At 73.2% G+C, this 55,713-nt stretch carries 53 protein-coding genes and 4 tRNA genes; 32 read left to right on the forward strand and 25 right to left on the reverse strand.

Translation table 11 applies throughout. The annotated features are described in order from the left end of the window. Positions 1-16 precede the first annotated feature (16 nt). From ACFIF2_RS28360 to ACFIF2_RS28390, 7 genes are all read left to right on the forward strand, one after another. Entirely contained in the window at positions 17-745 is a 729-nt protein-coding gene (locus ACFIF2_RS28360) for a siderophore-interacting protein (protein ID WP_395576077.1), read from the forward strand. Between the two features lie 25 nt (positions 746-770). Continuing rightward, complete coding sequence (locus ACFIF2_RS28365; protein WP_395576078.1) at positions 771-1,364, forward strand: HhH-GPD-type base excision DNA repair protein; 594 nt, start codon at positions 771-773, stop codon at positions 1,362-1,364. 276 nt (positions 1,365-1,640) lie between these two features. After that, the gene (locus ACFIF2_RS28370; RefSeq protein WP_395576079.1) at positions 1,641-2,321 is read left to right on the forward strand and encodes an HdeD family acid-resistance protein; all 681 of its coding nucleotides are present in this window, start codon (positions 1,641-1,643) and stop codon (positions 2,319-2,321) included. A gap of 88 nt (positions 2,322-2,409) precedes the next feature. Continuing rightward, on the forward strand, positions 2,410-2,802 hold the full coding sequence (locus tag ACFIF2_RS28375) for a hypothetical protein (RefSeq protein WP_395576080.1): 393 nt from the start codon (positions 2,410-2,412) through the stop codon (positions 2,800-2,802). An 86-nt stretch (positions 2,803-2,888) separates the two neighbouring features. Continuing rightward, positions 2,889-3,026, forward strand: a complete 138-nt coding sequence (locus ACFIF2_RS28380; RefSeq protein ID WP_395576081.1) for a hypothetical protein — start codon at positions 2,889-2,891, stop codon at positions 3,024-3,026. A 177-nt stretch (positions 3,027-3,203) separates the two neighbouring features. Then, on the forward strand, positions 3,204-3,500 hold the full coding sequence (locus tag ACFIF2_RS28385; RefSeq protein WP_003999914.1) for a type II toxin-antitoxin system VapB family antitoxin: 297 nt from the start codon (positions 3,204-3,206) through the stop codon (positions 3,498-3,500). A 156-nt stretch (positions 3,501-3,656) separates the two neighbouring features. Continuing rightward, the gene (locus tag ACFIF2_RS28390) at positions 3,657-4,277 is read left to right on the forward strand and encodes a LytR C-terminal domain-containing protein (RefSeq protein ID WP_395576163.1); all 621 of its coding nucleotides are present in this window, start codon (positions 3,657-3,659) and stop codon (positions 4,275-4,277) included. Between the two features lie 66 nt (positions 4,278-4,343). Here the strand turns inward: ACFIF2_RS28390 and upp are convergent, their stop codons facing one another. Continuing rightward, a complete protein-coding gene (upp, locus tag ACFIF2_RS28395) occupies positions 4,344-4,979 on the reverse strand; it encodes a uracil phosphoribosyltransferase (RefSeq protein ID WP_395576082.1) in 636 nt (211 codons plus the stop codon). 140 nt (positions 4,980-5,119) lie between these two features. Between upp and ACFIF2_RS28400 the strand changes: the two genes are divergently transcribed. The 8 genes from ACFIF2_RS28400 to ACFIF2_RS28435 all read left to right on the forward strand — a co-directional run bounded on the left by ACFIF2_RS28400 (position 5,120) and on the right by ACFIF2_RS28435 (position 9,995). Beyond that, positions 5,120-5,374 carry a hypothetical protein gene (locus tag ACFIF2_RS28400; protein ID WP_395576083.1) on the forward strand — a complete coding sequence of 85 codons (255 nt, stop codon included), beginning with the start codon at positions 5,120-5,122 and terminating at the stop codon, positions 5,372-5,374. Positions 5,375-5,772: 398 nt separating this feature from the next. Continuing rightward, positions 5,773-6,315, forward strand: a complete 543-nt coding sequence (locus ACFIF2_RS28405) for a hypothetical protein (RefSeq protein WP_395576164.1) — start codon at positions 5,773-5,775, stop codon at positions 6,313-6,315. A 95-nt stretch (positions 6,316-6,410) separates the two neighbouring features. After that, positions 6,411-6,842: a tRNA adenosine(34) deaminase TadA gene (gene tadA / locus ACFIF2_RS28410; protein ID WP_395576165.1), complete on the forward strand. Its 432-nt coding sequence runs from the start codon at positions 6,411-6,413 to the stop codon at positions 6,840-6,842. Positions 6,843-6,931: 89 nt separating this feature from the next. After that, positions 6,932-7,016 (forward strand) — tRNA-Ser (locus ACFIF2_RS28415). A gap of 120 nt (positions 7,017-7,136) precedes the next feature. Next, a complete protein-coding gene (locus ACFIF2_RS28420) occupies positions 7,137-7,313 on the forward strand; it encodes a hypothetical protein (protein ID WP_079160317.1) in 177 nt (58 codons plus the stop codon). After that, a complete protein-coding gene (locus tag ACFIF2_RS28425; protein WP_395576166.1) occupies positions 7,313-7,606 on the forward strand; it encodes a Dabb family protein in 294 nt (97 codons plus the stop codon). The genes ACFIF2_RS28420 and ACFIF2_RS28425 overlap by 1 nt, the downstream gene beginning before the upstream one ends. Positions 7,607-7,798: 192 nt before the next feature. Then, positions 7,799-8,764, forward strand: coding sequence for an RNA polymerase sigma factor SigF (locus tag ACFIF2_RS28430; protein ID WP_395576084.1), 966 nt, complete (start codon positions 7,799-7,801; stop codon positions 8,762-8,764). Positions 8,765-9,056: 292 nt separating this feature from the next. Further along, positions 9,057-9,995 (forward strand): RNA polymerase sigma factor SigF, encoded by a 939-nt coding sequence (locus ACFIF2_RS28435; RefSeq protein WP_395576085.1) that lies wholly within the window; start codon positions 9,057-9,059, stop codon positions 9,993-9,995. Positions 9,996-10,290: 295 nt separating this feature from the next. On the opposite strand, the gene ACFIF2_RS28440 is transcribed toward ACFIF2_RS28435, so the two are convergent. Next, complete coding sequence (locus ACFIF2_RS28440) at positions 10,291-10,488, reverse strand: hypothetical protein (RefSeq protein ID WP_395576086.1); 198 nt, start codon at positions 10,486-10,488, stop codon at positions 10,291-10,293. A gap of 206 nt (positions 10,489-10,694) precedes the next feature. Between ACFIF2_RS28440 and ACFIF2_RS28445 the strand changes: the two genes are divergently transcribed. The 3 genes from ACFIF2_RS28445 (at position 10,695) to ACFIF2_RS28455 (ending at position 14,728) form a co-directional block, all read left to right on the forward strand. Beyond that, the gene (locus ACFIF2_RS28445) at positions 10,695-11,234 is read left to right on the forward strand and encodes a MarR family winged helix-turn-helix transcriptional regulator (RefSeq protein WP_395576087.1); all 540 of its coding nucleotides are present in this window, start codon (positions 10,695-10,697) and stop codon (positions 11,232-11,234) included. A 13-nt stretch (positions 11,235-11,247) separates the two neighbouring features. Beyond that, complete coding sequence (locus ACFIF2_RS28450) at positions 11,248-13,797, forward strand: MFS transporter (protein WP_395576088.1); 2,550 nt, start codon at positions 11,248-11,250, stop codon at positions 13,795-13,797. 109 nt (positions 13,798-13,906) lie between these two features. After that, positions 13,907-14,728, forward strand: coding sequence for a YceI family protein (locus ACFIF2_RS28455; protein WP_395576089.1), 822 nt, complete (start codon positions 13,907-13,909; stop codon positions 14,726-14,728). Here ACFIF2_RS28455 and ACFIF2_RS28460 read toward each other — a convergent pair. Together ACFIF2_RS28460 and ACFIF2_RS28465 are read right to left on the reverse strand one after the other, a co-directional pair. Further along, a complete protein-coding gene (locus tag ACFIF2_RS28460; protein ID WP_395576090.1) occupies positions 14,711-15,412 on the reverse strand; it encodes an ANTAR domain-containing protein in 702 nt (233 codons plus the stop codon). The genes ACFIF2_RS28455 and ACFIF2_RS28460 overlap by 18 nt on opposite strands. A gap of 18 nt (positions 15,413-15,430) precedes the next feature. Next, positions 15,431-16,183, reverse strand: a complete 753-nt coding sequence (locus ACFIF2_RS28465; protein ID WP_395576091.1) for an ANTAR domain-containing protein — start codon at positions 16,181-16,183, stop codon at positions 15,431-15,433. Between the two features lie 220 nt (positions 16,184-16,403). Here ACFIF2_RS28465 and ACFIF2_RS28470 point away from each other — a divergent pair, with 220 nt between their 5' ends. Both ACFIF2_RS28470 and ACFIF2_RS28475 read left to right on the forward strand, forming a co-directional pair. Next, a complete protein-coding gene (locus tag ACFIF2_RS28470; RefSeq protein ID WP_395576092.1) occupies positions 16,404-16,799 on the forward strand; it encodes an STAS domain-containing protein in 396 nt (131 codons plus the stop codon). 9 nt (positions 16,800-16,808) lie between these two features. Next, positions 16,809-17,279, forward strand: coding sequence for a PPOX class F420-dependent oxidoreductase (locus ACFIF2_RS28475; protein ID WP_395576093.1), 471 nt, complete (start codon positions 16,809-16,811; stop codon positions 17,277-17,279). A gap of 59 nt (positions 17,280-17,338) precedes the next feature. On the opposite strand, the gene ACFIF2_RS28480 is transcribed toward ACFIF2_RS28475, so the two are convergent. From ACFIF2_RS28480 to ACFIF2_RS28515, 8 genes are all read right to left on the reverse strand, one after another. Beyond that, complete coding sequence (locus ACFIF2_RS28480; protein ID WP_395576094.1) at positions 17,339-18,097, reverse strand: TetR/AcrR family transcriptional regulator; 759 nt, start codon at positions 18,095-18,097, stop codon at positions 17,339-17,341. 92 nt (positions 18,098-18,189) lie between these two features. Next, positions 18,190-19,707 carry an MFS transporter gene (locus ACFIF2_RS28485; RefSeq protein WP_395576095.1) on the reverse strand — a complete coding sequence of 506 codons (1,518 nt, stop codon included), beginning with the start codon at positions 19,705-19,707 and terminating at the stop codon, positions 18,190-18,192. A gap of 55 nt (positions 19,708-19,762) precedes the next feature. Continuing rightward, positions 19,763-21,844, reverse strand: coding sequence for a glycosyltransferase family 39 protein (locus ACFIF2_RS28490; RefSeq protein ID WP_395576167.1), 2,082 nt, complete (start codon positions 21,842-21,844; stop codon positions 19,763-19,765). Next, positions 21,811-23,193 carry a glycosyltransferase gene (locus ACFIF2_RS28495; protein ID WP_395576096.1) on the reverse strand — a complete coding sequence of 461 codons (1,383 nt, stop codon included), beginning with the start codon at positions 23,191-23,193 and terminating at the stop codon, positions 21,811-21,813. Before ACFIF2_RS28495 ends, ACFIF2_RS28490 begins: the two co-directional genes overlap by 34 nt. Positions 23,194-23,207: 14 nt before the next feature. Continuing rightward, on the reverse strand, positions 23,208-24,752 hold the full coding sequence (locus tag ACFIF2_RS28500) for a sensor histidine kinase (protein WP_395576097.1): 1,545 nt from the start codon (positions 24,750-24,752) through the stop codon (positions 23,208-23,210). Next, the gene (locus ACFIF2_RS28505; RefSeq protein ID WP_391971688.1) at positions 24,749-25,489 is read right to left on the reverse strand and encodes a response regulator transcription factor; all 741 of its coding nucleotides are present in this window, start codon (positions 25,487-25,489) and stop codon (positions 24,749-24,751) included. The genes ACFIF2_RS28500 and ACFIF2_RS28505 overlap by 4 nt, the downstream gene beginning before the upstream one ends. A 151-nt stretch (positions 25,490-25,640) precedes the next feature. Continuing rightward, positions 25,641-26,531, reverse strand: coding sequence for an amidohydrolase family protein (locus ACFIF2_RS28510; RefSeq protein WP_395576098.1), 891 nt, complete (start codon positions 26,529-26,531; stop codon positions 25,641-25,643). 40 nt (positions 26,532-26,571) lie between these two features. Next, positions 26,572-27,456, reverse strand: a complete 885-nt coding sequence (locus tag ACFIF2_RS28515; RefSeq protein ID WP_395576099.1) for a DUF2797 domain-containing protein — start codon at positions 27,454-27,456, stop codon at positions 26,572-26,574. Positions 27,457-27,543: 87 nt separating this feature from the next. On the opposite strand from ACFIF2_RS28515, the gene ACFIF2_RS28520 reads away from it, so the two are divergent. Further along, positions 27,544-27,906 (forward strand): winged helix-turn-helix transcriptional regulator, encoded by a 363-nt coding sequence (locus ACFIF2_RS28520; protein ID WP_395576100.1) that lies wholly within the window; start codon positions 27,544-27,546, stop codon positions 27,904-27,906. A 22-nt stretch (positions 27,907-27,928) separates the two neighbouring features. Here the strand turns inward: ACFIF2_RS28520 and ACFIF2_RS28525 are convergent, their stop codons facing one another. The 3 genes from ACFIF2_RS28525 to ACFIF2_RS28535 form a co-directional block, all read right to left on the reverse strand. Further along, positions 27,929-29,416 carry a peptidoglycan D,D-transpeptidase FtsI family protein gene (locus ACFIF2_RS28525; protein WP_395576101.1) on the reverse strand — a complete coding sequence of 496 codons (1,488 nt, stop codon included), beginning with the start codon at positions 29,414-29,416 and terminating at the stop codon, positions 27,929-27,931. 217 nt (positions 29,417-29,633) lie between these two features. Continuing rightward, positions 29,634-29,706 (reverse strand) — tRNA-Arg (locus ACFIF2_RS28530). Between the two features lie 224 nt (positions 29,707-29,930). Then, positions 29,931-30,021, reverse strand: a tRNA-Ser gene (locus ACFIF2_RS28535). A 195-nt stretch (positions 30,022-30,216) separates the two neighbouring features. Between ACFIF2_RS28535 and ACFIF2_RS28540 the strand changes: the two genes are divergently transcribed. Further along, positions 30,217-30,678, forward strand: a complete 462-nt coding sequence (locus ACFIF2_RS28540; RefSeq protein ID WP_395576102.1) for an SSI family serine proteinase inhibitor — start codon at positions 30,217-30,219, stop codon at positions 30,676-30,678. A gap of 203 nt (positions 30,679-30,881) precedes the next feature. Then, positions 30,882-35,363, forward strand: a complete 4,482-nt coding sequence (locus ACFIF2_RS28545) for a PAS domain-containing protein (RefSeq protein ID WP_395576103.1) — start codon at positions 30,882-30,884, stop codon at positions 35,361-35,363. 72 nt (positions 35,364-35,435) lie between these two features. Here the strand turns inward: ACFIF2_RS28545 and ACFIF2_RS28550 are convergent, their stop codons facing one another. From ACFIF2_RS28550 to ACFIF2_RS28560, 3 genes are all read right to left on the reverse strand, one after another. After that, entirely contained in the window at positions 35,436-37,112 is a 1,677-nt protein-coding gene (locus tag ACFIF2_RS28550; RefSeq protein ID WP_395576104.1) for a long-chain fatty acid--CoA ligase, read from the reverse strand. A 128-nt stretch (positions 37,113-37,240) separates the two neighbouring features. Continuing rightward, positions 37,241-37,846 carry a SigE family RNA polymerase sigma factor gene (locus ACFIF2_RS28555; RefSeq protein ID WP_395576105.1) on the reverse strand — a complete coding sequence of 202 codons (606 nt, stop codon included), beginning with the start codon at positions 37,844-37,846 and terminating at the stop codon, positions 37,241-37,243. A 374-nt stretch (positions 37,847-38,220) separates the two neighbouring features. Then, positions 38,221-38,547 carry a hypothetical protein gene (locus ACFIF2_RS28560; RefSeq protein WP_395576106.1) on the reverse strand — a complete coding sequence of 109 codons (327 nt, stop codon included), beginning with the start codon at positions 38,545-38,547 and terminating at the stop codon, positions 38,221-38,223. Between the two features lie 403 nt (positions 38,548-38,950). Between ACFIF2_RS28560 and ACFIF2_RS28565 the strand changes: the two genes are divergently transcribed. Beyond that, a complete protein-coding gene (locus ACFIF2_RS28565) occupies positions 38,951-39,823 on the forward strand; it encodes a bifunctional DNA primase/polymerase (protein WP_395576107.1) in 873 nt (290 codons plus the stop codon). A gap of 40 nt (positions 39,824-39,863) precedes the next feature. Here ACFIF2_RS28565 and ACFIF2_RS28570 read toward each other — a convergent pair whose 3' ends face one another. Further along, entirely contained in the window at positions 39,864-40,547 is a 684-nt protein-coding gene (locus ACFIF2_RS28570) for a DUF4232 domain-containing protein (protein WP_395576108.1), read from the reverse strand. 515 nt (positions 40,548-41,062) lie between these two features. Beyond that, on the reverse strand, positions 41,063-41,470 hold the full coding sequence (locus tag ACFIF2_RS28575; protein ID WP_395576109.1) for a hypothetical protein: 408 nt from the start codon (positions 41,468-41,470) through the stop codon (positions 41,063-41,065). 555 nt (positions 41,471-42,025) lie between these two features. Here ACFIF2_RS28575 and ACFIF2_RS28580 point away from each other — a divergent pair. Next, positions 42,026-42,694 (forward strand): hypothetical protein, encoded by a 669-nt coding sequence (locus ACFIF2_RS28580; RefSeq protein ID WP_395576110.1) that lies wholly within the window; start codon positions 42,026-42,028, stop codon positions 42,692-42,694. Positions 42,695-42,823: 129 nt separating this feature from the next. On the opposite strand, the gene ACFIF2_RS28585 is transcribed toward ACFIF2_RS28580, so the two are convergent. Both ACFIF2_RS28585 and ACFIF2_RS28590 read right to left on the reverse strand, forming a co-directional pair. Then, positions 42,824-42,908, reverse strand: a tRNA-Ser gene (locus ACFIF2_RS28585). A gap of 63 nt (positions 42,909-42,971) precedes the next feature. After that, positions 42,972-44,522, reverse strand: a complete 1,551-nt coding sequence (locus ACFIF2_RS28590) for a S1C family serine protease (RefSeq protein WP_395576111.1) — start codon at positions 44,520-44,522, stop codon at positions 42,972-42,974. 261 nt (positions 44,523-44,783) lie between these two features. Between ACFIF2_RS28590 and ACFIF2_RS28595 the strand changes: the two genes are divergently transcribed. The 3 genes from ACFIF2_RS28595 (at position 44,784) to ACFIF2_RS28605 (ending at position 47,501) form a co-directional block, all read left to right on the forward strand. Then, a complete protein-coding gene (locus ACFIF2_RS28595; protein WP_395576112.1) occupies positions 44,784-45,611 on the forward strand; it encodes a glycerophosphodiester phosphodiesterase in 828 nt (275 codons plus the stop codon). A gap of 214 nt (positions 45,612-45,825) precedes the next feature. Next, a complete protein-coding gene (locus ACFIF2_RS28600; RefSeq protein ID WP_395576113.1) occupies positions 45,826-46,377 on the forward strand; it encodes an ATP-binding protein in 552 nt (183 codons plus the stop codon). Positions 46,378-46,511: 134 nt separating this feature from the next. Further along, entirely contained in the window at positions 46,512-47,501 is a 990-nt protein-coding gene (locus ACFIF2_RS28605; protein WP_395576114.1) for a DUF5926 family protein, read from the forward strand. A gap of 317 nt (positions 47,502-47,818) precedes the next feature. Here the strand turns inward: ACFIF2_RS28605 and ACFIF2_RS28610 are convergent, their stop codons facing one another. After that, on the reverse strand, positions 47,819-48,598 hold the full coding sequence (locus ACFIF2_RS28610; RefSeq protein ID WP_395576115.1) for a hypothetical protein: 780 nt from the start codon (positions 48,596-48,598) through the stop codon (positions 47,819-47,821). 55 nt (positions 48,599-48,653) lie between these two features. Next, the gene (locus ACFIF2_RS28615; RefSeq protein ID WP_395576116.1) at positions 48,654-49,319 is read right to left on the reverse strand and encodes a bifunctional DNA primase/polymerase; all 666 of its coding nucleotides are present in this window, start codon (positions 49,317-49,319) and stop codon (positions 48,654-48,656) included. 630 nt (positions 49,320-49,949) lie between these two features. Here ACFIF2_RS28615 and ACFIF2_RS28620 point away from each other — a divergent pair. After that, complete coding sequence (locus ACFIF2_RS28620; protein WP_395576117.1) at positions 49,950-51,392, forward strand: PP2C family protein-serine/threonine phosphatase; 1,443 nt, start codon at positions 49,950-49,952, stop codon at positions 51,390-51,392. A gap of 164 nt (positions 51,393-51,556) precedes the next feature. Beyond that, a complete protein-coding gene (locus ACFIF2_RS28625) occupies positions 51,557-53,035 on the forward strand; it encodes an aminopeptidase P family protein (RefSeq protein WP_395576118.1) in 1,479 nt (492 codons plus the stop codon). Positions 53,036-53,139: 104 nt separating this feature from the next. On the opposite strand, the gene ACFIF2_RS28630 is transcribed toward ACFIF2_RS28625, so the two are convergent. After that, positions 53,140-53,604: an ATP-binding protein gene (locus ACFIF2_RS28630; RefSeq protein WP_395576119.1), complete on the reverse strand. Its 465-nt coding sequence runs from the start codon at positions 53,602-53,604 to the stop codon at positions 53,140-53,142. A gap of 232 nt (positions 53,605-53,836) precedes the next feature. On the opposite strand from ACFIF2_RS28630, the gene ACFIF2_RS28635 reads away from it, so the two are divergent. Both ACFIF2_RS28635 and ACFIF2_RS28640 read left to right on the forward strand, forming a co-directional pair. Continuing rightward, entirely contained in the window at positions 53,837-54,688 is an 852-nt protein-coding gene (locus tag ACFIF2_RS28635) for a hypothetical protein (protein WP_395576120.1), read from the forward strand. Between the two features lie 187 nt (positions 54,689-54,875). Further along, the gene (locus ACFIF2_RS28640) at positions 54,876-55,646 is read left to right on the forward strand and encodes a YcnI family protein (RefSeq protein WP_395576121.1); all 771 of its coding nucleotides are present in this window, start codon (positions 54,876-54,878) and stop codon (positions 55,644-55,646) included. Positions 55,647-55,713: the final 67 nt, after the last annotated feature.

A 55,713-nucleotide genomic window follows, 5' to 3' on the forward strand; every position in this document is an offset into this window, starting at 1 on the left:
GAAGGGTGAAGGAAACATGGGGCAGGGGCGGGGTTGGGAGGGCGCGGTCCTCAAGCTGATGCGGGGGAAGGACTTCACCTTCACGGTGACGGACACCGAGGACGTGACGCCGGAGTTCCGGCGGCTGCGCCTGAGTGACGGCGGCATGCTGGCGGCGACCGGCGTCCACCCGACGATGTGGGTGCGGCTGTGGTTCGAGAACGCGGGCAAGCCGCACCAGCGGGCGTACACGCTGGTCGACCCGGATCCGGCGGCGGGCACCTTCGGCATGGAGTTCGCGCTGCACGAGGGGTGCGCGAGCGACTGGGCCAGGGCGGCCAAGCCGGGCGACACGATCGGGGCGACGGTGCAGGGCACCGGCTTCGAGCGGCCCGAGCCGGTGCCGTCCCGGGTCTTCGCGGTCGCGGACCCGGCGTCTCTGCCCGCCCTGAACTCCCTCCTCGACGCGCTGGGGCCGGTCCCGGCGACGATCTGGTTCGAGGGCGGCGGCCCCGAGAGCGGACTGCCCTTCCGCACCGACCCCGCCCGGCACGAGGTCCGCGCGGTTCCGCGCCGGGACGCGGGCGCGCACCTGGTCGCGCGGGTCAAGGAGGAGCTGCCGGAGCTGCTGCGCTCCACGCCCGAGCCGTACGTCTGGATCGCCTGCGACACGGCGACCACGCGGGCGCTGGCCGCCTACGCCCGCAAGGAACTGGGTGTGCCCAAGCAGCGGGTGAACGCGCTGGGGTACTGGCGCGCGACCTGAGCCCGCAGGCGCGATCATCGGGGGCATGGACGTCACACTTCACCTCGCCCAGGACCCCGAGGCCGACGAGCTCCTCGGGCGCAGTCCGCTCGCCGCGCTGGTCGGCATGCTGCTCGACCAGCAAGTCCCCATGGAGTGGGCGTTCAAGGGCCCGTCGACCATCGCGCGGAGGATGGGCGCGGAGGATCTGGACGCGCACGACATCGCCGCCTACGACCCCGAGGCGTTCGCCGCGCTGCTCTCCGACAAGCCGGCCGTGCACCGCTACCCCGGCTCGATGGCGGGGCGCGTCCAGCAGTTGTGCCGGTACCTCGTCGAGACGTACGACGGTGACGCCGAGGCCGTCTGGCGGGGCGTGCCCACCGGCAAGGAGCTGCTGAAGCGGCTCCAGGACCTGCCCGGCTTCGGCAAGCAGAAGGCCCAGATCTTCCTCGCCCTGCTCGGCAAGCAGCTCGGCGTCCGGCCGGACGGCTGGCGCGAGGCGGCCGGCGCCTACGGCGAACCGGGGTCCTTCCGCTCCGTCGCCGACATCACCGGCCCGGAGTCGCTGACCAAGGTCCGCGCGCACAAGCAGGAGGTGAAGGCAGCGGCGAAGGCGGCGAAGGCCGCCGGCAAGTAGGGGCCCGGGGGGCGGGAGCCGGACCACCGGCCCACCGGGGAGGTAGGCGGCCCGCCCCACCCACTGGACGGGCGCGGGCCCGACCAAGACGGGACCGGCACCGCGTCCGCGCCACCGGCGCGGACCGGTCACATCCACCCCACCCAAGCGCGCCCGGCCGCATCGGCCCGCCCACGCCGTACCCGGCCGTCGCTCCGTCTGCGCCAGGGCAGCGCGTGTCAGTCCCGTGGACCGGCCCGGGTGGCGGGGGCCGGGAGGGCGCTCGCAGCATGGGGTATGACCGAGCCACCGAGCGGCTCCCCCCAAGGGCGGCAGCCGTACGACGACCGCGGGGTCCACGCCCGGCACGGGACGCACACCCCGACCGCCGGGCCGCACGAGCCCGAACCGCCCCTCGAAGGGCCCCTGCACCTGCTGTCCCGCGCCGCGTGGCAGACCGTGCTGCTCACCGGGGTCGCCTCGCTGGTCCTCGGCGTGCTGGTGCTGGTGTGGCCCGGCGCGTCGCTGCTCGCCGCCGGGGTGCTCTTCGGCCTCTACCTCGTCGTCAGCGGCGTCCTCCAACTGGCCGCCGCCTTCGGCACCCACCGGACGACCTCGCTGCGGGTCCTCGCCTTCATCAGCGGCGCCGTGTCGATCCTGCTGGGCCTCTTCTGCTTCCGCGGCCCGTTGCAGTCGGTGCTGCTGCTCGCGCTGTGGATCGGCATCGGCTGGCTGTTCCGCGGCGTCACCCAGATCGTGGCCGCCGCGCACGACCCCGCGATGCCCGCGCGCGGCTGGCACGTCTTCCTGGGCGTCGTCACCGTCGTCGCCGGCATCGTGCTGATCGACTCGCCGGTCGACTCGGCCACGGTCCTCATGCTGGTCGGCGGGTGGTGGCTGGTCGTCGTCGGCGTCGTCGAGATCGTCACCTCCCTGCGCCTGCGCGGACGCGCCCGCCAGGTACCGCACACGCTGTGAACGGCTCCCGCACCGTCCGTACGCCGAGCGGGCGGTTCCGGTCGCCGGCGCGATGGGCGGCGTACGCCCGGCGGGGACACGACCTGACGTGAGCCCCGCACCGCACTCCACCGCCACCGGACGCGCCGCGCGCGTCGCGCGCCGGGGTGCCTGGCTGCGGGTCCTCGTCCTGCTGCTCGCCCTGGCGGTGCCCTGCGCGCACGCGACCGCCCAGGCCGCCCCGCCCGCGCCGGTCGCTCCGGCGGCCGCCGGGGGCGGGACCGGCGGCCCCTCCGGTGAGTACGACCATCTCGACACCGCCCTGCGCACCCCCGCGCGCGGCGGCCGACGCTCCGCCCCGGCACCACCGGCCACAGCGGACCACCGCCACCTCCACCTCAACCTCCACCGTCATCGCCCACACCCCTGCCCCGCTCTCGCTCCTCCCTCCGCCCCGGCGGTGCCGCCGCCCTCCCGGCGTTCCGTGGTCCTGCGCTGCTGACGGGCCGGGCCGGCCACCCGCGCCGGCCCTCCGCCGCACACGCGGGACCCACCCCAGGTACACGGAACGAGGAACGAGGAACAGCCATGCTCGACGACCCCTACGCCGTCCTGCGCGCCCTCCTGCGCGCCGAGGCCGCCCGCCGCACCCCCGAACCCGGCTCCGACAGGCCCCAGCCCCCGAGCGAACCCCGGCCGCCCGCGCGGGAAGGGAGGCGTGACTGACGCAGCGGCCCGCGCGGCGGAGGCCGGTCCCGCACCGTCTCCGCCCCCGCCGGGACGCGACCGCCGGGCCCGGCCCCGGCCCGGCGTTCCCCTTTGCCCCGTTTACGGCGTCATTTCCAGCGCCGCACTCCGACGCCATGGCTGCGCCCGCAACGTCTCGGCCGGTAGGCTTTCCGTGTGATCTTCAAGCGCATCGGAAACGGCCGGCCGTACCCCGACCACGGCCGGGAGAGCACCCGGCAGTGGGCGGACGTCGCTCCGCGCCCGGTCCGCCTCGATCAGCTCGTGACGACCAAGGGGCAGCTCGACCTGGAAACGCTGCTCGCCGAGGACTCGACCTTCTACGGCGACCTCTTCGCGCACGTCGTGAAGTGGCAGGGCGACCTGTACCTGGAGGACGGCCTGCACCGCGCGGTGCGCGCGGCGCTCCAGCAGCGCCAGGTGCTGCACGCGCGGGTCCTCGAACTCGACTGACCGCGGATCACGGCCGGCGACACGCCCCGGCGCCAGCGCGGCTTGACCCTTTCGGGTTGCATTGCGCCGAACCGCGGAACACCGACTGATCATCTAATAGGCATCACCGCCCGGGCGCACTACGCTGCGCTCATGAGCATGCTCACTCCCCCTGGCATGGGCGGCCAGTACAAGATCACGGGGGACAAGTACCCGCGGATGCGACCTGCCCGGCGACGCGGCCGGCTCGCGGCGCTCGGCGTCGCCTGCGCCACCGTGCTCGGGGTGCTCGGCTGGGGCACGCTGCAGCTCATCGACCTCTTCACCGGCGGCGACAAGGCCTCCGCGGTCGGTGCCGCGGCGGACTGCCGGCCCACGCCCGCGAAGGCGAACGCCACGCCCGCCGCCGTGGCCGTGCCGAAGCCGGCCCAGGTCACCGTCAACGTCCTCAACGCCACCACCCGCAGCGGCCTCGCCCAGAAGACCGCCGACGAACTGAAGAAACGTGGCTTCCGCGTCGGCGACGTGGGCAACGCGCCCAAGGAGTACGACAAGAAGGTCAAGGGCGCCGGTGTGCTCGTCGGCCCCGCCGCGTCCCTGAAGAGCACGCTGCCCGTGCTCGGCAGCCAGCTCCCGGGCGCCGAACGCCGTACCGACGCCGTCCGCGAGGGCGCCGCCGTCGACCTGATCATCGGCGACGGCTTCAAGGGCCTGGCGAAGCGGGCGGACGCCGACGCGACGCTGGCCTCACTGGCCGCGCCGCGGCCGACGCCCGCCGCGGAGAAGAAGAGCTGCTGAGCAGCCGTACGAGATCCGGGGAGGCCGACCCGGCCGCCCCATCGGCCTACTCGGCCGCCCCGTCGGCTACTCGGCCGCCCCGTACATCCGGTCGCCCGCGTCGCCGAGGCCCGGCACGATGTAGCCGTGCTCGTTGAGACGCTCGTCGACGGAGGCCGTCACGACCGTCACCGGGGTGCCGGCCAGCTCGCGCTCCATCAGCTCGACACCCTCGGGCGCGGCCAGCAGCACCACGGCCGTCACGTCGTCGGCGCCGCGCTTGATCAGCTCCCGGATCGACGCGACCAGGGTGCCGCCGGTGGCCAGCATCGGGTCCAGCACGTACACCTGGCGTCCCGAGAGGTCGTCCGGCATGCGGGTGGCGTAGGTGGAGGCCTGGAGCGTCTCCTCGTTGCGCACCATGCCCAGGAAGCCCACCTCGGCGGTCGGCAGCAGCCGGACCATGCCGTCGAGCATGCCGAGACCGGCCCGCAGGATCGGCACCACCAGGGGGCGCGGGTGGGAGAGCTTGACGCCGGTGGTCGGGCAGACCGGCGTGTGGATGTCGACCTGTTCGGTGCGCACGTCGCGCGTGGCCTCGTAGGCGAGCAGGGTGACCAACTCGTCGGCGAGACGGCGGAAGGTCGCGGAGTCGGTGCGCTGGTCGCGCAGCGTGGTGAGCTTGTGGGCGACCAGAGGGTGGTCGACGACGTGGAGACGCATGTCCACCACAGTAACCGGGCCCCGTGACGGCGGTGTCCCCGCGGCGGGGCAAGCCGGCCGGCCGGTCCGCCACTCGTTCGCCGGAGTCAAACCGGCCGGCCGGGGGAAGGTGGGAAGAACCGACGCTGGGTGGTGAGACTGTGCCTGACCGGGACTTCCACGACACGCCGTCCCCGGGCGAGCAGCCGGGGACGGGACGCGGGACGGAGCGGAGAACGGAGCGGAGGACGGAGCGCGGGACGGACTCGGAGCGCGAGGCCGAGCGCCGCCGGCGCCGCGCCCAGTTCCTGCGCGACCTCGCGGAGGCCCGCGAGCTGCGGGACCGGGTGCAGCCGCGCCGCGCCAAGGTCGCCCGGCTGCGCCACGCGATGCGCATGCGCACCTTCCGCTGGTAACCACGGCGGGTGGCCGCGCCGGCCGACCCGGGTTTCCGTACGTCCCTGGCCCCCGGGCCGCACCCGGCCCCCTGACTCCCCGGCTCCCGGCTCCCGGCTCCCTGGCCCCCCGGCTCCCCGCCCCCCTGAGCCGCCCGGGGAAGATCGCGCGCCGCGCCGACGTCCCGGACTCGGGCCTACGCGGGTGCCGCGAGAATCCGCGTACGATCCGCACGTGGTGGCGACGAGTCCCGAAGCCCGGTCGAAACTGCCGGACACAGGACGTCGAAGACGTCCCCTGACGGCCTTGTTTCTGCCACGATTCCGAGTGGGTGGGGCTCGGAGCACCGCTCCCCCGCCCGCAGCCTCCGCCGGGGGGACCCCCAACCGGCACGCCTATGACCAGTGGGAGAGTCACGGTGTACTTCGCCGCACTGCTCGCGCGCACCGAAGACGGGTGGGAAGCGAGCGACACGGAGCTCGACGATGTGGAGACCCTGTCGGATCTGGCCGACCTGGCTCGGGAAGCCTCTCCCGAGGAGGACACGGTGCTCGTGCTGATCGAGCAGGAGGACGCGTGGTTCGGCGTCGTCCGGGTGGACGGTGAGGAGGACCCCCGTATCTACGTCTCGGACGCCGCCGCCGCCGCCCGCAGCAGCTACGGCGAGATCCTGCTCACCGACGAGCTGCTCGGCCGGGACCCCGGCGACGACGACGTCCTCGACGCCCTCGACCTGGACGGCACCGAGGACGGTGAGTCCGACGACGACGATGACGGTGCCGACGGCGGTGACGCGGCCGCCGGCGCCGCCGAGGCCGTTCCGCACGGCCCGGTCGGTGACGCCGAGGTCCTCGACGACCTGGGCGTGAGCGAGAAGGAGCTGCGCTCGATGACCAGGGACGCGGTCGGCGAGATCGCGGAGGCACTGGGCGCCTCCGAGGTCCTGGAGACCGTTCGCTGACCGTGCCCACCGAACAGGACCGAGACTCCCGAGAAGGAGGGCCGGCGGACGCCTCCGTGCCGCCCGACCCGGTGCGCGACCGGTGGCGGACCGCGATGCGGCTCGCCCTGGCCGAGGCCGGGCGGGCCGCGCGAGGCGGCGACGTCCCCGTCGGCGCCGTCGTGCTGGCACCGGACGGGCGGACCGTGCTCGCGGCCGGGCACAACGAGCGCGAGGTCACCGGCGACCCCACGGCGCACGCCGAGGTCCTCGCCGTGCGGCGGGCCGCCGTGGAGCTGGGTGAGTGGCGGCTGACCGGCTGCACGCTCGTCGTCACCCTGGAGCCGTGCACGATGTGCGCGGGCGCCCTGGTGCAGTCCCGCGTGGACCGCGTCGTCTACGGCGCCCGCGACGACAAGGCGGGCGCGGCCGGCTCCCTGTGGGACGTCGTCCGCGACCGCCGCCTCAACCACCGCCCCGAGGTGATCGAGGGCGTGCTCGCGGACGACTGCGCCCGGCTGCTCACGGACTTCTTCCGCGGCCGCTGACCGGCACGGCCGCCGGTGCGGGCGGTGCCGGCCGAGGGGCCCGGATACCGATTTCAGACCATGCCGCACTGTGTTGTAAGGTCTCTCTCGGTAGCGTGTCCGAGCGGCCGAAGGAGCTCGCCTCGAAAGCGAGTGTGGCGCAAGTCACCGAGGGTTCAAATCCCTCCGCTACCGCTTTTGAAGGGCCCCGTCGAAAGACGGGGCCCTTCGTGCGATCATGTGCGATCGAAAGTCGTACGTCGAAGGACAGTCGAGAGACAGTTGAGAGACTGTCGAAGGACAGGGGAGGCCGCGGTGGCGGTGAACGCGAAGAAGGTCGCCGTCTACGTGCTCGTGGTCTTCGTGCTGTATGTGATCATCACCGATCCGGCCAAGGCCGCCGACTACGTGCAAATAGGCTTCCAGGGCATCTCCGACGCGGCGGGAGCCGTCGGCGACTTCATGACCTGGGCCGCCAACGGAGGAGAATGATGATCCGCCACCTGGTGCTGTTCAAGCTGAATGACGGCGTGGAGCGCGACGACCCGCGCGTCGTGAAGGGCGTCGAGGCCTTCCGGGCGCTCGGCGGCCAGATCGAGGAGCTGCGCTTCTGGGAGTGCGGCTGGAACATCAGCGACCGCCCCATCGCCCACGACTTCGCCATCAACTCCGCCGTGGACGACGCCGACGCCCTGGGCCGCTACCTCGACCACCCGGCACACCAGGCGGGCGTCGCGCTGTGGCGGGAGTTCGCCACCTGGGTGATCGCCGACTACGAGTTCTAGTACCGCCGCACAGTACGGCCGCACGTCCGGCCCCGTGCCCCGGCCCCGCACCCGCCCGGTGCGGGGCCTTCTGCGTTCACTCAACACGACGTTATGCGGTGCTTGCACACAGTGCACATGTCTTGTGATGCTATGACCGCTTTTGACGGATGAGTTACGGAAGAGTTGACGGATCACGAGGTGGAGTTGACCGTGCCGGCCAGTACTGCGCCTCAAGCACCGCCCGCACAGCCCGCACCGCCCGCACAGGCACAGGAGCCGCCCCCGCGGGCCCCGGAGCCGCCCGCACAGGCGCAGGAGACCTCCGCACAGGCACAGGACACTCCCGCACAGACGCAGGAGACGCCCGCACAGACGCCGGAGACGCCCGCACGGGAAGCGGCGCCGCAGCGCAGCCGGGGGGCCGACACCCGGGCCCTGACCCAGGTGCTCTTCGGAGAGCTGAAGGGCCTCACGCCGGGCTCGCCGGAGCACGACCGGGTGCGCGCGGCGCTCATCGAGGCGAACCTCCCGCTGGTGCGCTACGCCGCCGCCCGCTTCCGCTCCCGCAACGAGCCGATGGAGGACGTCGTCCAGGTCGGCACCATCGGCCTCATCAACGCCATCGACCGCTTCGACCCCGAACGGGGCGTGCAGTTCCCGACGTTCGCGATGCCGACCGTGGTCGGCGAGATCAAGCGGTACTTCCGCGACAACGTCCGCACGGTCCACGTACCGCGCCGGCTGCACGAGCTGTGGGTGCAGGTCAACAGCGCCACCGAGGACCTGACGACCGCCTTCGGGCGCTCCCCGACGACCGCCGAGATCGCCGAGCGGCTGCGCATCACCGAGGAGGAGGTGCTGTCCTGCATCGAGGCGGGCCGCTCCTACCACGCCACCTCGCTGGAGGCCGCCCAGGAGGGCGACGGGCTCCCCGGACTGCTCGACCGGCTCGGCTACGAGGACCCCGCCCTCGACGGCGTCGAGCACCGCGACCTGGTCCGGCACCTGCTCGTCCAGCTCCCGGAACGGGAACAGCGCATCCTGCTGCTGCGCTACTACAGCAATCTGACCCAGTCGCAGATCAGCGCGGAACTCGGCGTCTCCCAGATGCACGTCTCGCGGCTACTCGCGCGTAGTTTCCAGCGATTGAGGTCCGCGAACCGGATCGACGCGTAGCCTCGAAAGCGCCTCGACGCACCATCGAAGGCATGAGCGAGGTATCACCGGGGAGAGCGAATCGCTCACCAGGGCCGTTGCGGGCGGAATCGGGCCGATAGCCCGTCAGACCCCCTGTTTCCAGGGGGAATTCGCGTCTCAGATGTCGACATGTCACTACAGCGCGTTGCCGACATGTGACATTCTGCCGGAGACGCGTTTGCCGGGGCTCCGGCTCCGGTATTCAGGTGAAGGCTGCGTTCCCGGCCTGGGAGCGTGTGCCGCGACCGTCCCGCGACCCAAAGGGGGTGGCATGTCCGCAGACCAGGGCAGCTCGAAGGTGCTCGCGCTCGCGGAGAGCGAGACCGCGCCCGACACGCTCGAGGCGCTCGGCCCCGTCGACGGCGTTCAGACCGTCGAAGCCGTGCCGACACTCGACTCCGTGCCGACGCTCGACGCCGTGCCGGCCCAGGCCCTTCCGGCCCCGGGGGCCATCGACACCCGCACCCTGTCCCGCTCCCTGTTCCTGCGGCTCTCCGCCCTCGACCAGGACAGCCCCGAACGCGCCTACGTCCGGGACACCCTGATCGAGCTCAACCTCCCGCTGGTGCGCTACGCCGCCGCCCGCTTCCGCTCCCGCAACGAGCCGATGGAGGACATCGTCCAGGTCGGCACCATCGGCCTGATCAAGGCGATCGACCGCTTCGACTGCGAACGCGGCGTGGAGTTCCCGACCTTCGCGATGCCGACGGTGGTCGGTGAGATCAAGCGGTTCTTCCGCGACACCTCCTGGTCGGTGCGCGTGCCGCGCCGGCTCCAGGAGCTGCGCCTGGCCCTCACCAAGGCCGGCGACGAGCTGTCCCAGAAGCTGGACCGCTCCCCGACCGTGGGTGAGCTGGCCGCCGTCCTCGGCGTGTCCGAGGAGGACGTCGTCGACGGCCTCGCGGTCGGCAACGCCTACACCGCCTCCTCGCTGGACTCCCCGGCCCCGGAGGACGACGGCGGCGAGGGCTCCCTGGCGGACCGCCTGGGCTACGAGGACACGGCACTGGAGGGCGTGGAGTACCGCGAGTCCCTCAAGCCGCTGCTGGCCAAGCTGCCGCCCCGGGAGCGGCGGATCATCATGCTGCGCTTCTTCGCCAACATGACCCAGTCACAGATCGGCGAGGAGGTCGGCATCTCGCAGATGCACGTCTCCCGCCTCCTGACCCGCACCCTGTCCCAGCTGCGCGAGGGCCTCATCTCCGACTGAGCCCCGCCCGCGGCGGCCCGGCGACCGCGACAGCCGACCGTCACGACAGGCACCCGCGACAGCCGACCATCACGACAGCCCGGCGACAGCCGACCATCACGACAGGCACCCGCGACAGCCGACCATCACGACAGGCACCCGCGACAGCCGACCATCACGACAGGCACCCGCGACAGCCGACCATCACGACAGCCCGGCGACCGCCGTGACCCCTCGGGTGCACGGCGGTCGCCGTCGTATGCGTGTGTGTGCCGGGCCCGGCGGGGCGCCGGGCCCGTTCCGGTGCGGGCCGGCGCTACGCCAGCGCCAGCCAGGCCACCGCCGCGACGATCACCACGGCGGCCACGATGCCGACGATCAGGCCGATGCGGGGACCGGAGGAGGCGGCCGGGGCCGCCTGCCGGGACTGGGGGGCGTCGTCGACGAACGCACGGAACATCTGGGTGCTGCCTGCGGGGTCGTAGTTGCCCTGGGGACCCTGGTTGTTAGCCATGGGCCGAGACACTAGCGAATCCCCGGGTGGGGCCCAAGTGCGGGGCTCCCCAGCCCTTTTGACCTCGCCCACCGCCCGTCACCTGCACGTTTACTTTCGCAATACTTGCCTTTGCCAACTTTTTATGACCCCATGACCGTTTTTGTTTGCCTGTAGCAACCAACCGCTTCTATGGTTGCCCTAAGCAACAAATGCGGGAGGTGCGCATGGCCGAGAAGGCGCAGTACGAGGAGCTGATCCGCCAGTTCAGCGCCTTCGGCGCCGTGAAACGGGAGTTGCGCCGCAACCTGCCGGCCCACTGCCCCAGTGGCTCGGCCGCCGTGCTGACCCTGCTCGGCCGCCACGGGGACATGCGCATGAGCAAGCTCGCGGAGCTGCTCGCCGTGGACATGTCGGTGACCAGCCGCCACGTCGCGCACATCGCCGAACGGGGCTGGATCGAGCGCTCCCCCGACCCGGCGGACAAGCGCTCGCGCATCCTGCGCCTGACGCCCGACGGCCGGGCCCAGCTGGACGAGCTGTCCGAACGGACGACCCAGCTGCTGGCCCACCGCCTAAGCGACTGGACCGACGACGAGGTCGGCCAGCTCACCCGGCTCATGACCAGGCTCCGGGCGAGCTTCGACGACTGCCGGCCCGACCGGGCGCGGCCCGCCGCGGCACCCGCGGACGAGGCCCCGGCCGACGAGACCACCCGTACATCCCCGGTCGAAGAGACCACCCGTACACCCGCGATCACCACGTAAGCAAAGGAAGTCCATGGCAACGACCACACCAGCCGGTGTGCGGGCTCATGCCAAGCACGGGGGAGGCTCCCACGGAGACGCTCCGATGACGCACCGGCAGATCATGGAGGCGCTGTCCGGGCTGCTGCTCGGCATGTTCGCCGCCATCCTGTCCTCGACCATCGTCTCGAACGCCCTGCCCGAGATCATCAACGACCTCGGCGGTGGCCAGAGCGCGTACACCTGGGTCGTCACCGCCTCGCTGCTGGCGATGACCGCCTCCACCCCCCTGTGGGGCAAGCTCGCGGACCTGGTCAGCAAGAAGGCCCTGGTCCAGATAGCCCTGATCGTCTACGTCATCGGCTCCGTCGTGGCCGGTCTGGCGCAGAACCCCGCGATGCTGATCGGCGCGCGGGTCATCCAGGGCCTGGGCGCCGGCGGTCTGTCCGCCCTGGCGCAGATCATCATGGCCGCGATGATCTCCCCGCGTGAGCGCGGCCGCTACTCCGGCTACCTCGGCGCGACCTTCGCCGTCGCCACCGTCGGCGGCCCGCTGCTCGGCGGTGTCATCACGGACACCAGCTGGCTCGGCTGGCGCTGGTGCCTGTACGTCGGCGTGCCCTTCGCGCTCATCGCGCTGCTCGTGCTGCAGAAGACGCTCCACCTGCCGGTGGTCAAGCGCAAGGTGAAGGTCGACTGGACCGGCGCCTTCTTCGTCACCGCGGCCGTCTGCCTGCTGCTCGTCTGGGTCACCTTCGCCGACGACAAGTACGACTGGATGTCCTGGCAGACCGGTGTCATGGTCGGCGGCGCGATCCTGCTGACCCTGATCTTCTGCTTCGTCGAGACGAAGGCCAGCGAGCCGATCATCCCGATGCGGCTGTTCAGGAACCGCACCATCACCCTGGCGTCGCTCGCCTCGCTGTTCGTCGGTATCGCGATGTTCGCGGGCACCGTCTACTTCAGCCAGTACTTCCAGCTGGCCCGGGACAAGTCCCCGACCATGTCGGGCGTCATGACCATCCCGATGATCGGCGGCCTGTTCGTGTCGTCGACCGTCTCCGGTCAGATCATCACCAAGACCGGCAAGTGGAAGGGCTGGCTGCTGGCCGGCGGTGTGCTGCTGACGGCGGGCCTGGGCCTGCTCGGCACCATGCGCTACGACACCCCGTACTGGCACATCGGGATCTACATGGCGCTGATGGGCCTCGGCGTCGGCATGATGATGCAGAACCTGGTGCTCTGCACGCAGAACCAGGTGGCCCCGGGCGACCTGGGTGCCGCGTCCTCCGTCGTGACCTTCTTCCGGTCCCTCGGCGGCGCGGTGGGCGTCTCGGTGCTCGGCTCCGTGATGTCCTCCCGGATCAGCCACTACGCCTCGGACACCATCGGCACGCTCAGCCCGCAGGAGCAGGGCGCGGCCGCCAAGGCCGCCGGCAGCGGCTCGATCCCCGACATGGACCTGCTGCCCCCTGGCATCCGCGAGTGGCTGGAGAGCGCCTACGGGCACGGCATCGCCGACATCTTCCTGATCGTCGCCCCGATCGCCCTGCTCGCGTTCCTCGTCACCCTGTTCATCAAGGAGGTCCCGTTGCGCACCACGGGCGCCCTCGCCCAGTCGGCGGAGGCCGCCGCCGGCACCGCATCTCCGGCCGCTGGGGCCCCGGCCGAGGCCACCCGGGTCGCGTCCGAGCCGGTTCCGGCCGGTGTGGCGGCCACCGTCCCGTCCGACGACACCGGCACGCGGCCCGCGGCGACCACGCAGCGGCTCGCCGCCGTCGCCACGGCGACCGGCTCCGGTGAGCCCGCGGCACCCGCAGTGGGCGGCATCGCGGTCCGCGGCTTCGTCCGCGGCGCCGAGTCCGCGCCGGTCCCGCAGGCCGCGGTCACGCTGATCTCGCTGGCCGGCCGGCAGCTGGGCCGCTCGGTCGCCCAGGCCGACGGTTCCTACGCGGTCGACGCGCCGAGCGCGGGGTCGTACGTCCTGATCGCCTCCGCCGACGGTTTCCAGCCGCAGGCGTCGACGATCGTCGTCAACGACGAGCCGGTCGCCTACGACATCCTGCTCAGCGGCACCAGCGGGCTGAACGGCCTGGTCCGGGCCGTGGAGAGCGGGCTGCCGGTCAAGGACGCGATGGTGATCGTGACCGATGTGCGCGGGGACCTGCTGGCCACCGCCGCCACCGGTGAGGCGGGCGAGTTCTCCTTCACCGAGCTGGTGCCCGGCACGGTGACCGTCGCGGTCAACGCCGCCGGCTTCCGGCCGCGCGCCCTGCCCGTCGAGGTGGGCGGCACCGGGGTCACCCGGGTCGAGGTCGACCTCCAGGCGGGTGCCCGGGTCCAGGGCGTCGTGCGGGCGCCGCACGGTCCGCTGGCCGACGCCCGCGTCACGCTGGTCGACGCGGCGGGCAACGTGGTCGCCACGGCCACCACCGGCGCGGACGGGGCGTACGCCTTCACCGACCTGGACGCCGGTGAGTACACCGTCATCGCGACCGGCTACCCGCCGGTGGCGACGGCCCTGACGGTCGCCGGCCCCGGCGCCGACGGCCACGACATCGAGCTCGCCCACCCCGGCGAGTAGCGAGTCCCCGGCCCGTGGTGGCGGGCGCGCTCCGAGCGGAGGCGCGCCCGCCCGCCACGGGCCGGTTTCCTTACGACCACTTTCTGAGCCTTTGCAGGGAGAAAACGGGATGGGACTGACCGCGAGGATCCGAACGCGGGACGGATGGGCCGTGTCGCACGCGGTCGTCACGGTGACCGACATGACCGGCACGCAGGTGCTGCGCGCCGAGGCGGACGCCGAGGGCGCCGTGCGGGACACGACCCCGCTGACGCCGGGGGCGTACACGGTGATCGTCACGGCCGTCGGCTACGCGCCCGCCGCGTCCAGCGCGATCGTCACCGCGAGCGGCCGGGCCGAGGTCGGCACGGTGACGCTGGCCCGCCAGGGCGGCACCGAGCTGCCGCCGCCGGGACCGTGGACCGTCGACCCGGCGCACTCCAGCGTGGCCGCGGTCGCCCAGCACCTGGGCATCTCCAGCGTGCACGGCCGGTTCACGGAGTTCGCCGGCACCGTCGAGATCGCGCCGGACGACGTCACCAAGTCCCGGGTGGAGGCGGTGATCCGGGCGGCCTCCATCGACACCGGCAACGGCATGCGCGACACCCACCTGCGCTCCGCCGACTTCCTGGACGTCGAGCGCTACCCGGAGATCACCTACCGCTCCACGGGCGTGACGCAGGCCGGGCAGGACCGCTGGACGGTCCACGGCGAGCTGGGCCTGCACGGCGTGGTCCGCCCGGTCGACCTGGACCTGGCCTACCTCGGCACCGGCGCCGACCCGTGGGGCGGCACCCGGGCGGCGTTCCGCGCGACCACGGAACTGCGGCGCGAGGACTTCGCCATGAACTACAACCAGGTCCTCCAGGCCGGCATCGCCGCCATCGGCACGACGCTCAGGGTCGAGCTGGACATCCAGGCGGTCCAGGGGGAGTCACTGCCGGCCGCCTGAGACGCCGCCGGACGCCCGGGCCACCAACTCGCCGCACAGGTCCCGGAGCTTGACGTTCCGGTGCTGGGAGACGCGGCGCAGCCGCTCCATGGCCTGGTGGGCGTCTATCCGCTCCCGGGCCATCAGCATGCCGACCGCCTGGTCGATGACGCTGCGGGAGAGCAGGGCGGTGCGCACGTCGGCGGCCGACGCCCGCTGCCGTTCCACGCGCAGGGCCTCGTTCACCGCGTAGGCGGCCCGCTCCGCGAAGGCGCGGGCCGCGTCCCGCGCCTGGTCCAGAGAGCCGGGTTCCAGGCCGTAGTAGTTGAGCGCCGCGCACCGCTCGCCCTCGACGTCCAGCGGCAGGGCCAGCACACAGCGCACGCCGGTGGCCAGCGCGTACTCCGTGTACGCGGGCCAGCGGGTCTCGGTGGCCAGGTCGGGGGCGTACTGGGCGCTGCCCGTCTCGGCGGCGTCCACGCAGGGGCCCGAGCCGTTCTCGTACTGCCGCAGGTCCAGGCCGCTGGGCAGACCGGAGCTGCCGGCGAGGGTCATCAGCCGGTCGGCGCGGCGCACCGTGACCGAGCAGGCGACGGCGCCGGGGACCCGCACGACCGCACGGTCGGTCAGGTCGCGCAGCAGGGTGTCGAGCCCCTGGCTGCGCGCCATCGCCTGGTCGAGCGTGTCGGGTGTCTCCGAGGTCATGTCCGTACGGATATCCCGTCAGCGCTCGCCCACGCCTCGCCCCTGGACCCCGCTGTTCGCGTCGACGATCCGGCGGGCGAGGTCGCGCAGCTTGACGTTCTCCCGCTGCGAGGCCTTCACCAGGGAGTCGAAGGCGCCGGCCGCGTCGATGTTCAGCCGCTCCATGAGGATGCCGGTCGCCTGGCCGATCAGGTCCCGGGTGCGCATGGCCTCGGTGAGCTGCTCGCGCACGGTCGCCGAGTCCAGGGCGAGGGAGACGTGCGCGGTGAACAGCCGGCCGATGCGGGTGGCGTCCTCGTCGAAGGCCTGCGGCTCGCGGGCGTAGGCCGTCAGCACGGTCAGGCGGCGCCGGTCGGCGCGCAGCCGCAGGGACAGGGCCGAGCGCAGGCCGAGGTCGCAGAGGGCGTTGCCGCCGCCGTCGGTCGCGCTGTCGTCTATGCGGACCACGGGCGTGGTCCACAGCCGCTCCCAGTCCGGGTGCGGCTCCCGCCCGCCGCCGTGCCGGGGCTCGGCCGCGAAGCGCACGGCCTCGTCGGTCCAGGCGAGGGCGCGCAGCCGGCTGCCGCGCTGGATCTCCGAGATGCCCGCGTGGTCGGCGCCGGGCAGGAGCCGCACGGCCAGCTCGACCGCGGCGTTCAACGTGTCGTCCGGGGTGCCCGTTCCGTGGAGTCGCCGAGCCGCCGCCGTCAGGGTTTCGGCCAGCTCGAAGCCCACCGGAAAACGCGGCAAATCAGTAAATTCGGACGCAGCCACCACGAACCTCTTCGGCATGCGCGGCCTCACGGCCGTGCGCAGGAGAGCTCCGCAGCACATTCCCGACTGCGAGCACAGGACGAACAGCACTTTAGCTGCTTGGTTGCGTGCCGGTGACGTCCGCCCGAAGGAGCGGCCGGCCGCCTTTCGCGCCCCGTCACCGGCGTGGTGGAATGGCGTCCGGGTCAGGAAGCGGCCTCGACCGGAAGCCGGCGGACGTCTGTCAGGTGAGTGTGACGTGACCTTCCTCCCCCAACCGTGCGAGCCGTGTGATCCCCCCGGCTGCGCCGTACTCGCGATGCCCCCCGAGATCGACTTCTGCAACGCCTCGGGACTGCTGCCCCTGATCACGGCCGCGGTGGACCACCACGCAGACGGCCTGCGGTTCCTCGTCCTGGACCTGACCGCGACCCGGTTCATGGACTCCCAGGGCGTGCGCCTCCTGGACGCCGTACGCCGCCGGCTGCCGCGCCGGGCCCGACTGCACCTGGTGGCCGCCCCCAAGGGCGTGCCCAGCCGCGTCCTGGAACTGTCCGGACTGCGCCGGGACGTGCCGGTGTACGACAACCTCGCGGAAGCGCTGCATGCGGCGACCGTCCCCGGCGGCGGGGCGGGGGGCGAGAGCGCCGCCTAGGCTGGCGGCATGGCACCGAACATCGCGACGAACACCCGTGTCTCCCTGGACGAGTTGCTGGACTTCGTACGCCCCCGGCACCGGGCGATCCTGCTGACCCGGCGGACCGACGGTGGTCCGCAGGGATCGCCGCTGACCTGCGGCGTCGACGACTCCGGACGGATCGTGGTCTCCACCTACCCGGAGCGGGCCAAGACGCGCAACGCCCGGCGCGACCCCCGGGTCGGCCTCATCGTGCTGAGCGACGAGTGGAACGGCCCCTGGGTCCAGATCGACGGCACGGCCGAGGTCATCGACGCGCCCGACTCGGTGGAGCCGCTCGTGGAGTACTACCGCACCATCGCCGGCGAGCACCCCGACTGGGACGAGTACCGGCAGGCCATGGTGGACCAGGGCAAATCGCTCATCCGGGTGACCCCGGATCGGTGGGGCCCGGTGGCGACCGGGGGCTTCCCGGCGCGCCTGGCGGCGGACGACTGAGGGCGGAGGCGCGAAGGCGCGGAGGCGCGAAGGCGCGGAGGCGCGAAGGCGCGGGCCGGTCAGCTCCGTTCGACCATCGCCTCGATGCCGGCCACCAGGAGGTCCAGCGCGAACTCGAAGTCCCGGTCCAGCATCTCCGCGACCGTGTCGCCGCCGCGGGCGGACATGATCTTCCGGGACTCCTCGATCACGTCTGCGGTGTCCGGCGACTCGGCCACCGCGCTCATGGACGCCTGGAAGTAGTCGTCCACGCTCAGGCCGCTGGCCGCCGCCCGGGCCAGGAGGTGGCCCTCGACGGTGCCGTAGCCGTAGACGAACTGGAAGACGGCGGAGATCGCGCCGGTCAGGCGGTGCGCGGGCAGACCGCTGCGGCGCATGACGACCTGCACCGCCCGGGAGAAGGCCAGCGAGTGCGGCCCGATGTTCAGGAAGGTGCCGGTCAGCTGGGACACCCAGGGGTGGCGCACCAGCAGCGAGCGGTGCTCCCGGGCCAGCGTGCGCAGCCCCTCGCGCCAGTCCTCGCCGGTCCGCGGACCGGGCCGGCCCAGCTCGCCGTAGACCGCGTCCAGGGCCAGTTCGAGCAGCTCGTCCTTGGTGTCGACGTACCAGTAGACGGACATCGCGGTGACGTTCAGCTCGGCGGCCAGGCGGCGCATGGAGAACTTGGCCAGGCCCTCGGCGTCCAGCAGCCGGACCGTGACCTCGGTGATCCGGTCCCGGTCCAGTCCGGACGGCTGCCCACCGCGCCGCCCGCTGCGGCGGCCCTCGTCCGCCAGCCAGACACTGGCCCGCGGCCCCTGCCGCCCTGCCTTCGCCATGCGCACCTGCCTCGGTCTCTCGATTGCCGGTCATGCTAAGCGCCGCCGAAGGGGCGTGGACCGCGTCGATGCGCGGCCCGCCGCGCGACCTCTCAGGCGTCCTGCTTCTCGGCCCGGCGCAACAGCACCGCCGCCACCACTCCGCCGGTCAGCACGGCCACCGCGCCCACCAGCTGGCTGCTCTCCAGCCCGGAGGAGAACGCGTCGACGACCCCCTGACGCTCCGCCTCCCCGTCCGCCGAGGCCAGCGCCGCCGGCAACGACGTCGCCGCGACCGGCACCAGCGCGGTGAAGCGCGAGTTCAGGACCGCGCCGAGCACGGCCACCCCCAGCCCGTTGCCGAACTCCGCCAACGTACCGTTGATGCCCGCGCCGACCCCCGCCTTGGCCGGCGGGATCGAGCTCATGATCGCGTGCGCCATGGCCGGGTTGCCGAGCGCGCAGCCCACGCCGATCAGGAGCAGGCCCAGCAGCGTGCCCGCGTAGCCCTCGCCGGTGAGCGTGGCGATGGCCACCAGGCCCGCCGACATCAGCACCATGCTCAGCAGCACCGCCACCGGCGTGCCCAGCTTGGCCAGCCACTTCGCCGCCACTCCGGAGAAGTTCAGCAGGACCACCGTCAGGGCCAGCGGCGCGGTCCGCAGCCCGGCCTCCAACGGGCCGTATCCGAGCACGAACTGCAGGTGCTGGGTGAGCAGGAAGAGCGCACCGCCCATGCCGAAGGTGATCAGCACCAGCCCGGCCACCGCGCCCGTGAACCGCTGGTTGCGGAAGAAGGCCAGGTCGAGCATGGGGAAGGGGATGCGGCTCTCCCAGTACGCGAAGAGCGCGAGGACGCCCACCGCGACGGCCGCCGTGGCCAGCACCCTGCCCGACGCCCAGCCGTGCTCGGGGCCGGAGATGATCGCGTAGACCAGCGCGGCCATGCCGATGGTGGAGAGCACGGCACCGAGCAGGTCGGGACGGTCGCCCTGCCGGTTCTTCGACTCGGGGACCAGGGTCACGACCGCGACGAGGCCGAGGGCCACGACCGGCAGGTTGATCAGGAAGATCGCTCCCCACCAGAAGTGGTCGAGCACGACACCGCCGATCAGCGGCCCGCAGGCGAAGCCGAGGGCGCTCACCGCGCTCCAGACGCCGATCGCCTTGGCGTGCTCCTCGGGCGCGAAGATCTGCATGACCACGGCGAGTGTGGTGGTCAGCAGCAGCGCGCCGCCCACGCCCATGCCGGCCCGTGCCGCGATCAGCTGGCCGGTGGTGTCCGCGAGGCCCGCCGCCAGTGAGCCAAGGCCGAACAGGGCGAGGCCCGCGGCCAGCATCTTCTTGCGCCCGTAGCGGTCGGCCGCGCTGCCCGCGGTGAGCAGCAGGCCGGACTGCACCAGCGAGTAGGCGTTGATCATCCACTGGATGTCGGAGGTGGTGGCGCCCAGTTCGTCGGTGAGCGAGGGGATGGCCACGTTCAGCACGGTGTTGTCCAGCACCACGGTCAGCTGGGCGAGGCTGATGACACCGAGGATCAGCCAGCGCTGCGGGTGGCCCTGGACCGGGGGCGCGGTCCGCGCCGGCTCCCGGCCCCTTTCCTTTTCCTGTTCGTGGGAGGACGTCGTCATGCTGTACAGCGTATAGGGAGTCCCATACGCTGTACAGCGGAGCGTCGGCGGCCGGTCAGGTCGTCGGCCGGGCGAGGTCGTAGAACGTGGCCGAACCGACCGTGACCTCCTCGAAGTTGGCCTCGACCCACGACGCGATGCGCGAGGAGGTGCCCGAGTCGCCGCCCATGCCGCCGGCGCCGGCGCCTCCGATGAAGTAGTGGATCTTCCCGTCGGCCACGTACTTCTTGAACTGCTCCAAGGTCGGCGACGGGTCCGTGCCGTTGAAGCCGCCGATCGCCATCACCGGGTCGCCGGTGCCGAGCTGGTAGCTCGCGGCGTTCTGGGCACCGACCGCGGCGGCGACCCAGGTGTACCGGTCGGCGTCGGTCTCGAGCAGCTTCCTGGCCTCGGAGTCGACCTGGGCGCCGTTGAGCAGGCCGCCCATGCCGCCGCCTCCCGCCGTACCGCCCGCGGGACCGCCTTCGCCGGTCCGGCCGTCGGGAGCGGTCTGGCCGTTCCCGTTCCCGCCGCCGCCCGGGTTCCGGCCGGGTGCGGCACCGGGGAAGCCGCCGTCGCCGGGACCGCCCTGCCCCTGACCGGGCGCGTTCCCGCCGCCCGGGAAGCCGCCGCCCCGGCCACCACCACCGCCACCGCCCGGGCCCCCCATCATGCTCGCCCCGGCCGGACCGGCCGTGACGATGGAGCCGCTGTGCCCTTCCCCCACGGTGCTCAGCGTGTACGCGGCCGGCGCGGCCAGCGACGCCGCGAGGCCCAGCCCCGCCGCCGCGAGGGCGGTCCGCCGGCCCAGTCGCCCGGCGAAGACGAGTCCGAGCGCGGCGAGCAGGCCCCCGGCCAGGACCGGCCACTTCAGCCAGGGCAGGTAGTCGGGCGTGCGGCCGAGGAGCACGTACCCCCAGGCCGCGGTCGCCGTGACGGCGGCGGCGAGGGCGAGGGACGCCCAGATCCGCTCGCGCCGCTCCCACAGCGTGGCCGCGCCCATGCCGATCACGGCGGCCAGGTAGGGGGCGAGGGCCACCGTGTAGTACTGGTGGAAGATGCCCGCCATGTAGCTGAAGACGGCCGTGGTCGTCAGCAGCGAGCCGCCCCAGACCAGGAAGGACGCGCGGGCCGGGTCGGTGCGGCCGCCGTGCCGGGTGGCGACGAGGCCCGCGACGAGCAGGACCAGGGCGGCCGGGAGCAGCCACGAGATCTGACCGCCGATCTCGGCGTTGAACATCCGGTCCCAGCCGGTCTCGCCCCACTGCCCGCCGCCGCCCCCGCCGCCCCCGCCGCCGACGCTGCCGGTCTCCTCGCCGTTGAGCCGGCCGAGACCGTTGTAGCCGAAGGTCAGCTCCAGGAAGCTGTTGTCCTGCGAGCCGCCGATGTACGGGCGCGACGACGCCGGCCACAACTCGACCACCGCCACCCACCAGCCGCCGGAGACGGCGATCGCGGCGGTGGCCAGGGCGAGTTGTCCGAGCCGCTTCCTCAGCCGCACCGGCGCGCAGACCCCGTAGACGGCGGCGAGGGCGGGCAGGACGAGGAAGGCCTGGAGGGTCTTGGTGAGGAACGCGAAGCCGATCGCGACGCCCGCCCACACCAGCCACCTGGTCCGGCCGTCCTCCAGCGCGCGGACGACGAGGTAGCAGGCGACCGACATCAGCAGCGCCAGCAGCGCGTCCGGGTTGTTGAAGCGGAACATGAGCGCCGCGACCGGCGTGAGCGCCAGTACGGCCCCGGCGATCAGCCCGGCCGCGGGGCCGGACCGGCGGCGCACCGCCGCGTACACGACGGCGACCGTCGCGACGCCCATCAGCACCTCGGGCACGAGGATCGACCACGAGCTGAGGCCGAAGACCCGGACGGCCAGGGCCATCGGCCACAGCGCGGCGGGGGGCTTGTCGACGGTGATGGCGTTCGCGGCGTCCAGCGAGCCGAAGAAGAACGCCTTCCAGGACTGGCTGCCCGCCTGCGCGGCGGCCGAGTAGAAGGAGTTGGCGTAGCCCGAGGCGCTCAGGCCGTACAGGTAGAGCAGGGCGGTGGCGAGCAGCAGGCCGAGAAGGGCCGGGCGCGCCCAGCGGGGGTCCCCGGGGCGCCCCCTCCACAGTCCGTCGTACGTCGTCATCGTCCGTCCCCCGGGTCGGTGTCGGCGCAGGGCACCGGCCGCAGCCGCTCGGTGACGCCGCTCCGGGGGTGGTACGGACCCGGACCCTGACGTTCCGTCACCTGGACCGCGCGCGGGGCGGGCAGTGAGGGCCGCGCGTCCGGGAACACCCAGGCGCGCAAGAGCAGGAAGCGCAGCACGGTCGCCGCGAGGTTGGCGGCGATCAGCACCGCCAGCTCGGTGGAGTGGCCCGGGTCGGATGCCGCCGCGTTCAGGGCGGCGAGCGAACCGGCGGTCAGCACCAGGCCGATGCCGAAGACCACCAGCCCCTGCGCCTGGTGCCGCACGGCGCCGCCCCTGCCCCGCACCCCGAAGGTCAGCCGCCGGTTGGCGGCGGTGTTGGCGAGGGCCGAGACCAGCAGGGCGAGCGCGTTGGCGGCCTGGGCCCCGGCGAAGTGCCGGAAGCCGCTGTAGAGCAGCAGGTAGAAGAGGGTGGACAGGACGCCGACGACGCAGAAGCCGACGAGCTGCCGGGCCAGCCCCTGCGGTACGCCCGCCAGCTCCCGGTCGCGCGGGTCGTCACCGAACGGCCGGGCCAGCCGGTCCAGCGGCAGCGAACCCGTGGCCAGCGCCTTGCCGACCCGCCACACGCCCTTGAGGTCCTCGGTCGCCGTCCGCACGATGTGCACGGTGGAGTCGGGGTCGTCGACCCAGTCGACCGGCACCTCGTGGATGCGGCAGCCGGCCCGCTCGGCGAGCACCAGCATCTCGGTGTCGAAGAACCAGCCGGTGTCCTCCACCAGCGGAAGCAGCACCCGGGCCACGTCCCGGCGGATGGCCTTGAAGCCGCACTGCGCGTCGGAGAAGCGGGCCTGGAGGGAGCCGCGCAGGATGAGGTTGTAGGAGCGGGAGATGAACTCCCGCTTGGCGCCGCGCACCACCCGGGAGCTGCGGGCGAGCCGGGAGCCGATCGCCAGGTCGGAGTGGCCGGATATCAGCGGGGCCACCAGCGGCAGCAGCGCGTTCAGGTCGGTGGACAGGTCGACGTCCATGTAGGCGAGGACCGGGGCGTCGGAGGCCGACCAGACGGTGCGCAGGGCCCGGCCCCGGCCCTTCTGCTCCAGCCGGACGGACCGCACCCGCGCCAGCTCCGCCGCCAGCCGCGCGGCCACGTGCCCGGTGGCGTCGGTGGAGGCGTTGTCCGCGACCGTGATGCGGAAGGCGTACGGGAACGTCCGCGTGAGGTGCTCGTGCAGGCGCAGGACGCACGGCCTGAGGTCCTTCTCCTCGTTGTAGACGGGGATCACGACGTCCAGGACGGGCGTACCGGCTCCCGCGGCCGGGAGAGCCGGGAGGTGCTCCCGCGCCGGCAGGGAGCCGGGAGAAGAGTCGGTTCGCATGGGACCGACTCTTCTCAAGTCCCCTGTCGCACCCGTGTGGTGAGGCTGTGGCGTGCCTGTGAGTGCCGGGGCCCGCTCGCGGCGGCGGGCAGGTGCAGGGTGAAGACCGTCCGTCCCGGGACGCTGTCGACGGTCACGGCACCGCCGTGCGCGGTCGCCACGGCCTGCACGATGGCGAGTCCGAGGCCCGTCGAACCGTGGGCGCGCGAGCGGCCCGAGTCGCCGCGCGCGAACCGTTCGAAGACGTGCGGCAGCAACCCGGCCGGGATGCCCGGCCCGTCGTCCTCGACGTCCACGCACAGCCACGCCCCGGCCGGCCGCACCCGAGCGGTGACCGTCGTCCCGGGCGGGGTGTGGCTGCGGGCGTTGCCCAGCAGGTTGACCAGCACCTGCTGGAGCCGGGCGGCGTCCGCCGACACGCACGCCGGTTCCTCGGGCAGGTCGAGCCGCCAGTTGTGGTCGAGCCCGGCCGCGCGGGCGTCGCTGACGGTGTCCACGACGAGCGGTACGAGATCGGTCCGCCCGAACTCCAGCGGGCGCCCCGCGTCCAGGCGGGCGAGCAGCAGCAGGTCCTCGACCAGCAGGGTCATCCGTCCGGCCTCGGACTCGATGCGGCCCAGCGCGTGCCGGGTGTCGGGGCCGACCTGCTCCCGTCCCCGGCGGGTGAGTTCGGCGTAGCCGCGGATGGAGGCGAGGGGCGTGCGCAGCTCGTGGCTGGCGTCCGCGACGAACTGCCGTACCCGCGTCTCGCTCTCCTGGCGGGCGCGCAGCGCCCCGTGCACGTGGTTCAGCATCCGGTTGAGCGCCGAACCGACCCGGCCGACCTCGGTGTGCGGGTCGCACTCGGACTCCGGGACGCGTTCGTCGAGGTTGACCTCGCCCGCGTGCAGGGGCAGTTCGGAGACGCGGGTGGCGGTGGCGGCGACCTTGCGCAGGGGACGGGTGGCGACGCCGACGATCACGAGCCCGGCCAGGGAGGCGGCGACGAGGCCGGCCGCGGTGACGCTGGCCTCGACGAGGATCAGCGTGCTGATGGTGCCGGTGACCTCGGCGGTCGGTACGGCGGCGTAGTAGCCGTCGCGGTACTCCACGCGGTACTCGCCGAGCCCGGGGACGTCGGCGGTGTGTGTCCCGCCGTCCCGCTCCACGCCGGCCAGCGCGGCCCGCTGCGTCTCGTCGAGGGAGACCGCCGTCAGGCCGCTGACGTCGGTGCTCCCCTGGTCCTTCCTGCCGTACGCGGCCTCGACGACGACACCGCCCCGGACCTCGGCGACGATCGTGCCGCGCGGCTGCGGGCCGCGGGTGACGAACGCGTCGAGGTCCATCCGCGGCGGCCCCTCCTCCCCGCCGCCGGCCTCGGGGAGACCGGGCGGCCCGAACCCGGACACCCGCCCGGCGACCTCCCGCACCTGCCCGTCCAGCTGCTCGTACAGATGCGACCGCAGCGCCACCGTCGTCACCGTGCCGATCACCGCGCACACCACCGCGATCAGCGCCACCGACGCGACGACGAGCCGCGTCCGCAGGGTCCGCGGCCGCGGTCGTCGCCGTCCGCTCATGAGGCCGCGGGCTTGATCAGGTATCCGGCACCCCGCCGGGTGTGGATCATCGGCTCGCGTCCGGCGTCGATCTTCCGGCGCAGGTAGGAGATGTACAGCTCGACGACGTTGGCCTGCCCGCCGAAGTCGTACGACCACACCCGGTCCAGGATCTGCGCCTTGCTCAGCACCCGGCGCGGGTTGCGCATCAGGAAGCGCAGCAGTTCGAACTCGGTGGCGGTGAGGTGGATGCCGTCGCCGCCGCGGGTGACCTCGTGGCTGTCCTCGTCGAGGGTGAGGTCGCCGACGACGAGGACCGAGTCGGAGCGCCGGTCGGCGGCGCCGGAGCGGCGGATGAGTCCGCGCAGCCGGGCGACGACCTCCTCCAGGCTGAACGGCTTGGTGACGTAGTCGTCCCCGCCGGCCGTCAGCCCGGCGATACGGTCCTCGACCGCGTCCTTGGCGGTCAGGAACAGCACCGGCACGTCCGGCAGGTCGCGGCGCAGCCGCCCCAGCACGCTCAGGCCGTCCATGTCGGGCAGCATCATGTCCAGGACGACGGCGTCGGGCCGGAACTCACGCGCGGCCTGGACGGCCCCGTGCCCGTCCCCCGCGCTGCGGATCTGCCAGCCCTCGTACCGCAGGGCCATCGACAGCAGTTCGGTGATGGACAGCTCGTCGTCCACCACGAGCACCCGGACGGGGCTCCCGTCCGGCCTCAGCAGTTCGGTGCGCCCCTGGGGCGAGGTCGTGGTCATACCGGACACGATGTCGGGGGGCTCTGAGAGCACCCTTTCCCCAGGCTGTGATTTCCCTGAGAAACCCACAGGAGGCTCTCAGGCCCCGCCCTGGCCGCCCGCCCGCCGGACGCCCGACCGACCGCCCGGCCGACCGTCCGGCGGGTCGCCGTCAGCGCACCGGCAGTCCGAACAGCCGGGCCGCGTTGTCGTGGCACACGCCCCGCAGCCACGCGTCCCCGAGCCCGAGCCGCTCCAGTGCCCGCAGTTGGTGCGGGTACGGGTAGGGGATGTTGGGGAAGTCCGTCCCCAGCAGGACGCGGTCGCCGAGCGCGGCCAGCCGGGGCAGGGCCCGCCGGGGGAAGGGGGCGAGCCGCTCGCTGAAGTCGGTGAACGCCATCGTCGTGTCCAGCCGTACCTCGTCGTACCGCTCGGCGAGGTCCAGGAAGTCCTCGTACTCGGGCATCCCCATGTGCGCGACGACCAGCCGCAGCCGGGGATGGCGGGCCAGCACCCGGGCGACCGGCTCGGGCCCGGTGTGCTTGCCGGGCGCCGGCCCGGACCCGCAGTGGATCACGACCGGCACCCCCGCCTCGGCGAGCAGCCCCCACGCCCCGTCGAGCAGCTCGTCGGCCGGGTCGTACGCCCCGACCTGGACGTGCGCCTTGAAGACCCGCGCCCCGGCTTCCACCGCCTCGCGGACGTACGCCTCGACGCCGGGCTCCGGGAAGAGGGTGGAGGTGTGCAGGCAGTCGGGGGTCCGGCGGGCGAAGTCCACCGCCCAGCCGTTCAGCCACGGGGCCATGCCCGGCTTGTGCGGGTACAGCATGGCGGTGAAGGCCCGCACCCCGAACCGCCGGAGCAGCGCCGTGCGTTCGTCCTCGTCCTGCCGGTAGGTGATCGGCCACTCGACCCCGCCGGTCAGCGGGCCGAGGGCGTCGAAGTAGCCCCAGACCTTGCGCAGCACGCGCTCGGGCATGAAGTGCGTGTGCACGTCGACCAGCCCGGGCAGCCCCAGCCCTTCCCAGAACCGGCGCACCGCTCCGGCCTCGTGATCACTCATGGGGCCACGATCGCGCCCGGCACCTTGCCGAGACAAGGGCTCAGAACAGACCGTCCTGCACCCCGGCGGCCCCCTTGAACGCGCGCACGGGCACGGCGCAGGGCTCACCCTCGGCCGACACCAGCTCCCACCCCGTCATCAGCCGGGTGTCGAGCACGACGACCCCGCGCTCCGTCGCCAGGTGCAGGTCCGGCCCGGCGACCGCCACCAGCTCACCCCCGACCGCGCCGCCCGCCACCAGCTCGGTCACCTCCCCCACGGGCGCCGAACCGCCGTCCTCTCCCCCTTCGAGCCCGAAGACACCCAGGTGATCCACTCCGGCGAACGGCGCCGGCGTCAACGACTCCGGCCGGCCGCCGAGCGCCACCGCCCGGGCGTGCAGCTCCGCGATCTCGGCGGCCCGCTCCTCCGGCGAGCCGGGCAGCCCGGCCCGCACCGCCCGCTTGTGCGCGTAGGGGATGCGGTCGGGCACCCCCAGCGCGGCCCGCAGCAGCTCCTCGGTCCGCCGCGCGGCCATCAGGGGCCCGTGGCCCAGCCAGCTGAAGCAGACGGCCCCCTGCTCCAGCAGCCGGGCGGACCCCCGCTCGTACGCGGTGATCCCCACCTTGACGAGCCCCGGGCCGAACCACGCCAGGTAGACGCGGTACGGCCGCGGATCGTCCGCGATCGTGTCGGCCGCGACCGAGTGCGCCCGGTCCAGCCGCGCGCACTCCTCGCACCGCGCCCCGGTGCTCCGCCCCGGCACACCGGCCCGCACCGGGCACGCGTGCCCCCGCGCTCCCACACACGTCCGCACACCCCCCTCGGCGACCCCGAAGGCCACCCTCTTCCCCCGGACCAGCGCACTGCGCCGGCCCCCGACCCACGTCAGCACGGGACCGTCCGCCGCCCACCGCAGCCCCGAGCACTTCCATGCCTGTGCCATCTCCGCCGAGCGTAGAGGGCGCCACTGACAACGCCGGGGCGGGCACCGGCCGGGAGCCGGTGCCCGCCCCGGACGTACCGTGTGGGCATGAAGCCGAGCGAGCCGCCCGAGACGATGTGCCCCGAGCGGCTGCTCATGGAGCACGTCACCAGCCGCTGGGGCACGCTCGCCCTGATCGCGCTGCTGGACCGCTCCTACCGCTTCAGCGAACTGCGCCGCCAGATCGGCCGGGTCAGCGAGAAGATGCTGGCCCAGACCCTGCAGACCCTGGAGCGGGACGGCCTGGTCCACCGGGACGCCAAGCCCGTGATCCCGCCCCGCGTCGACTACTCCCTCACGGACCTCGGCCGCGAGGCCGCCGAACAGGTCCGGGGCCTCGCCCGGTGGACGGCACGGCGGTCGGCGGCGGTCGAACGGGCCCGCGAGGCGTACGACGCGTCGAAGGCGTGACCCACCGCCGCCCGCCGCCGGGTCACGGCTTGAGCACCGCCTCCATGACACCGCGGGCGATGGGCGCGCCGAGGCGGCCACCGGAGATGTCCGAACGGGAGATGTCCATGTCGGTCGGGTCGATGAAGACGGCCACCGCGACGGAGGACCCGTCGTCCTTCTTGCCGTAGGAGACGAACCAGCCGTACGGCACCTCGTCGTCCACGTTGACACCGCGCTGCGCGGTACCGGTCTTGCCGCCGACCGTGATGCCGTCGATCTGGGCGCGCTGGGCGCTGCCCTCCTTGGCGGTGAACTCCATCATCTGCTGGACCTTCTGCGCGGTCTCGGCGGAGACCGCCTCGCTCATCAGCGCGGGCTCGGTCTTCTCCAGCGTGCCGAGGTCCGGTCCCTTGACCTCGTCGACGACGTAGGGCTGCATGAGCTTGCCGTCGTTGGCGAGGGCGGCGGTGACCATGGCCATCTGCATCGGCGTACTGGTGAGGCTGCCCTGTCCCATACCGGTGAGCGCGGTGCCCGGCTTGTCGAGGTCCTGGGGGTAGAGGCTCTTGGTGGCGAGCAGGTCGCCGAAGTCCTCGGAGTAGACGTCCTCGTTGAAGCCGAACTTCTCCGCCGTCTCGCGCATCTTGTCCTGGCCCAGCTCGGCCGCGGCGTCGAGGAAGACGTTGTTGCAGGAGTACTGCATCGCGACCTTCATCGACGCCTTGTTGCAGACGGCGTCACCGGCCTCACTGCCGATCTTGTTGCTCGCCTGCGGCAGCTTGTACGGCGACTCGGCGTCCGTGCGGGCGTCGATGTCGGTGACGGCCCCGTGCTCCAGGGCGGCGGCCGCGGTGAGGATCTTGAAGGTGGAGCCCGGCGGGTAGGTCTCGCGCAGCGCGCGGTTGGCCAGCGGCTTGCTCTTCTGCTTGTCGAGCGCCACGAAGCGGTCGGACTCCTTGAAGGTGCTGCCCGCGAACGCCGACGGGTCGTAGGACGGCGCCGACACCATCGCCAGCACCTTGCCCGTCGCCGGGTCCAGCGCGACGACTGCGCCCCGCGCGCCCTTCAGGTCGGTCAGGCCCTTCCAGGCCGCCTTCTGCGCCTTCGGGTCGATGGTGGTGACCACCGATCCGGCGCGCCGTCCCTCACCGCTGACGACGTCGGCGAACCGCTGGAAGGCCAGCCGGTCGTCCTTGCCGGTCAGGATGCCGTCGTAGGTCTTCTCCAGCAGCGTCATGCCCTGCGCCTGCGACGCGTACCCGGTCACCGGCGCGTACATCGGCCCGTCGGTGTAGGTGCGCTTGTACTTGAGGTCGGTGCCGTCGACCTCGGTGGACCCGGTGATGGCCCGGCCACCGACGATGATGTCTCCGCGCGGGGTGGCGAACTGCTCGATCTGCACCCGCCGGTTCTTGGTGTCGGAGGCGAGTTCCGGCGCCCGGACGTACTGCAGCCAGTTCGCACGGATCAGCAGGCCGAGCACCAGCAGCCCGCAGAAGATCGCCACGGCCCTCAGCGGCTTGTTCACCGGATGCCTCCGTCGAGGCTCGGCCGGTCGGCGGTCGGCCTGTTGGGTATGGAGACGTGTCGTCGCAACATGAGCACACCCTAGACACAGTCCCCGGCGGCCATCACTGGGCGGTGCGGCCTTGCTACGCGCTTGCGACAGACCTGTGCCGCGCCCGGCCCGGGCGATCGACAACGACGACAGAGGCCCCGGATTTCTCCGGGGCCTCTGTCTCATGTGCACTCGGCAGGATTCGAACCTGCAACCTTCTGATCCGTAGTCAGATGCTCTATCCGTTAAGCTACGAGTGCTTGTCTTTTCAGTTTTACCGCCGCTCCCGGCCCTTCCGGCCCGCTCGCGGCGACAGGAAGAACATTACATGACTGCCGCCGTCATGTGAAATCCATTGGCCTCACCCGTTGTGACCTGCGCAAACGCGCTTCGGGCCGACAAGGGGGGAGTCCGGGGAAGCCCGAGGGAAGTCCGGGGAAACACCGAAGCCCCGGCCGTCGGGCCGGGGCTTCGGTGATCAGTGCGGAGGCGGAGGGATTTGAACCCTCGATGGGCTTTAAGACCCAAACCGCATTAGCAGTGCGGCGCCATAGACCGGACTAGGCGACGCCTCCAGACAACATCACCCTTCGCGTGCGAGCGCGAGTGGCGCGTGCCGATGATGACACAGTTGAGCGCGCTGTCACCAATCGACCCCCACGGTACTAGGCGGGCGGGCCGCAGGGCAAAGCCCTTACGGCGTGGCCGGCAGGCGGGGAGGCGGAGAGGCGGGCGCGCAACGTCCGGCGGGCCGGCGCGTTAGTCAGGTCATGTTCCAGGTCTCCCGCCTTCCCGCCGCCCGCCTCCTCGGCGCGGCCGCCCTGTCCCTCGCGAGCCTCGCCGCGCTGTCCGCCGCCCACCCGGCCACGGCGGCCGGCGTCGGCGCCCCGGCCGTCGACCACCTGACCGTCACCGTCCGGGACGCCGGCGCCGGCGCGGACGGGACGTACGAGCTGTACTGCCACCCCGCCGGTGGCGACCACCCCGACCCGGCGGGCGCCTGTGCCGTCGTCGACGGCAACACGCGGTTCGGTCAGGACACCTTCGCCCCCGTGCCGGCGGACAGCTCCTGCACCATGCAGTACGGCGGACCGGCCACCGCGCACATCACGGGCACGTGGGCCGGACGTCCCGTCGACGTGACGTACGACCGCCGCGACGGCTGCGAGATCTCCCGCTGGGACCGCATGGTGCCGCTGCTGCCCGAGGTGGGGGCGCCGGAAGGGCCCTAGCCGGTCCCCGCGCGGGGGCGGCGCGGGCGGCGCGCGGGGCACCCGGTCACACGTTCTACGTCACTTCCTCGTGCGACCTCCGTCCCATCCCACGCCGCCCGCGGGGCCCCAGCGCTTAGACTCCCTCGCGTGACACGGCTGCGGGCCGGTTGGCAAGATGGCCCAGGCGGTCGGCAAGTGCGGTAACAGGAGGGAAGCGTCTCGTGAGCAGCAGGCCATCCCGAGGCGCTGCTCGCCTCGCAGCAATACTGGACGCTCTGCCCGACGCGTTGGTACTGGTCAACGCCAACGGCACCGTCGTCAACGCCAACACGATCGCCCTGGAGGCGTTCGAGACTCCGGGCACCGCCCTGGTCGGGCGCGGGCTGCTTGATCTGCTGCCGCAGTTCGACTCGCGGCTCATCCCCGGTTCCATGCGGCGGCCGGACCACGTCGATCCGCGGGCGCGCACCAAGCCGACCCGCATGGTCGCCCGGCGCACCGACGGCTCCGAGTTCCCGGTCGAGGTCACCAGCGCCAACCTGGAGACCGGCCAGCAGGCCTACGACACCTACGGCTACACCGGCGACGAGCTGCTGATGCTCGTCGTCCGCGACCTCTCCGGCACCGTCGACACCGAGGCCGAGCTGGCCCGGTCGCAGCGGCAGACCGAGATGATCCTGCGGGCCGCCTCCGAGGGCGTCGTCGGCACCGACACCGACGGACGGATCGTCCTCGTCAACCCGGCCGCCGCCCAGATACTGGGTTACCGGGCCAGCGACCTCGGCGGCCGTGAGCTGCACACCCTCGTCCTGCACTCGCGGGCCGACGGCTCCCCGTTCCCGTACGACGAGTCGCCGCTCGCCGACACCCTGCGCTCCGGACGCAAGCACCGGGTGCGCGGGCAGGTGCTGTTCTCCAAGAGCGGCGACCAGGTGCCGGCCGACCTGACGACCGCGCCCGTACGCGACGGCGACCAGCTCGTCGGCGCCGTGATGACCTTCACCGACCGGCGGCCGTACGACGCGCTGGTCAAGGAGCACGAGGACGCGGAACGGCGGCACGCGGAGGAGCTGGAGCGGCTCGCCGAGGAGCACGCCTCCGAGCTGACCGCGCTGCGCCAGCAGCACGTGACCGAGCTGGAGGAGCTGCGGGAGAAGCACGCGGAGGAGGTCGCCGCCGACGCGGACCGCTACGCCGCGCTCGGTGAGCGGGAGAAGGACCGCTACGAGGCGCTCGCCGCCCGGCACGAACAACTGCTCACCCTGCTCGGCGGTTCCCTGCGCGGCCCCCTGGACGAACTGCGCCAGGAGCTGGCCGCCCTGGCCGCGGACGACGCCGGGCAGTTGTGGCCCGAGGCCAACCAGGTGCTGCACCACCTGTCGGCCGGTTACTCGCGCATCACCACCCTCATCGACAACGTCCTCGGCTACCAGCGCCTCGACGTCGGCAACGAGAACGTCGTCCGTACGAAGGTGATGCTCGACGCCGTCGTCGCCTCCGGAGTCGACGGGGCCGTGGAGCTGATCGGGCCGGGGCGGGTGCAGTTCGCCGTGCACGCGCCGCCCATCGAGGCCGAGGTCGACCCCCGGCTGCTGGCCACCGCGCTCGCGCACCTCGTCGCGGACGTCGCGGGCGTCGACGCGACCGGCAACTCGCCGGTGTCGGCGACGGGCGGCTACCTGGACAACACCGTCGTGGTCGCGGCGGCGCAGCGCGGTGAGGTCGTCCGCATCGAGGTGCGCGGGCCGTACGCCGGGGGAGACCCGGTGCACGAGCCGATCGTGCGCGGGATCGTGCGGGCCCACGGCGGCGTGCTCCAGACGCACGAGGTGCCCGGCATGAGCGGCAGCGCGTACGTGCTGGAGGTGCCGATCGGCGGTGGGGCGGGGGCCGTCCCTGGGCAGCTTCCGGCGCAGGCCGACCCGCAGGCGCAGGCGCAGGTCCAAGCGCAGGCGCAGGTCCAGGCTCCGGCTCCGGCTCCGGCCGGGGAGGGTGAAGGCGGTTCGGGTGCGGGCGGCGTGCCGGCGCTGCCGGAAGCGGTGTCCGGTGGCGGGCGGCGACGCGCCCGGCGGGCGTCCGTCGACTCGTTCCTGGAGAGCGAGGTCGCGGGAGCCGAGGTCGCGGGGACCGGTTCCGAGGGCAGCGGTGGTGCTGCCGGTGCCGGTTCCGGTGCCGACGGTGGGAGTGCCGCACCGACGGGACGGCGCAGGCGGCGGGCGGCCCAGGCTCCCGAGGCGGCCGGCCCGGCCCCGGCCCCGGCCCCGCAGGAGCAGGTCCGGGCATCCGTCCCGCTTCCGGTTCCGGCGCAGGCGGCGCCCGGCGAGGGGTCCGGCGGCACCGGGCGCCGGCGCGGGCGGCCCGCGGAGGACGCGCGCGGCGAGGGCGCGGTCGCCGGGGTGTCCGAGGGCGCCGTCGTCATGGCCGGCGAGCACGGCGGAGGCGCCGCGGCCTCCAACACCGGCCTGGGCGGGACCGTACCGCCGCAGGGCGTGCCCGGGCCCGACGGCCGGCGTGCCCGGCGCGACGGTGGTGAGCAGCAGGCGCTGCCCGCCGCTCTGCCCGCGCAGGCCGGCGAGACGGACCCGGCCGACGCCGGCCGGCCCACCGGGCGCCGGCGCCGCGCGCTGGCCTCGGCCAATGAGCGTGCCGCCGCGCAGGAGGCGGCGCCGCGTCAGGTGTTCGCCCTGCCGCCCGCCGACGCGGACCGTCCGTCCGACGCGGCGACGGACCCGCACGTGACCGCGCCCGGGGCCGTCCACGGGGCGGTGGAGGCGCAGGGTCCGGCAGGAGCGGCCGACGCGTCCGTGGCGGTGCCCGGGGAGCAGGCCCAGGTGCCTGGCCCTGCGGTCGCCGGCGACGCGCCGCTCGACGCCGGCCGCCACGACGCCGTACCGCGCGACCAGGCCGACGACCACACCCCGCCGCAGCCGCACCCGACGGAGGCGCCCACCGGACGCCGGCGCCGGGCCGACGCGGGCCGGCCGGACGGGGAAGCGGCGCCCGTACCCGCGCCGGGTCCGGTCGCGCCGGGTCCGGCCCCCCGTGCCGAGGCACCCCAGCCCGCCGGGGCCGCCGCCGACCCCGCCCCTCCCGCTGCCGCGCCCCAGCCCGCCCCGCAGCCCTGGCCCGCCGCCGCGGATGCCACGGTCGCCGGCGCGCCCGCCGCGGTGCCGACGGCACCGGCCCCGGCGCCGTCGGCACCTCAAGCAGGTCAGGCACCTCAGGTACCTCAGGTACCTCAGGCGCCTCAAGCAGTTGCGTCCCCTCAGGCACCTCAGGCAGGCCAGCCGCCTCAGGCACCGGCACCTCACGTACCCCAAGCAGCTCAGAACCCCCAAGCACCCCCCACCCCCGCCCCCGCCCCTCCGGCGCCGACACCCCCGCAGGGCGTCCCCGCCACCACGCCGAGCCGGGGCACCCCGCTGCCGCCCGAGAACGCCCCCGCGCCGACCCCCGTACCCGCACCCGCCCCTCGGGCGGCGCAGCCGCTGCCCGCCGAGGCGTCCGCTCCCGTCGACCCGAACTCGACCCAGGGGCGGGCGATCAGCGTGCGGACGCTGGGCCAGGGCGTGCCGTTCAACCGTCAGGCCGTCCAGGTGCAGCAGCCGTCGGCCACCCCCGCCCCGCACCAGCCGGGCGGTTCGGGCCGGCGCCGGAAGCTGGGCACCCCGCCCGACCCGGCCACCGCGCGCCCGGAGCAGTCGGCCCGTCCGCATCCGCCGGCCGAGCAGCCGCCGGCCGCCGCGCCGCCGAAGACCGCACCGCAACCCCAGCCGCAGGGCCAGGGCACGGAGCAGCCGCCCCTGCCCGGCGGGCAGCCCCGGCGGATGCCGACGGCGGAGGGCGCCGGGCGGTCGTACGCCATAGGCGCACCGGACCGGAACGCCGCCGAAGGGCCCGAGCCGCTGGACGGGCCCGGCGGTGCGGTGGAGGTCGCCGACCCGCCGCGTCCGCAGCCGATGGACGACGAGCTGCCGCCGGAGCCGCTGGACAACCCGCGCCGGCTGCTGGTGTGGCCCGCCCCGGACGTCTCCACGCAGCAGGCGCTCAGCGACCGCGGCTACCGGCCAGTGATCGTGCACTCGCGCGAGGAGGTCGACGCGCAGATCGCGGCGTTCCCCGCCGCGCTGTTCGTGGACCCGCTGACCGGGCCGATCACGCGCACGGCGCTCCAGTCGCTGCGGCAGGCGGCGGTGGCGGCCGAAGTGCCGGTGCTGGTCACGGCCGGCCTCGGACAGGCCTCGCGCGACGCCGCCTACGGCGCCGATCCGGCCGTACTTCTGAAGGCGCTCGCGCCCCGGGACAGCGAGCAGCATCCGCCGCGCGTGCTGCTGATCGAGGAGCACGCCGAGATCGCGCTGGCGCTGACCGCGACGCTGGAGCGGCGCGGGATGCAGGTGGCGCGGGCGGCGAGCGACGCCGACGCGGTGACGCTGGCGGGGCAGTTCCGGCCGAACCTCGTCGTGATGGACCTGCTGCAGGTCGAGCGGCGCCAGGAGGGGCACGCCGGGATCATCGACTGGCTGCGCGCGAACGGGCAGCTCAACCGCACCCCGCTCGTCGTCTACACCGCCGCCGTCGACCAGGCCGACCTGCCGAGGCTGGCCTCGGGCGAGACGGTGCTGTTCCTGGCGGAGCGCTCCACCAGCGGCGAGGTGCAGTCCCGGATCGTCGAGCTGCTCGCCCGGATCGGGACCAACTGACCGCCGGGCGGTGAGCGTTCGTGCCGGACGGCCGCTTGGCGACCGCCCGGCACGAAGGTGCCGCAACGCCGGTCAGAGCCGGGTGACGTCCAGCCCGCCGTCGGCGTACTGCCTGCGCAGCACCTTCTTGTCGAACTTGCCGACGCTCGTCTTCGGCACCGACTCGATGACCGTCCAGCGCTCCGGGAGCTGCCACTTGGCGATCTTGCCGTCCTCGGCGAGGAAGGCGCGCAGGTCCTCGAAGCCGACGTTCGCGCCCTCCTTGAGGACGACGGTGGCCAGCGGGCGCTCGCCCCACTTGTCGTCCGGGACGGCCACCACGGCGGCCTCCGCGACGTCCGGGTGGGCCATCAGGGCGTTCTCCAGCTCCACCGAGGAGATCCACTCGCCGCCGGACTTGATGACGTCCTTGGCGCGGTCGGTGAGGGTGAGGAAGCCGTCGGCGGAGATGGTGCCGACGTCGCCCGTCTTCAGCCAGCCGTCCTCACTGAACTTGTCGTCGGGGCGCAGCGGCTCGGCGTCCAGGCCGTTGTAGTACGCGCCGGCGATCCAGTTGCCGCGTACCTCCAGCTCGCCGGCGGACTCGCCGTCCCACGGCAGGCGCTCGCCGCCGGGGCCGGTGAGGCGGGCCTCGACACCGGCCGGGAAGCGGCCCTGGGTGAGGCGGTAGCCGAACTCCTGCTCCGTGCCGACCGCGTGGGCCGGCGGACGGGCGACCGTGCCGAGCGGCGAGGTCTCCGTCATGCCCCACGCGTGGCAGACCCGCATACCGAGCCGGTCGAAGGCCTCCATCAGGGACGGGGGACAGGCGGACCCGCCGATGGTGACCTGGCCGAGGGAGGAGACGTCCCGGGGCTTGGCGGTCAGCTCGGCCAGCAGGCCCTGCCAGATGGTGGGGACGGCGGCGGCGTGCGTCGGCCTCTCGCTCTCGATCATCGCGGCGAGCGGGGCCGGCTGGAGGAAGCGGTCCGGCATCAGCATGTTGACGCCGGTCATGAACGTGGCGTGCGGCAGTCCCCAGGCGTTGACGTGGAACTGCGGGACCACGACCAGCGAGGTGTCCTCGTCGGTCAGGCCCATCGACTGCGCCATGTTGACCTGCATGGAGTGCAGGTAGATGGAGCGGTGGCTGTAGACCACGCCCTTGGGGTCGCCGGTGGTGCCGGAGGTGTAGCACATGGCGGCGGCGGCCCGCTCGTCCAGCTCGGGCCAGTCGTACGTGGCCGGCTTCCCGGCGATCAGGTCCTCGTACTCGTGGACCCGGACCGCGGTGCCGTCCAGCAGGGTGCGGTCGCCCGGCCCGGTGACGACGACGTGCTCGACCGTCTTCAGGTGCGGCAGCAGCGGCGCCAGCAGCGGGAGCAGGGAGCCGTTGGCGATCACGACGCGGTCGGCCGCGTGGTTCACGATCCAGGCCAGCTGCTCGGGCGGGAGGCGGAGATTGAGGGTGTGGAGGATCGCGCCCATCGAGGGGATCGCGAAGTACGCCTCGACGTGCTCCGCGTTGTTCCAGGCGAGGGTCGCGACCCGTTCGTCGCCCTGGACCCCGAGGTCCTCGCGCAGGGCGTGCGCCAGCTGGGCGGCGCGGGCGCCGATCTCGGCGAAGGAGCGGCGGTGCGGCTCGTCCTCACCGGTCCAGGTGGTCACCTGGGAGCTGCCGTGGATCGTCGACCCGTGGGTCAGGATCCTCGATATCAGCAGCGGTACGTCCTGCATCGTGCTCAGCACGGTGTCCTCCCGGGGCGACATTGCCTACGCGGCGGCAAGGGTTGCGCTGATTCTGCGCACATACCGCTTGGTATGTCACTACTCCCGGGTGATCGATCAGTGCGCGGCGCCCGGCCGGAACGGATCCCGACCGCCCACAGAACGTGCCATTACCGGACAAACCCCAGCTCAGGGTCCTCGCGGAGCTTGCCGAGCGCGCGGGACACCGCCGACTTCACCGTGCCCACGGAAACCCCGAGCACCTCGGCCGTCTGGGCCTCGCTGAGATCCTCGTAGTACCTGAGGACGACCATCGCGCGCTGGCGTGCGGGCAGCTTCATGATCGCCCGCCACATCGCGTCGTGCAGCGCCTGCCGCTCCGCCGGGTCGTCGCCGCCGGGCGCGGGCTCCGGCTCGGGCAGCTCGTCGCAGGCGAACTCGTCGACCTTGCGCTTGCGCCACTGCGACGTCCGGGTGTTCAGCAGCGCCCGCCGCACGTAGCCGTCCAGGGCGCGATGGTCCTCGATGCGGTCCCAGGCCACGTACGTCTTGGTGAGGGCGGTCTGCAGCAGGTCCTCCGCGTCGCTCGGGTTCGCGGTGAGCGACCGGGCGGCACGCAGCAGCACCGGCTGGCGGGCCTTCACGTACGACGAGAACGACGCGTACGAGAAGGTCTGCGCCCTGGCCCCCGCCAAGGCTGCGGCCACGGCGGGCGCCTTGGCGGGGGCCTTGGCCGCGGCGGCGTTCGAAGCGGTGGTGCAGACGGGTGTGGTCATGGCTCAACGCTATGAGCGAGGGGGCGCCCGGCGGATCGGCCGCAGGTCCCGAAGCCGAGTCCGCCTCAGGTTGTAGGGGTGGTGCCGGCCCCACCTCCTGTAGGTGGACGAGGCGAGGAGGACACCTGCGGGTTCACCCCTGGGGGCACCCGCGGCGACCGGCCCCGGCCCGGCACCGCGGGGCTCCCCCCATGAACTCCACGGCCCTCTTCCCGGCCGCTCCCCGGCCCTGTGGACCTCGGGAGGCCCCGTGCGGAAACGCCTGGGCGGCGGTACCGGAGTACCGCCGCCCAGGCGCCTTGCGACCCCATGAAGCACACCCGCACGGAGACCGAGGGGCCGGCGCGGGAGCGCGTCCGCGCCGGCCCCTCAGCTCACCACCACAGCGGGGAGAAGCTGACGGCCACGTTCTCGTTGCCCTGATTGATCGCCGTGAAGGCGGAGCCGTCGACCTGCGCGGTGTTGCTCTGGTTCGAGGCCCCCGAGCCGACCGCCTGCTGCTGCGTGGTGGACGAATTGCCGTTGTTGTCCCCGCCGACGCCGCTGCCGAGGATGCCCGCGAAGGCCTCCGAAGCGGTCGCGTTCGATCCGTCGTCCGCGAGGGCACCGTTGTCCGCCGTCGCCGCACCGCTGAAGAGGGCGGCGGCGAGCGGAAGGGCGGCGACAGCGGCGACGACACGGGCGGTACGGATGCTTGCCATGTGTTTCCTCCAGAACAGGTGCGCGCCGGCCGCGGGCCGGCAGCGCGAAAGTTGCGTGAGCTGCCTGAAACTGCGTGAAGTTGCGTGAAGCTGTTCCGAACTAGAGCGTGTGCCAAGGCGGTTGGCCGACCACCTCGACGCTGTGCACGACGTCGCGTGATCAGAATTGCCCACCGAACCCCGGCCAACCACCCCGGAAGACCCGATTCGCCCTCAAGCGTGATGACAAGTCGATAAACCCCTTTGCTTGCCTTCCGTCTCACCTCAGGGCAGTACGGACACCTCCCTCCCAAGCGCCACAAGAGGTGAAGCGTTCCGGCAGTTTTTCCCCGTATCCCTCCCGCCCGGCGCGTCGCGGACGGCCACCCTTCCCTTTTTCGAACGTACGTACGAACATGGAGGCATGGCCACCCCCGACCGGCAGGCCACGACGCTGGCCCTCGCACACGCCCTGTCAGCCGCCGAACGCGGACTGGCCGTCATCCCCCTGTCCCGGACGAAGCTCCCGGCCCTGCGTTCCCCCCACCGCGACGACCCGGCTCCGGCTCCCTGCCACGGCGAGTGCGGCCGCCTCGGCCACGGGATCTACGACGCCTCCACCGACCCGGCCCGCATCCGCGAACTCTTCGCCGCCGCCCCCTGGGCCACGGGCTACGGCATCGCCTGCGGCCTGCCCCCGCACCACCTGATCGGCGTCGACCTGGACACCAAAGCGGAGACGGACTCCTCGACCGCCCTGCGCGAACTCGCCCTGCGCCACCTGTTCACGATCCCGCCCACGGTGGTCGTCCTGACCCCCAGCGGAGGACGCCACCTCTGGCTGAGCGGCCCGCCCCACGTCGTCGTCCCCAACTCGGCCGGCCGCCTCGCCCCCGGCATCGACATCCGGGGCGCCGGCGGCTATCTGGTCGGCCCCGGCTCCCGTACCCGGCACGGCACCTACACCGCCGCCCCCGGCACCGCCCACCTGCCCCCGGCGGCCTGCCCACCGGCGTTGCTGCGGCTGCTGCTCCCGCCGCCCCGCACCCACCGGCCCGCGTCGGCGGGCGGTCCCGACGCCCACGGCCAGGGGCTCGTCCAGTTCGTCCTCGCCGCCCACGAGGGCCAGCGCAACACCCGCCTGTTCTGGGCCGCCTGCCGCGCCTACGAGGACGGCATCGGCCCCGCCCTCGTGGCTCCCCTGGTCGAGGCCGCCCTCGACACCGGACTGACGGAACGCGAGGCCCGCGCGACGATCGCGTCGGCGGCCCGCATGACGGAGCACCACCGCCCCTGACCGACGGCCCCACCCGCCCAGGCCCGCCGCAAAGCGCCGGCTACGGGGTCGCGGGCCCGCCCTGTGTCTCGTTCTTCCGCCACGCGCGGACACCCAGCTCGCCGGTGGTGCCGAGGTCGAGGTGCGGTGCGACGATCACGGGGTCGGCACCGGCCTCGGCACGGACCCTGACGTACGGCACGGTCACCGCCTCACCCGACTGCGTGGTGTTGCGCCACGCCAGGCCGGACACGGCGGCCTCGCCCGGCCGCAGCGTCACCGGCCGGGGCGGCCCGTCCCCGCCCGCCATGGGGATGCCGTCGGTACCGCGCAGTATCTCGATGCCGTCCACCGGCCGCCGTTCCCCGTCGAGCAACTCCAGTACCGGATAGCCCTCCAGGGAGTACGGGCGGGAGCCGCAGTTCTCCAGATGCAGGCCCACGACACGCAGCCCCATGGCCGCGTCCCCCTGGTCGGCGGTCAGACGCAGACCGGACGCCGGACAGGAACCGGCCGGCGCCGGCGCCTCGTCGGAGGGCACCCGCCGCACGTCGAGGATCCGCACCTGCCCGGCGTCGAGCCGGGTGCCGGTCCCGTACCCGAGGTGATCGAGGGTGCGCCGCACGGTCCGCCCCGCCCCCACGGACGCCACCGTCTCCTCCACGTTCGACATCGCCCTGCCCTGCTCGTCCAGCAGGGAGAACGTGATGGTGTACGTGAAGGCCTCGGCGTCCTGATTGCTCACGGAGTACGCGACGACACACGAGCCGTCGAACCCAGCCCCCGAGCCGTCACCGCTCCCGACACCAGCGCCGGCCGACGCCCCCGCGCCCCCCTCGCTCTCACTCTCACTCCTCCCCACCTCCGTCGCCCCCGGCAGCGGATCCGCCGTGACGATCCAATCCGGAGACCCACTCGCCCGACCCCCTGGTGACGCGGACGCGCTCGCCCCACCGCCGGCCCCGGCCTTCTCCACCATCCCGACGATCCGTACCCCGTCCTGCTCCTGCCCGCCACCGGCGGACACCCCCGCCCCACACCGTCCCCCCGACGCCCCGGCCCCCTCGTCTCCTGCCCCTGCCCCTGCCCCTGCCCCTGCCCCTGCCCCTGCCCCTGCGGTCTGGGTGCCACAGGCGCCGAGGAGGAGACTGGCCACGAGAGCACCGGAGACCGCGAGCGGCGGACGGAGCTGGGGGATACGCATCCCCCCACCCCACCAGTACGCCCCCGCACCGGCCATGGCGGAAGCCACACCTCCGGTCACAGCCCTGTCACAGGCCGCCCTCCCCGTTTCGCGGCGGCGATGACGGCCACGACCGCGGTGGTGACGGCGAAGCTCCCCACCATGACCATCCCCACGCCGATCACGAAGAGACCACTGGCGTCGTCCGACCAGTCGTAGAACGCGGCGCCGGTGAGACCGACGGTGACACCGAGCACGGCGCCGACGACATGCCGCCGGGACGCCGCCCAGTACACCGGCACCAGCAGGCTCAGCACGAGCCCGACGACCTGCCAGGCCTCGTACGGCCCGGTCGTGGAACCGTCGGCGTGCACATCACGCCGCTGGTCCCACCCCAGCCACGCGGCCCAGAGCGCAACGGTCACACCGGCGAGCAGGAGGCCCGCCTCGATCTGGGGATTCGGCTTCAGCCGTCGTCGTTCCATGCCCCGAGCCTTCCGGCGCGAGCCCAGGCCGAACAGAGCGCACATACTCAACTCCACGCGAGTACGTGAGTACCCCTGCACGAGATCACCGGGACGACGCGCGGAAAACCGGCGATCCCCCGCACCGCGGCGGCCCCGCCGAAGGCAGGGGGTGGACTCCCGGAATCGCCGGCTCATGTCCCCAAGCTTGTCAGCACCCGAGGCACCCGCAGCGTAGCCCGCCCCGGCCCCCGCCCGGCATCCGTTTCATGCAAGACTGCCGGTCGGCCGCAAGAGCGCGGCTGCCAGGGGGTGAGTCGTGGGGACGGCGTTCGCGACCATAGTGCTGGCCGGAGCAGTCCCCCTGATCGCGCTGTGGCTTGCCTGTTCGGTGCTGGGCATTCACGGCCTGCTGCTGGGACGCATGCCGGGTCGATGGCTCCAACGCCACGTGCGGCAGCCGAGGGTATGGGGTGCCGGAGGGTTGTCGGTAGCGGTCGGCGGCCTTTCCCACCCGACCATCACTGTCATCGGCGTGGGTCTCATCGCCCTGGGACACGTCATGGAGCCGAGCCCGTGACCACATTCGCTCCCGACCTGTTGCCCAGGCCGTTTCTGACGTGCTGGCTCCGTTGGATCGCGGTACCGACCGGGGATCAGCCCGGAGTCATGTCCCTACTGGGGCTGACGGACGCGGTACCCGTCTCTTTCGGCGACGCTGAACAGGCCGTCGACGAGGACAGTCATTCCGGAGCCGAGCGGACGGGCCGGGTGTACGTGAGCCCGGTACTCGACGGGTGGATTCTGGTCATCGGCCGTTGGTGCGATCCCTGCGACCCCGAACGCTCGGACGATGTGCTGCGCCTGTGTGAGGCGCTGAGCGCCCGCTACGGACAGGCCCAGGCTTACTACTACGGCGCACAAGGCACCGGGTCGGCCTGGTTGATCGCGGAGCAGGGGACGGTCGTGCGCCGTTACTGCGAGACCGACGAGGGCGAGGGCCACTATCTGACGCTGGGCGAACCGCTGCCCTATGAGCGCTCCCGCCGAGAGGCCCTGGGGCTCACCACGACTTGGGACGCGGCGACCGAGACAGAAGAGGACGAGGAGGACTGGGCCATGGAGACCATGCACATGGCACCGGAGATCGCCGCCGAGCTCGGTATCAGTCCACTCGCCCTGACGGCGGACACCCCGATGTCCGGCACCGGCATCCTGGCGCGCACTCCGCCCAGCGCGCCTTGAGAACTCCACGCGCGTGCCCCGTCCGTGCACGATCGGCCGGGAAATCGCGGGGTACGGCGGTGTTCGGCAGGTAGCGCACACGACGACGGCCCCCGACCATAACGCCTGGTCAGGGGCCGTCAAACACTGCGGTGGGTGTGGGATTTGAACCCACGGTGACTTGCGCCACGACGGTTTTCAAGACCGTTCCCTTAGGCCGCTCGGGCAACCCACCCCGCGCCGTGGGTGATCGACGGCGCGGGGACCAGGGTAGCGGGTCGGTGCCCGGGGGCGGGGGTCAGTCGTCGCCGACCTTGGAGCCGAGGGTGAGTTCGGCCGTGTGCTCCTTGCCGCCGCGTTCGTAGGTGACCGTGACCTTGTCGCCGGGCTTGTGGGTCCAGATCTCGCCGATCAGGGTCGGGCCGCTGTCGATCACGCGGTCGTCGAGCTTGGTGATGACGTCGCCGGGCTTGAGGCCGGCGTCGGCCGCGGGACCGCCCGGCTCCACGGGCTCGGAGCCGCCCACGCCCTGCTCGGTGACCTTGGCGCCGTTGGTCGTCTCCTCCAGGGAGACGGAGGCGCCGATCTTCGCGTACACCGGCTTGCCGGACTTGATCAGCTGCTTGGCGACGAACTCGGCCTGGTTGATGGGGATGGCGAAGCCCAGGCCGATCGAACCGGCCTGGCCGGTGCCGAAGCCGCCGTTGCTCGTGGACTGGATCGCGGAGTTGATCCCGATGACGTTGCCCTGGGCGTCCAGCAGCGGCCCGCCGGAGTTGCCCGGGTTGATCGACGCGTCGGTCTGCAGCGCGCTCATGTAGGACGCCTTGCTGCTGCCGCTGCCGTCGCTGGAGGCCACGGGGCGGTTCTTGGCGCTGATGATGCCCGTGGTGACCGTGTCGGACAGGCCGAAGGGGGCGCCGATGGCGATCGTGGAGTCGCCCACCGCCACCTTGTCGGAGTTGCCGAGGGGCAGCGGGTTCAGGTCCGAGGGGGTGTCCTTGAGCTTGATGACCGCCACGTCGTAGCCCTGGGCGTTGCCGACCACCTCGGCGTCGTACTTCTTGCCGTCGGGGAAGGTGGCGCTGAGCTTGCCGCCGTCGACCGCCTCCGCCACCACGTGGTTGTTGGTGACGATGTGGCCCTGCTTGTCGAAGACGAATCCGGTGCCGGTGCCGCCCTCGCCGTTGCTGCCCTCGGCCTGGATGGTGACCGTGCTGGGCAGCGCCTTGGCGGCCACACCGGCGACCGTGCCCGCGTCGCGCTTGACCGAGCCGCCGGTGTCCGACGCGGAGACCGTGGTGGAGCCGCTCTCGTCGTTGTTCTTGGCCAGGGTGTAGCCGAGGCCGCCGCCCAGGCCGCCCGCGACCAGCGCGGCGATCAGGACGCCGGCGAGGACACCGCCCCGGCCGCGGCCCTGCTTCGGGGCGGGCGGCTGGTACGAGGCGCCCCAGCCGCCGCCGTAGCCGTCACCCCCGCCGTAGCCGCCGCCACTGCTGCTGCCACTGCTGCTGCCGTCGCCGTACGACGCCCCGTACGACGGGGTGCCCGGCGGCGGGGGCGGCGGCCAGGAGGCGTCGGGAGCCGTGTGGCCCTGCGGCGCGGCTCCCTGGCCCTGGGGAGGGGGCTGGTGCGACGCGTGGGCGGCGGGAGCGGACGCGGCGGGACCGAATCCTGTGTTCGGGTGCGGCTCCGCACCCGGGTGGGGGGAGGCCGACTGGTCCGGCGGGGACGGCTGCTGGTCCGGGTGGGGCGCGGCCGACGGGGCGGAGGCTGCGGGAGTGTCCACCGGCACGGGAGGTGCGGACGGGGCCGGGGGTACCGCGGTGCCCTCGTTCTCGGTGCTCACAGCTTCTCTCCTCGTTCCATGGCTGCTTCTCGGTCACATCGCTCGCGTTCAGCCACGCTCACGCGCTGCTCCACGGTCCGGCGCGACGCGGATGTGCAGTGTTTTCGTATGCCATCAGCTTTTCCCACGGGCCGTCAGAGCACCATAAGCGGTTGCTGTGGGTTCGCGATCGGCCTTTACATGGGTCATCCAAGACTAAACGGACGCACTCGCGATGACTCCGAGGGCACGTCTACCCGTAGGCGGTGGCACCATGACGCGGTGACCCACGCACGACAGCACCGGATCCAGGTCGTCGCCCACCGGGGAGCCTCCGAGGAGGCGCCCGAGCACACCCTGGCCGCGTACCGGAAGGCGATCGAGGACGGGGCGGACGCCCTCGAGTGCGATGTGCGCCTGACCGCCGACGGCCATCTCGTCTGCGTCCACGACTGGCGCGTCAACCGTACGTCCAACGGCCGCGGCGCGGTGTCGGCGCTGGAGCTCGCCGACCTGGCCGCGCTGGACTTCGGCGCCCGCCGGACCCGCGAGTTCTGGCGGACGCGCGACGAGCAGCCCGACTGGGAGCACCGGCCCGAGGACCGCGAGGAGACCTCCGTACTGACCCTGGAGCGGCTGCTCCAGCTGGTCTCCGACGCGGGGCGGCGGGTGGAGCTGGCCATCGAGACCAAGCACCCCACGCGGTGGGCGGGGCAGGTGGAGGAGCGGTTGCTGGTGCTCCTGAAGCGGTTCGGACTCGACGCCCCGGCCTCGGCCGCCGAGTCCCCGGTGCGGGTGATGAGCTTCTCGGCCCGCTCGCTGCACCGGGTACGGGCCGCGTCGCCGACCCTGCCGACGGTCTACCTCATGCAGTTCGTCTCGCCCCGGCTGCGTGACGGGCGGCTGCCCGCGGGTGTCCGGATCGCGGGCCCCTCGATCCGGATCGTGCGCAACCACCCCGCCTACATCGAGCGCCTGAAGCGGGCCGGTCACCAGGTGCACGTGTGGACCGTGAACGAGACCGAGGACGTCGATCTCTGCGTCGGCCTGGGGGTCGACGCCATCATCACCAACCGGCCGCGCGGAGTGCTGGAGCACCTGGGCCGCTGATTCGGCCGGAGGTCTTGACCCGTCGGCCCGGCTGCCCCATCCTCCGTTCTCGGCCACACCGGCGAGATCCAGCCATGTGATTACGGGGAGTGCTCCGGCGCGTTCGGTGCGTGTTCGGCCGTGTCGAATGCGTCACTGGGCGGCGACCGGCCGGTTTCCGGTTCAGGCCAGAAGGGCATCCACACCGTGGCGTGGGGCGAAGGAGGTCTCGGGGGTGGCGTTGGTGGTGGCACAGAAGGTGCCCACGTCGTCGTGCATGGCCGTTCCCCATGGCCCTGCGGGCGTGGGGAAAGCGAGACACCGCATGCGGGAGCAGTTGCGCAGCGGCGGTGTGGCGGAATCGGTCATCGACGACGCCGTATTGATCCTGTCCGAACTCTTGAGCAACGCGTGCAAGCACGGTCGGCCGCTGGGCGACGCCCTCGCCGGTGACGGCGACGTACGCGCCGGGTGGCAGGTGGACGCGGGCGGCCGGCTGGTCGTGGAGGTCACGGACGGCGGCGGTCCGACCCGCCCGACCCCGGCGACCCCGTCGGTCACCGCGCACGGCGGCCGCGGCCTGAACATCATCACCGCGCTCGCCGACGACTGGGGCGTACGGGACGACGTCCGCGGAGAGGTCACGGTCTGGGTCGTCGTCCACGACGACGTGCACGCCCCGGACGCCGGGCACCGCCGCGACGACTTCGCATCCCGGATCACGGCACCGGCGGTGTCGGAGATCCCCGGCCTGGACTTCGCGGACGCGTTCGACGACGTGGGCTGAGTCGACGGCCCCCACCGGTGGCTCCGGGGCGGGTCGTCCACAGGTGGCCCCTTGTCCACAGGGTCCCGTCGGCCGGGGTGTGAGCGGCTAGGCTCGCGCCGTACCGAATGAGCCGCAACCGGGAGACACCCACGATGGCCAAGAAGCGACCCCAGACGAAGGCCAAGCGCCCCCAGCCCGGCGAGGGCGCCCGCGCCGCAGGCGCCGATGGGCACGTTCCGGTCGTCGGCGCCCGCGAGCCCTGCCCCTGCGGCAGCGGCCGCCGCTACAAGGCCTGCCACGGCCGGGCCGCCGCGCATGCCACGACCGAGCTGGTGCAGCGGCCCTTCGAGGGCCTGCCCGGCGAGTGCGACTGGGTCGCCCTGCGCGAGCTGGTGCCGGCGGCCACGGTCGAGCTGACCCTGAAGGACGGCCTGCCGGAGGACGTCCCCTCCGTCACCCTGGCCACGGTGCTGCCGATGGCCTGGCCGGCCCTGCGCCGCGACGACGGCTCGGTCCTGCTCGGCCTCCAGAACGACACGGCGTCGGGCGACATCAGCCGCGACCTCGCCGACACCCTCCAGCGGGCGCTGACGGCCCAGCCGGGCACCCCGGTGCAGGGCCGCCGCGCGCCGGCCGACGGTCCACGGCTCCAGGACCTGCTCGCTCCCGAGGGGGCGTTCGAGCCGGCGGTGCACGAAGGCTTCGAGTTCTGGGTTCCGGACCCGGAGAACGCCACGCCGGAGGTGGCCGCCTCCCTGGAGCGGGCCAACGCCGCGGCGATCCCGACCGTCCGGCTGGAGGGCCTGGACGCGGCGTACTGGTGCGAGACCCCGGAGAAGAACCACCTGCGCTGGGTCATGCCGCACGAGGAGGAGCGGTTGCTGGACGCCCTCGCCCGGCTGCACGCGGCGGGCCGGTCGTCCCTCGGCGAGGGCACCCGCCTGGTCGGCTCCTTCCGGGCGCACGGGCTCACCGTCCCGGTGTGGGACCTGCCGAGCGAGGTCACCGCGCAGGACATCGAGAAGCCGGCGGCCGAGTTCGCCGAGCGCCTCGCCGAGGCCCTGGCCGCGGACACCCCCCTCACCCCGGACGAGCGCCGGGCACGGGGCGGTCTGACCAACCGCCAGGTCACCCTCAGCTGACGCCTCGCCCGGGCCTTCCCGCCCGGACCGTCCCGCCGCCCGGTCCGGACCGGCTCACCGTCCGGTCGGGGACGGCTCACCGTCCGGTCCGGGCCGGCTGACCGACTGGTCAGCCGGAGTCCTGACCCTGGGGACACGTGACTCCCGTCACAACTCCCCGCGTAGACAGGCCAATCGGTGACCGGAAAACAAGAGATCGAATTTGCTAACCGCCGATCTCTTGTTACCGTTCGAGTAGCCCGGTTGCTGGTGCATCCCCCGTCGCCAGCAACCGGGTCTTTCCATGCGCCCGATCGCGCACGCACCGCAGTCGCCCGTCAACTCCCCGTTTCCGAAGGCGAGTTGACCCCGACGCCGTCGGCCGCTCCGGTCCCAGCCCCAGCCCCGGCCCCGGCCTCGGCACCTCCGCCGCCGCCGTCGACACCGCCGGCGTCGCCGTGACCCCCGTCGCTCCCGTCGCTCCCCTCGCTCCCGTCGCCCGCCTCGCCGCCTCCGTTGCTGCCGGTGCGCAGCAGCAGCCGCCCGTACCCGGCGCGGGCCGCGAACTCCGCGACCGCCGTGTACTGGGCCGGCCCGCCCCGCAGACGCTCCCGGGGCGTCTCGCAGGTACCCGGCGCGTCCTCGGCGCCCACCACGCAGCGCATCCGCACACTGCGCCCTTCGGGCCCCATGAGGCTCAGGACGGACTCCAGCGGGCCACCGGTCGCGTTGCGGTAGTAGGTGCGCGCCCAGGTCTCCGGCCCCTGGGTCAGGACGCAGGTCTGCGCCTCGACGCCCTCCGGCGAGGTGAGTTCGGGACCGCAGCGCACGGCGGTGGCCGGTCCGGGCGGCAGCGGGGAGCGGACGGCCGGGCCGCGTTCGGCCCCGGCGGACGCCTTGCCGTCACCGCCCCGCGGGAGGAGCGGGACGGCCGCCGGGGCCGCGTCCTCACGATCGTCCGAGGGCCCCGCGGACGCCACGGCGAACGGCAGCACGACCGCGCACACCACGACACCGGTGAGCCCGTACAGCCGGATCCGCCGGCGGTCCGGCCGGCCGCGGCGCGGTCCCGCGCGGTGCGGCCTGGACACGCGGTGCTCCCCTGCATGAAGCGGCATGGGGCGGACGATAACGACCCCGGGCGGGCGCGGACTCCGCGCGCGCCGCAGAATCCTAGAACTCGGGCGCGCTCACACCCGTACGAGTGAGGGCGTCGACCACCGCGTCCACGACGGCCTCCACGTCCGGCACCCAGGGCGAGGCGGAGCCGGGCAGCGGAGCCCGCTCCCAGCGGACGCCGCCCTGGCCGGTCTCGGACGGCGGCAGCGCGAGATAACCGCCCTCGCCGTGGAACCGCAGGGAGCCGGGGACGAAGTCCTTGGCGTACAGCAGCTCGCCAAGCTGCTCCATGGAGTACGGCCTGACCAGCAGCGACCAGCGGGTGGGCGAGGCGACGACCGGGCCGGTCCGCAGACCGGCGCGGTCGAGCGCGGCCAGGGCCTGGGCGGCCGGCAAGGCGGGCAGGGAGACCGCGCACGGGGCGCTGCCCCCGGTGGCCAGCACGATCGGCGCGGTGGGCCGGTTGGTCCACCACCAGCGCACCATGCGGGCGTCGGTGGTGGCCGCGAGGAGGCCGGGGTCGAAGGGGTGCGCGCCCGGCACCGTGCACTCGGGGTCGGGACAGCCGCAGCGCGACCGCGCCCCCGGGTCCGTCGCCGCGCCCGGGAGTACGGGCCACTGCCATCGCGTCGCGTAGGTCAGGGCCGCGCCGATGAGCTCAGGCCGCCCGTCGTCGTGCTGGGACAAGAGCCTGCGTCGCCTTCCGAGGATCTCGCGCATGAGCGCTCGTTCCTTTCCGTTGCACGCCTGGGCAACACCGTGGTCACATCACACCATGTGTCGATCTCTTCGCTGTGCGTAGCTGGTGGCGCATCACACCCCTGCCAAGGGCAACAAGGGCAAGGGGAACCCCTGTGGGCCGAGCACTGACTGCGTCCGTGGCGGTTCCGTCCACACTGCGTCTGTCAAAAGCATGGGCGTGGCGCGGGGGTGGCGAAGTCTGGCGTTTTGCCGTGCGGCGTATTTCTCTCCGCCTCCGCCACGGGAGGATGGGGCACGGTCGTCGGTGGATAGGACGCCCGGGTCCTCCGCCAGGTTCCGGGTGGCCCCCAACCACCCCTGGCCTTCTCCGAGTACGTACCCATCACGACCGCTGTGACGCTCCGTGAAGCACCCCCAGTCGACCGCAACAAGCCGTCCTCTGGGGCAGTTTCAAGCCAAATTCGCATTTCCGCAAGAGGTCGAGAGAGAAGCCTCCGACACCCCACGGACACCAGGAATCCCAGCAGGACAATGCTGGACATCTCCTCACGAGTGCGTGTACATGTGGAGGCACTGCTAGCGGCGCAGAATGACATGGGGGTTTGCGATGCTTTTGAGCAGTAAGCGCCGGTCGGGAGGCCGGACGCCATGAACGCCCCGCACCCTGCGAAAGTGGCCGGAATCGATTCAACGGTTCCGTCCCCCGCACACACTGTCGCGCCCGCCGGCCCGGGCGCTTCCCCGGCCGCCCCGCCGGACGGCGCGGACGCCGTGGACTCCGCCGCGGCCACGGACACGCCGGGCGCGGGCTGCGCCCCGGGCGCCCTGCTCCAGGACCGTCTGGCCGGCTGGGTGTCGGACCTCACGACCCTGCACGAGCTGACCGAACGCCTGGTCCGCACGGACTCCCTCCCCGAAGCCCTCCAGGAGGTGCTGCGCGCCGGGGCCGCCCTGGTGGGCGCGCGGCGCGGCCTCGTCGTCATCGAACCGGCCGACGGACTCGGACCGAAGAGCACCGTGGGCCTCGGACTGACCCGCGCCGATCTCGGCCACCTAGAGACCGTGCCCCGCGGCTGCCTGTCGTACGGGCCCATCCTGGACGGACTGCCCGTGGGCGAGGGCGGGATCGCCGAGCCCGACCTGTTCGCCGAGACGGGCCTCGACCCCCGCCACCGCGAGGTCGCCACCCGCCTCGGCTACGCGGCCAGCTACGCGCTCCCCCTGACCACCGAAGGCACCGGGCGGCTGGGAGCCGCCGTATGGCTCTACGACGAGCCGGCCGAACCGGGCGAGCGGCCCCGCCACCTCGCCGGCCTCTACGTCCGGTACGCCGCCCAGCACCTGGCCCGCCTCCTGGAGGTCGAGCGCACACGCGCGCGCATGGCGACCATGGCCGAGGAACTGCTGCCCTCCCGCCTGCCGCGGGTGCCCGGCGTCCAGCTCGCCGCCCGGCACCGCACCGGTCCACGCGGCGGCGGCGACTGGTACGACGCGCTGCCCCTGCCGGACGCCGCGCTCGGCCTCGCGGTCGGGTCCGTCACCGGTTCCGGACCCAGCGCGGTCGCCGCGATGGGACGACTGCGCGCCTCCCTGCGGGCGTACGCCGTCATGGAGGGCGAGGACCCGGTCGCCGTCCTGTCCGACCTGGAGCTGTTGCTGCGGCTCACCGAGCCCGCCCGCTCGGCCACCGCCCTCTTCGGCTACTGCGAGCCCGCGCTGCGCCGGATCACGCTGGCCGGCGCCGGACACAGCCCGCCGCTGCTGATCGGGGAGCGGCGCACCGAGTACGTCGAGACCTCCGTCTCCGCGCCGCTCGGCATGCTCGCCTGCTGGGAGGCGCCGAGCGTGGAGTTCCAGGCCGAACCGGGCGAGACCGTCCTGCTGTACACCGACGGGCTGCTGCACCGCACCGGCGACCCGGCCGACCGCGCCTTCGCCCGGCTGCACGCGGCGGCGGCGAGCGTCCCCCGGGCCAAGCGCCAGGATCCGGACGCCGTCGCCGAGCACGTCCTGCGCACGGCCCTGCCCGACGGGGCGGCCGAGGCCGACTCCGAGGAGGACGTGGTGCTGCTCGCGGTCCGCTTCGAGTGACGGCCCGGCCCTCGGAGCGGGGTCCGCATAGCGGTCACTGACTCCCCGGATGTCCCGCATAACGGACGGTAGTACCTCCGTGTAACAGGCCCTTGGACCCTGGGCCCCCTTCCGTACGACCGTACGATGGGGGGCGGTCCAGTGCCGTATCAAGGAGGATGACCGTGGCGGAGGAGCTCACCCCGGAGAACCCGGAGAACCCGGAGAACTCGGAGAACGAGACCGAGGAGCCGATCAAGCAGCGCAAGAACGGCCTGTACCCGGGCGTGTCCGACGAACTGGCCGAGAACATGCAGTCCGGCTGGGCCGACACGGAGCTGCGCGACCTGGAGCCGATCGCCCAGGCCGCCGAGACCGCCGCCCGCCGCGCCGCGCTGTCCGCCCGCTTCCCGGGCGAGCGCCTGGTGATCCCCGCGGGCAACCTGAAGACCCGCTCGAACGACACGGAGTACGCCTTCCGCGCCTCCGTCGAGTACGCCTACCTCACCGGCAACCAGACCGAGGACGGCGTCCTGGTCATGGAACCCGAGGGCGGCGGCCACACCGCGACCCTCTACCTCCTGCCGCGCTCCGACCGCGAGAACGGCGAGTTCTGGCTCGACGGCCAGGGTGAGCTGTGGGTCGGCCGCCGCCACTCCCTCACCGAGGCCGAGAAGCTGTACGGCATCCCCGCCTCCGACGTCCGCGAACTGGCCGGCAGCCTGCGCGAGGCCACCGGCCCGGTACGCGTCGTGCGCGGCCACGACGCCGGCGTCGAGGCGGCCCTGACCGACAAGGTCACCGCCGAGCGCGACGAGGAACTGCGCGTCTTCCTCTCCGAGGCCCGCCTGGTCAAGGACGAGTTCGAGATCGGCGAGCTGCAGAAGGCCGTCGACTCCACCGTCCGCGGCTTCGAGGACGTCGTGAAGGTCCTCGACAAGGCCGAGGTGACCAGCGAGCGCTACATCGAGGGCACCTTCTTCCTCCGCGCGCGGGTGGAGGGCAACGACGTCGGTTACGGCACCATCGCCGCCGCCGGCCCGCACGCCTGCACCCTGCACTGGGTCCGCAACGACGGCCCGGTCCGCTCCGGCGACCTGCTGCTGCTCGACGCGGGCGTGGAGACGCACACGTACTACACCGCGGACGTCACGCGCACGCTGCCGATCAACGGCCGCTACAGCGAGCTGCAGAAGAAGATCTACGACGCCGTGTACGACGCCCAGGAGGCCGGCATCGCGGCGGTGAAGCCCGGTGCCAAGTACCGCGACTTCCACGACGCGTCCCAGCGCGTGCTGGCCGAGCGGCTCGTCGAGTGGGGCCTGGTCGACGGCCCCGTCGAGCGGGTGCTGGAGCTGGGCCTGCAGCGCCGCTGGACCCTGCACGGCACCGGCCACATGCTCGGCATGGACGTCCACGACTGCGCCGCCGCGCGCGTGGAGTCCTACGTCGACGGCACGCTGGAGCCCGGCATGGTGCTCACCGTCGAGCCGGGTCTCTACTTCCAGACCGACGACCTGACCGTGCCCGAGGAGTACCGGGGCATCGGCGTGCGCATCGAGGACGACATCCTCGTCACCGCGGACGGCAACCGGAACCTGTCCGCCGCGCTGCCGCGCCGGTCGGACGAGGTCGAGGAGTGGATGGCCGCCCTGAAGGGCTGACCTCCGCCCCGACGGCCGGGCCCTCACGGTGCCCGGCCGTCGGCGTATGGGGGCGCCCCCTGGTTTGACCGGCGTTGTATGACCGGCGTGTCCGGAAGGTGACGTCAGACCGCCACCAGCGGAGCGTCCTCGCGCCACTTGAGGATCTTGTCGAAGCTCACGACGGCCCCCGCCCGGCCCGGCGCGCTGCCGAAGTGCACGTGGTCGGCGAGCTCCCGGATGAGGCACAGACCGCGTCCGTCCTCGGCGTCCGCGGCCACCTGCCGTGCCGCGCCCTGCGGCCGCCCCACCGCCGCCGCGGGGAAGCCGGGACCCGTGTCCGCGACCTCGATGCGGCACAGCTCGCCGTCGAGGTAGGCCGTGACGCGGTACGCCTGGGAGGAACCGCCGCTCTCGTCGCCCCCGCCGTGCTCGACGGCGTTCGCGCAGGCCTCGCTCAGGGCCACGGAGAGATCGAAGGAGATGTCCGGGTCGACGCCCGCGGTCTCCATGGTGCCGATCAGCAGGCGGCGGGCCAGGGGCACGCTCGCAGCCTCGCGCCGCAAATGGAGTGACCACCAGATGCTCATGCTCCAGCCTCCCGGCCGCGGCTCGACATACCGTTACGTATTGCCCCTCGTGGCCGGACATAAGCGCGGTGTTCGCGTCAGACCCCCCATATGGCGGATGTCTCCGTCCCGCCGAACGGTGTATGCGGGACGGCTCACACCAGAAGGTGATCTTCCGGTCCTCTTCGGTCGTACGGCATCTTGTGGACCTGCCGTACGGCGCGGGGGGCGCCAGTGCGATGATGAGGCCGCCATGACTGCCCCCCACCCGCCAACGGCGCGCTCCGGAAACGATCTCCGGATCCTGCGGGCCGCGGTGTTCGCCGCGGTCTGCGTCGTGCTGGCCGCGGCGGGGCACACCCTCGCCTCCTGCGCCGCCGTTCCGCTGTGGTCGCTGGGGGCGGGATTCCTCGGGGCGGTCCTGGTCGCCGCACCCCTCGCCGGACGCCGGCGCTCGCTGCCCGGCATCGCGGTGCTGCTCACCGCCGGACAGACCGCGCTGCACGCCCTGTTCGGACTGGGCCAGCACGGCACCACCGCGGTCACGGCGTCCGGTACGGCGGCCGCGTCCGCCGCCGGCGGTCCGGGCGCGCTGTCCGACGCCTCGCTGGTCCAGCAGGCGGCCCGGCTGGTCTGCGGGACGACCGCGGCGGCGATCAGCCCGGCCCAGGCCGAGCGCATCCTCGCCGACGCGCGGATCGCCCCGGACGCCCACACCGCCGCGGCGCACCACCCCGCCGACGCGCTGGCCGCGGCGGGCACCCCGGCCTCGCTGCTGCCGTCCCTGCCGATGCTGCTCGGCCACCTCCTCGCCGCCCTGGCCACCGGCTGGCTGCTGCGGCGCGGCGACCTGGCCCTGGCCCGGCTCGTCGAACTCTCGGCGCAGTCGGCCCACTCGGTGGCCGAGGCGGCCCTCGTCCGTGCCCTGCGCGCGGCGCTCTCCCTGGTGCGCACCCTGCACGCCGGGCTCGCCGGCGCGCCCGGCACCGGCCCGCGCCCGCCGCACACCGCCCGGCTGGTGACGCCCGGGCCGCACACCACCACGCTCCAGCACACGGTGATCAGGCGCGGCCCGCCGAGCGACGTGTTCGCCCTCACCGCCTGACACGACGCGACCACCACCCCGCTCACGCCCATCGGATCCCGCCCGACGGTTCTGCCCGTCGGCGCGCCCCCGGCGGCCGGAGTCCGGAGGGGCCGCCGTCGTGCGGCACGCGCGCGTGCGCGCATCCCTCCCGACCACCGCGTCACCGGGCAGCCCCGGTGACCCACCCGAGCGGAGTGCTCCGTCCATGAAGGCTTCCCGTATCGCCGCCGTCGGCGCCGTTTCCGGCATCGCCGTCCTCGCCCTGTCCGCCCCCGCCTTCGCGCACGTCAGCGTGCAGCCGGAGGGCGCGGCCGCCAAGGGCGGCTACGCGACCGTCAACTTCAAGGTCCCCAACGAACGCGACAACGCCTCCACCACCAAGCTGGAGGTCAACTTCCCCACCGACCACCCGCTGGCGTCCGTGATGCCGCAGCCGGTGCCGGGCTGGAAGGCCGAGGTCACCAAGTCCAAGCTGGACAAGCCCCTGGAGTCGCACGGCGAGAAGCTCACCGAGGCCGTCACCAAGGTGACCTGGACCGCCGACGGCAAGGGCATCGAACCCGGCTACTTCCAGAAGTTCCCCGTCTCCCTCGGCGCGCTGCCCGAGGACACCGACGAGCTGGTGTTCAAGGCGATCCAGACGTACTCCAACAAGGAGGTCGTCCGCTGGATCGAGGTGCCGCAGGAGGGCCAGGAGGAGCCCGAGGCACCGGCGCCCGTACTGAAGCTGTCCGCCGCCGAGGACGACCACCACGGCGCGTCGGGCGCCAAGTCCGACGACGCCGAGGCCAGTGACGACACCGAGGCCGCGGCGCAGAACACCGCCGCCGACGCCTCCTCCTCGGACTCCGGTTCCGGCGATGGCACCGACACCACCGCCCGCGTCCTCGGCACCGTCGGCATCGTCGTCGGCGTCGCGGGCGTCGCGTACGGCGTGCTGGCCGGCCGGCGTCGCGACGCCGGCACCTCGGCCTGACGACGCCCGCGCCAGCACCCCGGCACCGCGACGCCCACGCCGGTGCGTCGCGGTGCCACCGCCGGCG

The sequence above is a fragment of the Streptomyces sp. BK79 genome, from assembly GCF_044142145.1.
In the GTDB taxonomy this organism is placed as follows: Bacteria; Actinomycetota; Actinomycetes; order Streptomycetales; family Streptomycetaceae; genus Streptomyces.

Bases quoted from the DNA above. Each gene is read 5' to 3' on its own strand.
- ACFIF2_RS28500 (WP_395576097.1), bottom strand. From the start codon at position 24,752: ATGAGCGGACGGCGACGACCGCGGCCGCGGACCCTGCGGACGCGGCTC.
- ACFIF2_RS28445 (WP_395576087.1), top strand. From the start codon at position 10,695: ATGGCCGAGAAGGCGCAGTACGAGGAGCTGATCCGCCAGTTCAGCGCC.
- ACFIF2_RS28605 (WP_395576114.1), top strand. From the start codon at position 46,512: ATGGCCAAGAAGCGACCCCAGACGAAGGCCAAGCGCCCCCAGCCCGGC.
- ACFIF2_RS28550 (WP_395576104.1), bottom strand. From the start codon at position 37,112: ATGTCGCCCCGGGAGGACACCGTGCTGAGCACGATGCAGGACGTACCG.
- upp (WP_395576082.1), bottom strand. From the start codon at position 4,979: ATGCGTCTCCACGTCGTCGACCACCCTCTGGTCGCCCACAAGCTCACC.
- ACFIF2_RS28615 (WP_395576116.1), bottom strand. From the start codon at position 49,319: ATGCGCGAGATCCTCGGAAGGCGACGCAGGCTCTTGTCCCAGCACGAC.
- ACFIF2_RS28565 (WP_395576107.1), top strand. From the start codon at position 38,951: ATGGCCACCCCCGACCGGCAGGCCACGACGCTGGCCCTCGCACACGCC.
- ACFIF2_RS28505 (WP_391971688.1), bottom strand. From the start codon at position 25,489: ATGACCACGACCTCGCCCCAGGGGCGCACCGAACTGCTGAGGCCGGAC.
- ACFIF2_RS28485 (WP_395576095.1), bottom strand. From the start codon at position 19,707: ATGACGACGTCCTCCCACGAACAGGAAAAGGAAAGGGGCCGGGAGCCG.
- ACFIF2_RS28450 (WP_395576088.1), top strand. From the start codon at position 11,248: ATGGCAACGACCACACCAGCCGGTGTGCGGGCTCATGCCAAGCACGGG.
- ACFIF2_RS28640 (WP_395576121.1), top strand. From the start codon at position 54,876: ATGAAGGCTTCCCGTATCGCCGCCGTCGGCGCCGTTTCCGGCATCGCC.
- ACFIF2_RS28635 (WP_395576120.1), top strand. From the start codon at position 53,837: ATGACTGCCCCCCACCCGCCAACGGCGCGCTCCGGAAACGATCTCCGG.
- ACFIF2_RS28460 (WP_395576090.1), bottom strand. From the start codon at position 15,412: ATGACCTCGGAGACACCCGACACGCTCGACCAGGCGATGGCGCGCAGC.
- ACFIF2_RS28370 (WP_395576079.1), top strand. From the start codon at position 1,641: ATGACCGAGCCACCGAGCGGCTCCCCCCAAGGGCGGCAGCCGTACGAC.
- ACFIF2_RS28555 (WP_395576105.1), bottom strand. From the start codon at position 37,846: ATGACCACACCCGTCTGCACCACCGCTTCGAACGCCGCCGCGGCCAAG.
- ACFIF2_RS28480 (WP_395576094.1), bottom strand. From the start codon at position 18,097: ATGGCGAAGGCAGGGCGGCAGGGGCCGCGGGCCAGTGTCTGGCTGGCG.
- ACFIF2_RS28425 (WP_395576166.1), top strand. From the start codon at position 7,313: ATGATCCGCCACCTGGTGCTGTTCAAGCTGAATGACGGCGTGGAGCGC.
- ACFIF2_RS28575 (WP_395576109.1), bottom strand. From the start codon at position 41,470: ATGGAACGACGACGGCTGAAGCCGAATCCCCAGATCGAGGCGGGCCTC.
- ACFIF2_RS28435 (WP_395576085.1), top strand. From the start codon at position 9,057: ATGTCCGCAGACCAGGGCAGCTCGAAGGTGCTCGCGCTCGCGGAGAGC.
- ACFIF2_RS28380 (WP_395576081.1), top strand. From the start codon at position 2,889: ATGCTCGACGACCCCTACGCCGTCCTGCGCGCCCTCCTGCGCGCCGAG.
- ACFIF2_RS28515 (WP_395576099.1), bottom strand. From the start codon at position 27,456: ATGGCACAGGCATGGAAGTGCTCGGGGCTGCGGTGGGCGGCGGACGGT.
- ACFIF2_RS28510 (WP_395576098.1), bottom strand. From the start codon at position 26,531: ATGAGTGATCACGAGGCCGGAGCGGTGCGCCGGTTCTGGGAAGGGCTG.
- ACFIF2_RS28360 (WP_395576077.1), top strand. From the start codon at position 17: ATGGGGCAGGGGCGGGGTTGGGAGGGCGCGGTCCTCAAGCTGATGCGG.
- ACFIF2_RS28610 (WP_395576115.1), bottom strand. From the start codon at position 48,598: ATGCCGCTTCATGCAGGGGAGCACCGCGTGTCCAGGCCGCACCGCGCG.
- tadA (WP_395576165.1), top strand. From the start codon at position 6,411: ATGCGGCTCGCCCTGGCCGAGGCCGGGCGGGCCGCGCGAGGCGGCGAC.
- ACFIF2_RS28365 (WP_395576078.1), top strand. From the start codon at position 771: ATGGACGTCACACTTCACCTCGCCCAGGACCCCGAGGCCGACGAGCTC.
- ACFIF2_RS28560 (WP_395576106.1), bottom strand. From the start codon at position 38,547: ATGGCAAGCATCCGTACCGCCCGTGTCGTCGCCGCTGTCGCCGCCCTT.
- ACFIF2_RS28520 (WP_395576100.1), top strand. From the start codon at position 27,544: ATGAAGCCGAGCGAGCCGCCCGAGACGATGTGCCCCGAGCGGCTGCTC.
- ACFIF2_RS28465 (WP_395576091.1), bottom strand. From the start codon at position 16,183: ATGCCGAAGAGGTTCGTGGTGGCTGCGTCCGAATTTACTGATTTGCCG.
- ACFIF2_RS28620 (WP_395576117.1), top strand. From the start codon at position 49,950: ATGAACGCCCCGCACCCTGCGAAAGTGGCCGGAATCGATTCAACGGTT.
- ACFIF2_RS28540 (WP_395576102.1), top strand. From the start codon at position 30,217: ATGTTCCAGGTCTCCCGCCTTCCCGCCGCCCGCCTCCTCGGCGCGGCC.
- ACFIF2_RS28440 (WP_395576086.1), bottom strand. From the start codon at position 10,488: ATGGCTAACAACCAGGGTCCCCAGGGCAACTACGACCCCGCAGGCAGC.
- ACFIF2_RS28495 (WP_395576096.1), bottom strand. From the start codon at position 23,193: ATGCGAACCGACTCTTCTCCCGGCTCCCTGCCGGCGCGGGAGCACCTC.
- ACFIF2_RS28475 (WP_395576093.1), top strand. From the start codon at position 16,809: ATGGCACCGAACATCGCGACGAACACCCGTGTCTCCCTGGACGAGTTG.
- ACFIF2_RS28390 (WP_395576163.1), top strand. From the start codon at position 3,657: ATGGGCGGCCAGTACAAGATCACGGGGGACAAGTACCCGCGGATGCGA.
- ACFIF2_RS28630 (WP_395576119.1), bottom strand. From the start codon at position 53,604: ATGAGCATCTGGTGGTCACTCCATTTGCGGCGCGAGGCTGCGAGCGTG.
- ACFIF2_RS28455 (WP_395576089.1), top strand. From the start codon at position 13,907: ATGGGACTGACCGCGAGGATCCGAACGCGGGACGGATGGGCCGTGTCG.